Source organism: Virgibacillus salarius, from assembly GCF_039521925.1.
Taxonomy (GTDB): domain Bacteria; phylum Bacillota; class Bacilli; order Bacillales; family Amphibacillaceae; genus Virgibacillus; species Virgibacillus salarius.
Genome location: NZ_BAAACY010000008.1, coordinates 1 through 52,383, shown reverse-complemented (window position 1 = coordinate 52,383; position 52,383 = coordinate 1). Strand labels below are relative to the sequence as shown.

Below are 52,383 nucleotides of genomic sequence, written 5' to 3'. Positions count from 1 at the left end.
TACACCAAATAAACGCTTTGTTTAATAAAATAAACGAAAAGTTTAAATAAACTATTGACTTTAAACTTAATGTTGATATAATAAGAAATATGAAATTCAACTTTACGTTTAAAAAAGGTGGTGAAAAGATGCTATTACACGAAAAAATTAAAGCTATAAGAAATTTTAAGGGTATTAAACAAAAACCGATTGCCGATGCCTTGAATATGACGGTACAGTCCTATAGTTATAAAGAAAGAGGTAAACGCTCTATTACTACTAATGAATTGGAATTAATCGCTAAACAATTGGAAGTACCTATCTCAATTTTTTTTGAAGATAACTTCAACGTAAAGTTTAATGAGATAGTGCCAAAACAAGCAATCTAGGGAGTGAACTTAATGAATGCACAAAAATTCTATGATGAATGGAAAGAACTCGTTCAACTTAGTAAATTAATCAATCTGCGGAAAAAGGAATTGAAAAAGATATTAAAAAGTCTCGAAAACAACTACCGTCCTATGAGATCGCCTGAATCTCTTAAAAGAGAAATGGAAATGGCTGAGCGTTATAAAAACGGTGAAACACTACAAGAAATCGGTGATCATTACGGGCTAACCAGAGAAAGAGTTAGGCAATTGATTAACAAAGTCGGTGTTTCAGGAAAATCAACTGGACGTTATCCAACTAAGGAGGTAATAAAATGAATCAATTAACAAAAATATTTGATGATCAGCAATTAACCATTGTTAGTAATGGAGACAGTCACGAATTTCTACTTAAAGATTTATGTAACATATTAGAACTTGGTCAAGTTGCAGGTGTGAAAAGGCGTTTAGATAAGGACGTGATTACTAATCACCCCCTTAAAACAGCTGGGGGAACACAACAAGCAACATTTGTTAATGAAGATGGTCTATACGATGTCATCTTGGACAGTCGAAAACCAGAAGCGAAACGATTTAGAAAGTGGATTACATCGGAAGTGCTTCCTTCCATCAGAAAACACGGCGCATATGCAACACCTCAAACAATCGAAAATATCATAAGTGATCCGGAATTCGGTATTCAACTTCTTTCTAGTTTAAAGCAAGAAAGAGAAATGAGGTTCTACCTAGAGAAACAAAAGAAATTAGATGAACCATATACAACATTCGGTAAAGTAGTTTCTAACTCTGACGCATCTATTAATGTAGGAGCGTTCGCAAAAATGATGTACGACGAACACAGCATCAAAATTGGTAGAAACAAAATGTTCCGTTGGTTAAGGGATAAGGGTTATCTAATTAAAACAGGTAGAGAAAAGAACAACCCTAAACAACAATTTATAGAACAAGGATTGTTTGAAACTACTGTTTCACTTGTTAGTCGCACACATGGTGATGTTGAAACTCTAACAACTTTAATAACAGGTAAGGGTCAAGTGAAACTTGCTGAAAAATTAATTCAAGAGTTTGGAGTGGCTGTCTAATGAAAGAAATCAGTTTAACAGTCACTAAACTAGAAAACATGGCGAGCAACCTTCCGAATATGACGGAAGAAGAAAAAACGGAAGCTTTAAACTATATTTTCTATGTTCAAAACAACCAATTTAAAAGGCTAACGGAACAATTCAACAGAATTCTGAAAGTTTCTGAACAACAAAATGAGTACATTACCTATTTAGAGAATAAGCAGCAGGTGTTTGAAAGTTTCATCAATGACAATCAATTGCAAAAAAGATTTGAACTCTATACCAGATCTAAGGAGGCTATGTAAATGTCATTTGAAGACACAATACGTCAAATTGTCCGTGAAGAGAACGAGAAGCACTTAGCGAACATCAAAGAACTTCTCGATTCCTACACTCACGAAGATACACCTAAGACTCTATCAGTCAAAGAAGCTGCTAAAATATTAGGATTTGGCGTTACCAAGACTTACGAAATGATTAAACAGGCTGAACACACAGGGTTTCCATATCTTAAAGATGGTTGTAAGGTCAGAATTCCATATCAAGCACTAATTAACTGGATGAATCAACGTGCTAAACAAGTAATCTAGCAATCTACCGAGTGGGGGTCGGTAATTACATTATAAATCAAGCTAAATGAATATACTGGTCGCCCTTGGAACATGTTCCGCCATGGAACCGAGGGAGGTGAGAAACATGGAATTGGGTACAACTTTACGTCGAATGAGAAGAAATGCAGGATTCAGTCAAGAGAAGTTTGCAGAACGGATGCACATGTCTCGGAGCAATATCTCTAAGTTAGAAGGAAATAAGTTAGAGATTAGAGGCAAGGACCTCATTCGCTGGGTACAAGAGACGAGCTCACAGGACATTTTAATAGCCTTGCTCTGCAATATAGACATTGCAAGCGCAACACAGATAGTAACAGAATCATTAAAGTTAGTTGGCACTATCCTACTAGGAGGTCTTATATGAAGGAAGCAAAGGATTGCTATGTAGCTGTATACGGTTTAATCATATTGTTCTTTATCATTATTCATTACTTTTAGGAGGGATTCTATGAATCTAGAAAAACATTTCCTGCCAGATGATATTAAACGAGCAAGTGAAGAATACTGGTGCGTCATGGATTTGCTAAGCATGATTATGAAATTAACTAACGAAGGGAATATCGCAAAAGCAAAACATCTTTCTACTGATCTAACTAAGTCACTACATGAATTGGAACAAATGAGCAGCAAGAAATACAAAGAAGATAAACTCCATACACTGGTGCAGGAATTAGCACATCGAGGTGTTGACGTTGAAGTAGTAAGGGTGCGTCTACATGAGCGATAAACAAATAGATTGGTTTTATAACTGTCTAGGAATCGTGATGGTAATTGTTTGGTTTTTCTTACTTATCAACTATTAGGAGGTTAAAACATGCGAGCAATAATAGATTTCAAAGGTAAGCAATATCCAGTGTTAAATATCTGGTGGAATGAAGATGGAAGCATTGCGAATTTAAGCTTCGATGATGAAAATGGCGATCTTCAAACAATTTTTAACCATAATTACGATCTTAAAAACATGATCACATGGGAGGAAGTAGAGTGAATCACCCAGCTGTCGAAAGAACATTGCGTACAGGCTATCCAGCAATGAACTACCGCACAAACGAATATTGCGTGGACATGCTTGGTAAAACGGTATGTACTGGCGATGACATTCTAGTCTATGAAGATTCATTTTTCTTAGCCGGAGCACTGACCGAACGAGAAAAGGAGATCTTGGAATTACTAGGTGCAACTTATGAAGAAGCGCAATAAAAAGAACCCACTGCAATGGGCTCAATAAAAATGATCGGTGAAAATCATTAAATTATGACTTTATTATACTTCACCGATCCGATTAGGACAAGGGAGGAATAAATAATGACAGTAAAAGAATTGATCGAAGAATTACTTGAATATGATATGGACCATGAAGTGCAGGTGCAGGTTGAAACTGATGATGATACAAATTTTGCGGAATTCGGGCTTGGTGATAACCCTAATTTAAAAGAAGTATATTTGGCTGTTGATTTTGAAGGAGAAGTACTCATTGACAAAGCTAGATTAGAGGAATTAGAAGAACTGGAAGAAATGGAGGAATAAATTATGGTTACATCATTTGTCGATGAATACAAGTTATATCGCCAAAACGGTTGTGCTGACACCAAAGCATTTGGTCTTGTAGCTGCACGAATAGCGTTAAGTGGTACACATGCGGATTTAAAGGCAGTACATGATTTATATATAGATGATCTTATTAATGACAGTCAAAATTCTATTAATCAATTGGAGGGTATGAATTATGAGCGAATTACAAATGCAGTATCAGCAGTCTAACAATACAGGGGTTACAGCACAATCTTCTTCAAGTCGAGAAATGGAAGAGGTAAAGGGTCAAATATTTATGGCTCGCCAGTTTCCGAGGGATGTTTTTCAGTCAGAACAACGCATTTTGGATGCCTGTAAACGACCAGCCTTAGCAGAAGTGGCGGTTTATAGATATCCAAGAGGTGGGTCAAAAGTTGAAGGACCGTCTATAAGATTAGCGGAAGTATTAGCACAAAATTGGGGGAACCTAGCATTCGGTGTGAAGGAATTAGAACAACGTCCTGGTGAATCTGTGGCTATGGCTTATGCGTGGGATTTAGAAACGAACGTGCGACAGGAAAAAGTATTTACTGTTAAGCATTCACGAAAAGCTAATGGCTCTGTTCAAAAACTTACGGATCCTCGTGATATTTATGAAATGGTAGCAAATCAAGGGGCTCGACGAGTACGCTCGTGTGTCCTATCCATTATTCCTGGTGACATTACAGAAAAGGCTACAGAGGAATGTAATAGGACTTTACAAGGAAACAACAAGGAACCTTTAAAAGAGCGTTTAGCGAATGCTCTATCAACCTTTAAAGACAAGTATCGTGTCACAAAAGAACAGATAGAAGAACACATGGGCTACAACATATCAGCATTTACCGAACGTGATTACGTTGATCTTATCAAGATATTTACATCTTTAAGAGACGGAATGAGCAAGCCTGATGACTGGTTCAAAAAAGAGGTCAAAAATAAGCAAGAATCGAAGCTGTCAGAAGCTTTTAAAGCTGATGAAAGTAAAACTACGAATAAGCAAGAAAACGAGACAGACAAGCCTAAAACAGAGGAAGTGAAGGCTGATGACGACGAAGGAACACAGCAAGAAATTGACTTCGAATAATTACTATTCTCTTGAAATGGACAGGAAATATATGTCTGTATCGCAATTTAAACGTTTTATAGAATGCGAAGCTAAGACTATGGCTTATTTGAAAGGTGAATACAAGGAGCCGACTTCCAGCGCAATGCTGGTCGGTTCCTATACACATGCAGCATTTGAAAGCGAAGAAGCATTTAATCAGTTTATAGAAGAAAATAACGGATCTATCTTTAAAAAACGTGGTGGCAAATACCAAGACTATGAACAAGCTGATTTGATGATCGAATCTTTAAAGAATGATCCCTTTGCCATGTTTGCTATGACTGGTGAAAAAGAGCAAATATATACAGCAAACTTATTTGGAGTCGACTGGAAATGCAAGATTGACAACATTAACCATCAACATCATTTTCTTTCGGATTTAAAGACTACACAGGACATTCATAAACGCTATTGGAGCGAGAAATACGATGGTTGGGTGTCGTTTATCGAGCGGTGGGATTATGTGTTGCAGATGGCTATTTATCGCAAGATTATCGAACAAAATACAGGTTATCTGTATACACCTTACGTTGTTGCTGTAAGTAAAGAAAAACAACCAAATAAAGCTGTCGTGTATTTTGATGAAACTCGGTTTGATTTTGAGTATGAATATACAGAAGCAAAAATGCAACGAATTATGGAAGTTAAAAACGGTGAAGTGGATCCAGTTAGCTGTGGGAAATGTGATTATTGCAAGAGCAAGAAGAAGTTAAATGGAGTAATTGAAGTTGGAGAATTGATCTATGCATAATAAATCAAATGTGCGTCTTCCAGAACATCTCTGGGAGACTGCACAAGACCAAGAAGAATTAAAACAACTGATATTACAGTATATGGAGCGTTACGAGGGTTATACCGTTTTAAAGGTTAAAGGCAGATTTGCTATTTGTGAGATTAATAGGTAAGTGGGGAGAGATTCAGTAATGAGTGATGTGAAGTGGATAAAGCTAAGTACAAATATGTTTGAGGACGAAAAGATCAGGCTTATTGAACAGATGCCAGAAGCTGACACCATCCTCATTATTTGGGTCAAGCTTCTATCACAAGCAGGAAAAACAAATGCAAGTGGTTATATCTATTTAAACGAGAATATACCATACACAGATGAAATGCTTGCAACGATATTTAATAGGCCGATTGGAACTGTAAGACTTGCTCTAGAAACTTTTAAGAGTTTTGGGATGATTGATATAGATGATAACTCATTTATAAGTATTGCTAACTGGGAGAAACACCAAAACATTGAAGGCATGGAGCGAATTCGATTACAAAACAGAGAACGTAAAAGGCGTCAAAGAGAAAGGGAAAAGAAACGATTGGGACATGGTAGTGTGACGTCACGTGACAGTCACGCAACAGAAGAAGACAGAGAAGAAGAATTAGAAAGAGATATAGATAAAGAAAGAGAAAAAGAACAACAACAAGAAAAAGAAGTAGCTGCCATATCTCAGTTTTGGGATAACAACGGATTTGGTTTCAACAACATTCAAGGGAAAAAACAGTTGTTGTCGTGGTTAGATGATTCTTCTTTCAAAAAGCCTAGTGAAATGATACTGAAAGCTCTAGAAATAGCTTGCTCTGTTAATAAACGGAGATTGAATTACGTGGAAGGTATATTAAGAAACTGGCAGAACGAATCAAAATTATCGATAGAGGAACTAGAAGAGGAGGAAAGCAATAATGTCACAGGGATTCGCGGACGTAGGGGGAGCTATTCAAAAAATAATAGATCGGGCACAAGCTATGAGCAAGCAAAGCGAGAACTCGACGCAGCAGAAAGAGCCTTTGGAGGACATTAATTGTTTAGATTGCAGAGACACAGGCATGTTGATCGAAAAAGTGGAGGAAGAATTAAAACTAAAAGGACAAGAGCCTATGAAGATCCTCAAAGATGTAGGCAGGCCTTGCCACTGTGTTAAGCAGAAAAGCTTAAAAAATAGGTTTAAAAATGCACTAATTCCTGATGAATTTAAGGATGCCCGATTTGATAACTATGTCCTAGAAAGTGATGTACAAAAAACATTATTTAAAGCCATCAAAGACTATCTAGAGGACTTTCCAAACATTATTGAAAATAAGCCAGAACATAACAGCATAGGATTTATGGCTTCATTTGGAGAAAGTCGAATTCGTGCAATGAATGCCGAGGATCGTTATCAGGCTAAAGCTGAACATAATAACTTCGGACTCGGCAAAACACATTTACAAATGGCTGCGGCTAAGTGGATATTAAACCGCATTCGTGTAAGGGATGAAATTGCACCAGGTCAGAAATCGAAATTTGATCGTGGTTGCAGGGTGCTTTGTGTATCGGACGTTACTTTTATGGATGATCTTACTAGCGCAAAAATGGCAAGTGATGGTGGAGAAACCCTTAATAAATTAACAGAAAGCGCACTACAAGCTGATGTACTGGTTTGGGATGATCTAGGAAAATCAAAGCATTCGGAATCAAAAGAGGGTCTCTATTACAAAATTATCAATGAGCGGTACTTACACAAAAAGCCAATTATATTTAGTTCTAACGAAGATACAGGAACCTTAGCGGATAAGATCGGTTATGCTGCATCAAGTAGATTGCTAGGAATGTGCGGAGATTATTTATATAAAGTCGAAGGCAAAGACTATAGATTACGGAAAGGAGCTTGAACATGCAACACACAGAATGCGCCACTTGTGGCAGAAGGCTAAAGGATAAAAAGAGCATTGAGCGTGGCTATGGTCCTGTCTGTTATGAAAAGCATTTGCAAGCATTGAAAGACGAAGAATTCGAAAAGAATCAAATGACTATTTATGACGTGATAGAAGGTGAATCCCATGTGTAAAACCTGCAACAACACAGGGGGAATTGCATATCGGACAAGCTGGGGCATTGAATTTAAACCCTGCCCAGATAATCACTGTGACTTTTCTCGGGATGATAGCGATATTGAACGGTTGCAGGCATGGCTGGATAGCTTGGACAGGAGTAAGTCGGCGTGAATACCGCAAGCGATAAGAATATTCCTCTACTTCCTAAGAAAGGCAATTATAGATTTATCTTGGAAGATTTGGAACTTGCTTTCAGTGAAAAACAATTAAAAAACATCGTGAGCCAATGGGAATACGGTAGAAGCATTGAAGATATTGCAGAAATCAACTCCAGGAATCCACATGAAATATTTTTAGCTCTGTATGATCAAGCACGAAAAGAAAATATAAAACGTCCGTTTGCTTATCGGATTGGGAGGTCTAGGGATGAAAATAACAGTAAATGAACAGCCGCAACAGTTTTACTTGGCATTTAAAGAATGGACTCCAGCTGTAGGTCATGAAATACAAGTTGGGAAATACCGTTTTTGCGCAATAGTGATAGGAAATAAAATTAATGTTTCTGAGGTTACGACTGGTGCTAGAGTCTTAAATATCCCTTTTGATTTTGCGACTCTTTTGATCACCGGAACTAAAGAGGATACAATTAAATATTTTTATTCAATTGGTGAATCTATTAAACGAGCTATCGAAAAGAGCAATGATGTTGATGTGATGATATCGGAAATGCAGGAAATAGCTTATGAGCGTTTAGGAGAAATGCCAGAAATCAAGAACGTAGATGTGGAGGTTTAGGGATGGATAACAGAAAGATAGATCAATTAGTTGCTTTACGATTATTAGGATATACAGAGATAAAGAATGATGTGGGAACAACTACTTGGTTAGTTGACGAGCCAAACGAGCAATCGTTCTTCTTTCTTGGTAACGAAAGAGAATTTTCACCTTCTGAACGAATAGAAGATGCTTGGCAAGTGGTTAAGGAACTTAGAGAAAATTATTTCGAGATATCAATAACGATTGGAGAAGACATTATTAACGTAGAGGTGTCTACTACAATTGATGATCCGAAGAAAGTCTATTATGCGTATCAACAGGAAAGTTTACCACTAGCAATATGCAAAGCAGCACTAAAAACAGTAGGTGTGGAGGTATAAGGATGGATAAAATATGCGAAACACATGGACGGTTAAGGTGCAGCGAGTGTAATTATGTAGGAGAGTTAGAAGAACGTGTGAAAGAGTTAGAGAAAGATAATAAGCGATTGAGCGACTTGAATCATTACAATAATTTACCAGCCATGAAGTCAATGGTTGAAGAGATTGAACAATATAAACAGATTTTGGAGTTTTATGCGGATGAGGATAACTATTTTAGACGAGTGATTCCTCCAGTTATTGAATCAGAAGTTGTACAAGATAAGGGAGAAAAAGCACGTAAAGCATTGAAAGGAGTAGAGGGATGAACGGACAAACAGACCCAAGAATGTTTACTAGCATTCATACCAAAATAGGCAAAAATAAAAGAATCAGTACGATCTACAGGAAGTATGAAAATGAAAATTTCACGTCTTGGCGATGGGAAACAATTGTTTGGGATGGTGACAAAATTATAGACATGGCTGAAACGGGGGACATCAATCAAGTATTAGAAAAACATATAGAGTTCTTTGGAAAGTATTCATAAATAACCCTCCCTTAATGGGAGGTAAAGGAGGAAATGGAATGAGGAAGATTAAAGTAAGAGGTCTATCAATTGAACCATTAGCGAATGGCGATAAGTGGATTACGGATGATGATGAATACCATGATATTTATATAAATCACGCTGACAGGCTGGCGTATATACAAAATCATCCTGTGCATTATGAATCCATTAGTGAGTACACAGGATTAAAAGACGTTGAACAATTCGAAGAACCCAAAGAATTATATACAGGCGACATAGTTAGTATGCATCAGTTCTTGTTTGATGGAAATGAAGTGGAAAACGAAATAATTGGTGTTCTTGATTACGACGAGGAAGTCGCTGCTGTTTGTTTAACTGAAATAAATAATAATTATATTCAAAAATACATGGGGTACGAGAATGACGAAGTTGGATTTAAACGAGAAAAAATTCCAGTGTGTATGTTCTACGGATTACATGAATGTAGCTGGACTTATCTAGGCAATATACACGAACACCCACACCTACTAGAAGAAGGCGTAACGTCAGAGGAGGAAATGACGTGAAGGCATACCAAACCGAGGAACAAAGTAAAACAGCACATGTCATAGACCAATTAGCCAAGTTTGATTATTACGATGTAAAAGGCAAGTCTTACGAAGAATTAAGGCATAAATTGGCTACTTTAAAAGCAATGAATATTGAAGATAAATCACCTCATGCTGGGTGGTTCTGATCATGAAATCTATAGAATTATTCGCAGGTATAGGAGGAATTAGTCTTGCTGCTGAATGGGCTGGAATAGAAACCGTGGCATTTTGTGAACGAGAGCCATTCTGCCAAAAAGTATTAAACAAGCATTGGCCGGACGTACCGATATTTGATGATGTACGCATTTTAGATAAACAAGCCTTAAAGGAAAGGGGCATAGACGTTGGAACAATTGACATTATTTCAGGAGGATTCCCTTGCCAACCTTACAGTATTGCCGGGAAGCGAAAAGGCACGGAAGATGACCGCGACCTCTGGCCAGAAATGTTTAGGATCATCGAAGAAATCAAGCCAAGTTGGGTTGTTGGCGAAAATGTTGCTAACTTCGTCAACATGGAACTCGACAGAACGCTTTTTGACTTGGAAAGTATCGGCTACGAAACACAGTCATTTGTTATACCAGCTTGTGCCGTCAACGCCAAACACGAACGAAAACGAACATTCATTGTTGCCCACTCCAACAACAGCAGATGCGACAATGGGTTCAGTAATAGGAAAGAACGACAGATTCAGAATAACCAAAAACGGAATGCCGAGGAAAGTGAATCAAAACGGGAAAGACGGGTCAGTCGGATTAGGGAGATTGATAAAGTTCTTTTATGCAACTCCGACAGCAAGCCAAAATTACAAACCAATCAGACATTTAACCAAATCAGAGAGGGAAGGAACACACGGGAAAGCATTGCCGGGTTCAATTGGGGAAAATCATCCAGATCATATTGGGAAGAAAATAAACCCCCAGTTTGTGGAGTGGATGATGGGCTTTCCACAAAATTGGACGAGAGTAGATTAATAGCACTAGGCAACGCAGTAGTACCACAACAAATATATCCAATATTTAAAGCAATTGTAGAGATTGAAAAATTACAGGAGGTCAAACAATGAACTTAGATAAATTATTCCCCATTCAAAAGGAATTAGATACAAGGATAGAAAGAGAAAAAGGTCTGGAAGGACAGGACTTGCTAGATAAAAAGATACTAGCTTTACAAGTTGAATTAGGAGAGTTAGCTAATGAATGGTAAAGAGAGCTTATTTGCTCTCTAAACCTTTTCTCACTAATTCTCTAATAGTCTCACTGCGATTTTTAATTTTATTATCATGCCAATACTTTTCAATTTTTTCTACATCTTCATTTGAGAATGTTACAAGAATTTGCGTATTTTTTTCTTTATCAATAGCCATTAATATCACCTCTTGTTTAATATTATAAGTTATATAACTTATATAGACAAGGGAACGTATATTTGGTATAATTAGTTATATAAGATATATAACTTTAGAGGTGAAAATATGAATTATTGTAAATGTGGTTGCGGAAAAGAAATAGGTAAGAAAAGCATATGGGCTAAGGGTCATAATCCAAATAAAGCTAAAAATCGTTTTGATTGGTCTAGTTTAGAAGTTGATTATCAAGAACTCGGAACTCTTGAATTAGTTGCAAGAAAATACGGTTGCTCGCTTCAAGCTGTATATCATCAGTTAAAAAAGAGGGGAATAGATACATCATTATCTATAACGGATTGGTCAAATGTATTAAAGGATTATGAAGAATTGAAAAGTGTTAATAAAATTGCGAAAAAGTATAACTGTTCAACTAGAACTGTTATAGACAAACTTAGCGCATTAAAAGAATTTAAATTTTCTCATGATAATAAACCATTAGATTTAGAAGTTGGGATTGGTAGGTATGGAGAAAGGATAGCTCTTGGATTATTTGAAGGTTCAAAAGATATGAATGAGATAACCACACACTATCCCTATGACATAGATTGGAAGGGGTTAAAAATTGATGTAAAAACATCAAATAGAAGGTTTAGACCAAACGGAAAAATACAATATTCATTTACAGCCAAAAATCAAAATTGTTCACATTATCTTTTGATAGCACTTGATGATAATAATTTTCCGATTGAATTTTTATTAGTACCAAAAGAAGAAATAAAAGGTGTGACTGTTTCATTTACTTTTGGCAGTGAATCTAAATGGGATAAATACAAATTGGAGGTCGATGAAAGTGAACTTAGAAAAATTGTTCAACATGCAAAAAGAGTTAGATAATCACATATTAGAAAGATTCCCAAACTTAAAAAATGAGGATTTATTACCTAAAAAAATATTAGCTCTCCAAGTTGAACTTGGGGAGTTGGCACAAAATTGGAGAGGGTTTAAGTTTTGGAGTAGTGATCAACGACCAAGAGGAGAAGATGACTATTTAGAATATCGTCCTGTAGATCAAGGGGGAAATCACTGGGTAAGACAAAACCCACTACTAGAAGAATACGTAGATTGTCTCCACTTTATATTGTCGATTGGGTTGGAATTAGGAATAAAACCGGAAAACATAATTGTTGAAGATGATTTGACAGGGGCGACACCAATAGAAACATTCAATGAATTATTTTCTTACGTATCTGCAATACATTACTATTTAGATGTAAATTTACCTGCAACAATTACATTACAAGATATTGAAGAAGCATTTAACAACGTATTTGAGTGTTTTGTAGGTTTAGGTGAAGAACATTTAGGATTCACCTGGGAGCAAATAGAACAAGCCTATCTAGATAAAAACAAAGTGAACCATGAAAGGCAAGCAAATGGGTATTAATTATGACCTTCACAGAATGGTATAAAAAAGAACATGATGACGAATGGAATCCTATCTTCGCTGAAATGTACGGTTTAGCAGATGCGATGCAAGGTGATTATTACGAATACTGCAAAGAACACAATATAAAACCTATCTGGAATGGTTGAGGGGGTAATAAACATGAGTGAAGAAACATGGCTTACTGCTGGTGAAATGATGAATAGCTTAAAAGTTAGAGAGATCGCCATTAGTCAAGATTCAAATATAAAAATAACTAAAGCTTTAAATGGAAATTTAGAATATGTGGATTATCCGCAAGGCATAGTAGCAATGGAACCTAAAATTCTTAATGCATTGTGGAGGATTGAACCGAACTATGTAACATTTGATGAAGCCATGAATGCGAGAAGAAATGATGGCAAACAGGTATATTTTATTGATCCAGCAGATGGATCTCAACTTGAATTAAAAGGAACAGATCCTTTGTCATACTTTGGTCGGTTCAGCTGGGAAGAATTATTTAACGGAAATTGGTTGATTGAAAATGCTTGAATTTACGATACCTGGCACATTGCCAACACTGAACGAAATCATAAAAGCTAGTAAATCACATCCAATCGCTTATGCAAACATGAAAAAGGATTATACAGCATTAGTCATGTTGCATGCTAGAAAGCTTCCTAAGTTAGAGCGAACCGATGTTGATATTACCTGGTATTGCAAAGATATGCGAAAGGATAAAGACAATATAGCTGCTGGAACAAAATTTATACTAGATGGGCTTGTTAAAGCAAAAATCATTAAGAATGACGGTTGGAAACAGATCGGGAATATCAATCATCATTTTGAAGTTGATAAAGATAATCCAAGAATAAAGGTTGAATTACATCAAATTTAGAACGTACGTGTCGATTTTGGGCGTTTTTATAACAGGTTAATAGTTTTACTCATTTAATTAATAGAAACGCTCAGATTGGCTCTATTTTAAAAAGTGGGGGTTAGGTCATGAAAGAATCAAAAGCAACTGTGGATTTGAATGAGGATGCAGTCTATCGAGTTGTTCAAGGGAAACTAGAAAAAATGGATAAGCCTCCAACGGGGTTTGGTGAGGTTATTCAGAAGTGGCAAGATGGCAAGCTTGGTAGGTATGAGGTTAAGTATACTAAGTGAGGGGCTTAATAAAATGAAATTGCATGTAAGTTTTAAAGCTAGAATCAAACAATTGTTTTGTAGTCACAATGGGAAAGTCGTAAGAAGTTGTTGTAGCCAAGGAATAAATAGCAAAGAGGGTTATTGGTATATGGATTATCAGTGTCTTGATTGCGGATTTTCTTATGGCGAATGGATTAAAGCTGATAGAAATCAAATGGAATTATTGTTTAAAGCAGAAAGACATAAAATTAAATAACAAGCTACTGGAACAACCAGGGCACTGAATGACAGCATTAAGCTGCGTTTGGTGTCCTTTTTATATCGTTGCAACTATTTTACAAATTTAATCGATTTTTGCAACCGAGTGGGAGGAATCAATATGATATTAGCATTTCAAATTATTGGATTAATTATTATTGTTGTTAGCTTATTAGGAATAGTCGGAGAGAAAGAAGATAAAAAATTACAAGATAATATGGCTTTCGTATTCGCAATTACATTGGCTCTATTTTTCGCAAGTTTGGTGTGGCTGTAATGTATCAATGGAAAGTCAGTGAATACAGAAAAGATAAACGAGTGGGCGCACTATCTCCTGTAAAACGGAGCGATTATGTACAATCATTATTCAAAGTGGGGGCTGGGTTTAATGAACAAAAAACAAGTAGAAAATCTAATTTATCAATACCATTGGAGAAAGAAGGAAATGGACAGATTACATGATATTTTGTGGGGAGTAAAGGGAATAAGCATAAAATCGGTGGGAGTAGCTCAATATGGAATTGAAGCTGCTATGCCTAAACCAAATGTAAATATTAAAAGTCCTAAAGAAATTGATGAAATGGATGCTAGAGAAACTAGGTTGTATAACCGATGGAAGGAATATAAAGAAAAGGTTTTGACTATAGAAATAATGGTAGATTACCTAGAGGATGAACAACATCAAATTATTCTCGATTGCATGATGGAAGGTATGAGCTACCGTTCTATTGCAGATCATTTAGGAATAAACAGAAATAAGATCAGAGCAATGAAAGAAGATATGCTGTGCCAAATATGCCAAAAATGCCACTTCTTGCTCGATTTGTTGGATAAAAATTCAGCGTGATAAACTGGAAGGGAGGTCGGTGAGGCAACAATCTCCCGTTCTAACACTATATATAGTCCGTTCAGGTATCGGTCGTTTGTCATTGCACGACATGAAATAATAATCCTGTCGGATTATACGCTCATTGATTACCTGGGGTCAGTGAGTGATCGGTTACGATATATTGTACTAGGATATGTAAATGGTGCATCCAAGTTTAGCGAGGGCTTGGGTGCTGTTTTTTTACACGAAATGACAATTTATGCAGGATAATAGTCCTCTTTTGGCGAAACTTATCGTTGGAAGGGGGTGTTGTAATGAGTTTAGATTATGTAGAGGTAATGAATAATCTGCATCAAGTAGAATTCTCTGAAACTAATAAAAACTTGGTGGATGATTATTTTCATGACACTGTAAAATCATCATTTATAACAGATCATGAAGTATTTTATCCGAAAGGAATTTTTACAGAAAAAGGATTAGAATGTTTTTATTTTTTCACTAAAACAAAGATAGCGAAAGTATCATTTTCAAAAACTATTAATACACAAATATGGCAACATAGTAGAATTTTATCTTATGAATTGAGATTGACCGACCGTCATGCCTTACAGTTAGAAATATTTCTCGAAGATGGGCAAACTCTACTATTCGATAATCAAAAAGACACTAATCATTATAGGGAAGATACACTCAAAAAGAAAATAGAAGAAATCTATAAATTATTAGAACAAAAACAATAAGAGCATCCTAATGGGTGCTTTTTTATATTACAAAACAACTCGAATATATATGGGGGTGGGTGATGATGTAGTGGCAGAAACTCATAAACTAGCTGAAAAAGATTATATAAAAGGCATGAAATATAAAGACATTGCTGCTAAACATGGAGTATCAATTAATACAGTAAAGTCATGGAAACGCAGGCATGGTTGGGAACGAAATAAGGGTGCACCCAAAGAAAAAAGTGTGCACACAAAAAAAGGTGGTCAACCTGGTAATAAAAACGCATTAGGCAATAAAGGTGGCGCTCCGCAAAACAATAGCAATGCTGTCACTCACGGTTTATTTGCTAAATACCTACCAGAAGAAACGCTGGATATAGTGAATGATATTGATAGTATTTCTCCATTAGATATCCTTTGGATGAACATTAAGATGCAGTTCGCTCAAATTGTGAGAGCGCAACAGATTATGCATGTAGAGAACAAGGATGATTTGACAAAGGAACTAAAGAAATCAAAGTACGAGGTCATTCCTATGGGTGAGGAAGTAAAGCAGGTTCCAATTGAAGAAGAATACGAATTACAATTCGCTTGGGATAAACAAGCGAATTTTTTAAATTCTCAAAGTCGTGCTATGGGTGAATTGCGAAGCATGCTAAAACAGTTTTATGAAATGGCCCATGCCGATGATTATAGATTGTTAGAAATAGAGAAAATAAGGGCTACTATTGATAAAACGAAAGCAGAATCAGAACGAATAACAAAAGAACATACAGAAGAAGAGTTAGAAGAAATCGTCATTGTCGATGAGTGGAGCGATAATGATGAGTAAGAAAAGAATAGTATTTAATGTGCAGAAAAACATTAACCCACACTTTAAAGACGTATGGACGTCAAATAAACCTTATAACATTCTAAAAGGTGGGCGTAACTCTTTTAAATCATCGGTTATTGCTCTAAAACTTGTATTTATGATGCTTATGTACATCCTGAGGGGTGAAAAAGCTAATGTAGTTGTTATTCGTAAAGTTGGCAATACAATTCGTGACTCTGTTTTTAACAAGATTCAATGGGCAATAAAACTCTTTGGTATGAGTAATCGTTTTAAGCCTACTGTATCACCATTTAAAATAACGCATAAAAAAACTGGATCTACATTTTATTTTTATGGGCAAGATGATTTTCAAAAGTTAAAATCAAATGATATTGAGGATATTATTGCTGTTTGGTATGAAGAAGCAGCAGAGTTTGGCAGTCAAGAAGATTTCGATCAATCAAATGTTACATTTATGCGCCAAAAGCATGAATTAGCAAAGTTTGTTCAGTTCTTCTGGTCTTACAACCCACCTAGAAACCCATATCACTGGATTAATGAATGGGCAGATGGAATGGTTGGAGAAGATGAGTACCTGGTACATCAATCTAGTTATCTTGATGACGAACTAGGATTTGTTACAGAGCAGATGTTAGCAGACATTGAACGTATCAGGCAGAATGATTATGACTATTACCGTTACATTTACTTGGGTGAGCCTGTTGGACTTGGAACAAACGTATATAATATGAATCTGTTTAACGAATTAAAAGAGTTACCTTCAGATGATAGGATAATAGCTTTGTATTATTCTACAGATGGTGGACATTCTCAATCAGCTACCACTCACGGTTGTTACGGGTTGACGGCTAAAGGGAAAGTTATCCTGTTGAATACCTACTACTACAGCCCAGCAGGTAAAGCAAATAAAAAAGCGCCTAGCGATTTGTCTAAAGACTTAAATGAATTTATAACAAAAACATCTACACAAGAATATTGGCGTGGTGCTAGGATAATGAAGCGTACCATTGATAGTGCTGAGGGAGCTTTAAGGAACCAATATTATAAAGATTATCGACAACATTTAGAGCCTGTAGCAAAGAAAAAGAAAGTGGATATGATCGACTACCCTATCGACCTTTTAGCACAAGGTCGTTTTTATTATCTTAAAAATCCGTATCCTACAGGAATGAAGCATGCGGATAGTAATGACATTTTCATTGAAGAACATAAGAAATTCTCATGGAAAGAGGAAACTATAAACAGTGACAATCCAGAAGTTATAAAAGAGGATGACCATACTTGTGACCAATTCATTTATTTATGTCTATCGAATGCACGTGACTTTAGGTTAAAAGTCTAGGAGGTGAAGATGTGGACCTTATCCAGCGCATTAAAAACCTATTCAAGAGAGGAGGATATGCTTTGTCAGGACAAATGCTTAAGACAATCAATGACCATCCTAAAGTGAATATAGATCCAGCAGAGTTAGCTAGGATTGAGCGAAACATGAGACAGTACGCAGGGGATTATCCAAAAGTAGAATATATCAATTCAGATGGAGAATTAAGAGAGCGTGATTACATGCCACTCAACATGCGTAAATTAAGCGCTGATGTTCTAGCTGGCCTTGTATTTAACGAGCAATGTAGTGTCGTTGTATCGGATGCAGACGAGAAAGATAAAAACAATACATTTCATTCTGCTAATGATTATATCCAACATGTATTTCAGCATAATAGATTCATAAAGAACTTAGCAGACTACTTAGAACCTACCTTTGCTTTGGGTGGTTTAACAGTAAGACCATATGTGGATCAATCAACAGGAGAGATGGAATTCTCTTGGGCATTGGCGAATGCATTCTATCCTTTACGAAGCAACAGTAATGGCATATCGGAAGGAGTTATGAAGTCTGTTACAACAAAGATTGAGAATGATAAGACCATCTATTACACTTTGCTAGAGTTTCATGAGTGGGCTAAAGGTGAGAATAACGAGAATGTATACTTGATTACCAACGAACTTTATAAATCGAATAATAAAGCTGAAATAGGCAAGCGTGTACCATTGAGTGAGCTGCATGAAGGGTTACAGGAAAAAACACCAATTAGAAAGCTCACAAGAACGAATTTTAACTATCTCAAGCCATCTGGGTTTAATAACATCAATCCTCATAGTCCATTAGGGTTGGGGATTGCGGATAATTCTATTTCAACACTAACCAAAATTAATGATACACATGATCAATTCTGGTGGGAGATCAAGATGGGACAGCGTACTGTATTCGTAAGTGACCAGATGTTAAGCACGATACCGGATGAAGCTGGCAATCCTCCTAAACAAGTGTTTGATCCAGATGTCAATGTATATAAATCAGCCCATATGGGCGATGGGAAAGAACCGGTGAAAGATGTAACTAGCGACATTCGGACTGAACAATATATATCAGCAATAAATCAATCGCTAAGAACACTTGAAATGGAACTTAAGCTATCTGTTGGTACGTTCTCTTTTGATGGACAATCTGTTAAAACAGCAACCGAGGTGGTTAGTGAAAACAGCCTAACTTATCGTACAAGGAATGACCATGTGTATGAGGTAGAGCAGTTTATTAAAGGACTTGTTATTTCTACTCTAGAACTAGCCAAAGCTACCACATGGAATGGTGAGCCACTATTCAATGGTGAGATTCCGACAGCGGAACACATTGGTGTCGATTTTGATGATGGTGTGTTCCAAGATAGAACAGCATTGCTAGACTTTTATGGCAAGGCTAAGACATTTGGTGTTATTCCTACTGTTGAGATTATCCAACGTATATTTAAAGTGCCAAAAGATACAGCTGAGCAATGGGTAAAAGAGATTCGAGCAGAGGAAATGGGAATGGATGCTTCTGAAATGGATAATCAAGCTAATAACAACCTATTTGGTGCTGGGGAGTGATTAAATGAAGCGACTAATTTGGGAAATTAAATACTATCTTAGTAAGCTTAGATTTTATCGTTCCTTTAAAGGCGGAAAATGGTATTATGTGAAACCAAAATGTCAATATGGCATATACGGAAGGTATTGGATCAAACGTGCACCTTTGAGTAGTGAAGTTGTTATAAAAACAGAGGTGTACTAAATGATCACTCCAACACAACTAGATATTTGGTCCAGCAACATGGCCTATCTATATAACTCATTAGAGGGCGAGATAATACGCATTCTTGCTAGGCGATTGAATAAGGGGTCAAGCGATATAACGGAATGGCAAGCGCAAAAGTTAAATGAGTTGCGTTTATTCAACAATGAGGTTGTAAAGCTGTTATCCAAAGTCACTAACGTTGCAGAGCCAGAGATTAAGAGAATGTTTGAAGAGACTGGCTTAGGCATCGTGCAAGATATAGATAAGGCTATGCCATACAGCACAAAGCCTATGCCAAACAATCTGGACACTGTCATGCAGGCATATAATAACCAAGCGTGGAGTGAAATAGATAATTATGTTAATCAAACTCTTATCACGACACAATATGGTATAGGTGTAGCGCAATTAGCCTACCAAAGAGTGTTGAATAAAACATCAGCTATGTTTAACACAGGTGTTTATACGTTTGAGCAATCACTTGAGAGGGCTATAACAGACTTGGCACAAAAGGGGATTCGTACCACTTTAACAGATAAAGGCGGTCATACGTGGAGCCTAGAAGGCTACACACGAACTGTTTTAAAGTCTACCCTTGGCAATACCTATAATGAGCTAAGAACCGAGCGTATGGCTGAATATGACGTTCATACGGTTCTTGTTACAAGTCATGCAGGGGCTCGTAATCAGTGTTCAATTATACAAGGGTATGTTGTAGATTTAAGGCGTCCAAGCGAGATACCAGCTGACAGTAAATATAAATCTATATATGACCCTTATTGGGGAGCTGAATACGGAACAGCTGGTGGGCATCGAGGAGTTAATTGTCGTCATTTGCATATACCTTTTGTTCCGGGAGTGAATAAGAATAATCAACCTAATTATGACGATGAATTAAACAAAAAGGTAGCGAAAGCAAGAGATACACAGCGTCGCATTGAAAGAGAGATTGTTAAGTACAAGAAAAATCTTATGGTTGCTGAGGAATTAGGAAGTGATAAGGCTGGTCATTGGAAACAGATGGTGCGTAGACGTCAAAAGGCTATGCGTGACCACTTAGCAGAGAATGCTAAGTATTTAAGTCGTAATTATAAGCGAGAAAAGGTATATACACCTTTAGACACGTTGCTAGAGGGATTTTCTTATAAAGGAGCGTGATCCTGTATCTTGATGGCCATATATTGGCTTGACCTTAGCATGTCATTAAAAGGCTTATTTATTATGCATTAAATCGCAGCCATGCGTTAAATGGCTAATCCATCGCAGACTTTACTGCGTTAACAAATGTAGGAGGAATGAAAGATGAATAGAGAGGAATTAAAAGAATTAGGTTTGTCAGATGAACAGATTGATAAGGTAATGACCAGCCATGGCAAAGTAGTAAATTCAATCAAGGAAAAAGCTGACAAAGTAGACGGCCTCGAAAGTCAGATTGAAGATTACAAGCAACAAATCGCTGACCGAGATACACAGCTTGAAGAACTTGGTGAAAAAGCTAAAGACAATGAGGAATTAACAGCGAAGATTGATGAATTGAAGCAACAAAATGAGACAACTAAGACAGAGTATGAGGAGAAACTTGAGCAACAAGCATTTAATCATGCTATTGAAAAAGCGTTAGGAAGTGCTAATCCTAAAAAAGGTAAGGATGATGACGTTTCTCACTCATTGAAAGCTATCAAGTCTTTATTAGATATGGACACAATCAAGTTGGATGGTGACACACTTAAAGGCTTTGACGACCAATTAAAAACGATTAAAGAAACTAGTCCATTTTTGTTTGAATCAGATGAACCAGCACCAAATTCACCACAAATTGTCAATCCAGGCAATCCCAACGGTGGAAACAACGCAGGGAATGATGATCCGTTTGCTGCAAAACTAGCAAAATACAATTAAAAGAAAGAGGGAATGTAAAAATGGCAGGAGAAAACAATAATCAAGCAGTACGCAGTTATCAAAAGCAATTCAAAGAATTATTACAAGCTGTATATCAAAAACAAGCATATTTTTCAGAGTTTTTTGGTGGTGGTCTGGAGGCATTAGACGGTGTTACGCACAATAAAACAGCTTTCTCTATCAAAACAAGTGATATTCCAGTAGTTATTGGAACAGAGTACAACAAAGATGCAAATGTAGGTTTTGGTACAGGAACAGGTAAATCTAGTCGTTTTGGAGAACGTCAAGAAATCATCTATACAGACACAGATGTTCCTTATACTTGGGAATGGACTTATCATGAAGGAATTGACCGTCACACGGTTAATAATGACTTCCAAGCAACGATTGCAGACCGTTCAGAATTGCAAGCACAGGCTAAGGTTCAGAAGTTTGACAATAAAGGCGGTTTATTTATTTCTCAAAATGCAGACCAAGCAATGACGTTAGCTGATCTATCAAGTGATGCAGTATTGAAACTGTTCAATGACTTGAACGAAGCTTACACGAACATGGAAGCTATTGGCACTAAGATGGCGTGGGTTAAACCAGCTCTTTATAATGCGATTGTTGACCACCCAATTACAACTACTGCAAAACGTTCTGGTGCAAATGTTGATACTAACAACATTTTACAATTCAAGGATTTTGCTATTAAGAAAGTTCCAGAAACAAAATTCCAAGATGGAGAATATGCTTATACCTCTATTGTTGGTGTTGGTAAACAGTTCACTGGTATTAACACAGCACGCACAATCGAATCAGAGGACTTTGACGGTGTAGCATTCCAAGGTGCTGGTAAAGCAGGGGAGTTTATCCTTCCTGCTAACAAAAAGGCAGTTATCAAAGTAACTGATGGTGCGGCGGGGGAGTAACCAACCCCGATATTAACAATGTCACGCCAACGACTGACGGGGCAGTCATTGAACTTACATGAAAATAGAGGAGTGATATAATGCCAGATACATTTAGAATTTATAAAGGCGAAAATGTGGTTTTGGAGGGTGTAAGCCCTCTTGAAATCACAGGGGTGGGTCCAGACACAAGTGTAGCAGCAGGAGAATACCAAGTAACTAGAGTAGTTGAGGATCAAGAAAGTGCAAAGGTGGATATTCCTGCATTCCAAACACTACCAATAGCAGTTACGGGTGTAAGCGTTGATCCTGCAACAGCAGAAGTGGAAGAAGGAGCAACTCAACAGTTGACCGAAACTATTTCACCATCCAACGCAACAGACAAAGGGGTTACATGGTCATCTAGTGATGAAGCTGTTGCGACGGTTGATAGTAATGGGTTAGTTACTGCTGTAGCTGAAGGTAGTGCAACGATTACTGTGACCACGAACGATGGTAGTTTCACAGCTAGTTGTGATGTTACTGTAACTGTGCCAGTAGGGTAAGGTGATGTGAATGGCTAAATACAAGGTTTTGAAATCATTTAAGGACAAGTATAGTCATACAATCTATCGACCTGGGCAAGAGGTTACTATGACAGTTAAACGAGGAAACGAAGCAATTACCAATCTTCAAAAATGGGATGGTAAGTTTTTAGAAAGAATTGATAAAAGGAATAACAAGGGGGAGGACAAGTAGTCTTCCTCTTTTTTGTTAGGAGGGGGAGATTATGGCCTATCTCACATTTCAAGAATTTGAAGAGTTAACCGAAAAGGCTATTGACATTAATAATGTTGAGTTCACCAAGTTATTGCCAAAAGCATCAGCAATACTAGATAACTTAACAAGTCATTTCTACAAACGATATGACATTGAAAAGGATAATAAATGGCGTGTACGTCAATTTAAGCTTGGCCTATGCAGTCAGATTGAGTACTTTCATGAATTAGGTGCAACAACCTTCGAATCTATCAATAACGCACCACAGACGTTCTCTGCTGGACGAACAAGCGTATCTAATGCTAGTCGTTATAAACCGAACGGTTCTAATGAGAGTAAACCGTTAATAGCCGAGGATATCTTTATTTATCTAGAAGGAACTGGATTGCTTTATGCTGGTGTAGGGGTGAAGACATGGTAATGCCCAAACCTCCACTAGATTTTTGTATTGACTCTTTTTTGTATAAAGAGTATTTAGGAGAAAACGATTGGTCTGAACCAGAGTATGCAGATCCAGTAAAAATAAATCATTGTAGGATAGATAGAGGTGCGGAGTACAGCTCTAGCGCATCCGGAAAGCAACTGCTATATAATGCGGTTGTTTTTTGCTATGAGGGCATTACAACACCACTACCAGCATTTAAAGCTGAATCTGTGCTTCGTTTTGATGGAATTGACCACAAGTTAACCAAGGTTATTCCGATTTATGAAGCCTACTCTAAAACCATCTATTCGTATGAGTTAGAGGTGGTCTGATGGTTCGGGTTGACATTAATTTAAGTGGAGCCAGAAAAAAGATCAGTCAAAATAACGTGAAGCATGGTAGATACGCTTTTGCTAACCAAGCACTGGCAGATATGAATCCGTTTGTACCAATGGATGAAGGGATTTTAAGGCAAAGTGCAACAGTTGATATTGACGGAAAAGGAATCAATTACAACATGCCATATGCTGCAAGGTTATTTTATTTACCCATGTACAACTACACTACACCAGGTACGGGTCCAAGATGGGATATGAAAGCAAAACGTCTCTTTATGTCATCATGGATTGATGCATTTAAAAAAGGAGCTGATTGGTAATGGATTTTATGCAACGGCTTAATGAACGTATTAACTCAATTGATCAGTTGCCGATTGAGAGTAAAATGGGATATCTAGGTGCTGATGAATCGCTGGTGTTATATCCATTACCAGGCTCACAAATTGTCACGCAGTACATGGATGGCACCACAGACCAACAACTTAATTATGAAATAGCCATGAAATCTAAGGTGCAAAGTAAGATACACCAATCACTTTGGGCTATACAGACTGAACTAGAGAATCTCACAGAACTAGAAAGCCAAGATAATAGCTTTGAATTTGAAGAATTAATCATTACTAACAAACCGTTCATCAATAATGCTGATGAACAAGGATGGTTTGTTTTTTTATTGAATGTGCAAGCAAATATAACTGTATTCAAAGAGGAGGAATAGAAAATGGAGAAACAAAAGGAACCAAATTTTTTGCCACTTAATATTCAATTTTTCGCAAGAAAGAAAAACGCATTACGCGGACACTTTGTTCAAGAGTACGTACCAGGAACAGAAGAACCGGGAACAGAATGGCTAGAATTAGCTAAATACATTTCAACCATTGGAGATGACACACAGGAAGGAACAGAAGAGACCGCATTCTATGATGGAGATGGTACGCCGGAAACAGATGTTATTTCTGTAGCAGGAGCTTACACACCCGAAGGGTTTTATGATCCAGAAGATCCAGCACAAGCATTAATTGCAAGCTTAAAGTACAAAACTGGTGATGGTCGGAAAATATGGCATAAAGTCGTGTCTGCTGATGGTAATACGGAATGGGTTGGAAGGGCAACTGTATCTGCAATTGTAGCAGGTGCAGGCGATGCAAGTGCGTATGAAACATTTAGCTGTAATATTCGATTTGACTCACTACCAAAAAAAACAGACTTAACGACACCGGGGGAGTAACTACCCCATCTGTTAACAATGTCGAACCAACTACAGATGGGGCTATTGTTGAACTAACATAAATATCAGTAGAGGCGTCTAATATAGGCGTCTCTATTTATGTATAAGGAGGACATCGTAATGACTCAAGAAGTGAAAATAGATATTAACAGGACTGGATTCCCTGTAAAAATCGGCGAAGTCGGATTATGGTTTGACAGTTCATTAGAAAATTTAAGACGATTCTTCAATGTTGAAGAACTAGCTCAAGAAAAGCTAAAGGAAGCACAGGAAAAGGCAAAACATATCCATTTCCCGGATGACGTTGAGGTAGAGAATATAGATATCAAAACAGTAGATGCAGCCTTGGATGTAAACAAAGAATTTATCGCAGCTCAATACGACATTATCTTTGGAGATGGCCAATTCAAGAAAATCTACAAAAAATATCCTGACATCATAGCACTAGAAAAAGCCTTGAATGTTGTCGGGCTTGCTATTGCTAAAAAGATAGACGAGCAAGAAGCAGAACGTTCAGAGCAAATCGAAGAAAAGAAAAACGAAGCCTTAAACAAAAAAGCTAAAAAGAAGTAGGTGATTAAATGCGGTTGAACGACCCTTTAGTCACTTCTTTTGTATATGAAGGAAATGAGTATGCTATAGATTTATCTTTTGACAACGTTCTGGATGTGTTTGATCAACTTGATGATAAAGCCCTTAGAGAACACGAAAAGGCTGAAATATGTCTTGCCTTGCTCTTAAACGAAACAACATTCAAAGGTGAAAAAGCTATAAATTTATGGAATTACATCTATGAGGAATTTATCAAGATTGAAAGCAAAAAACCGATTGAATATGACAGATTAGGTAATCCATTACCTATGAAAGAGGAAGAAGAGAAAAACTTTATTAACTTAGATAAAGATGCCAAATATATCTTTGCTTCGTTTAAACAAGCCTACAATATGAACTTATTTGAGCAACAAGGTAAATTACACTGGCACGAATTTCAAGCATTATTGAGTGGATTACCTTCTGACACATTTATGCAACGCATTATCCAGATCAGAATGTGGGAGCCGAGCCAAGATGAGTCGACCGAATACAAAAAAGCCATGCGTGAACTACAAAAGGTTTATGCGCTAGAAGATAACGAAGAGTGGGAGGAGGTGGATTAGGTGGGTGCAGATGGAAGCATTAAAATTGCAATAGAAGTAGATGGAAAACAGGTTGATGTTGCATCAAAAAGTCTAGACAACTTAGAAACTGCTGGTAATGACGCAGGAAAAGGAGTCGGAACAGCGGAAGATAGCTTGAAAGATGTTGGGAAAGAATCAACTAAAGCAAGTGGAAACATTAAAAAGTTTGCCACAGCACTTGGGCTTGTAGCAATTGGTGCTGCAGCATTTCAAACTTTAAAAGCATCGATGGATGATGCAATAAGTCGTTTTGATACGCTTAACCAGTTCCCTAAAGTTTTACAAGCACTAGGTGTCTCTGCTGAAGATTCTGAACGTGCCATGGAGAAACTGTCAGATGGAATAGATGGGTTGCCAACTAAACTGGACGAAATATCTTCTACAGCGCAACGAATGTATACGTCTTTTGATGATATGGATAAGGCAACAGATACTGCATTAGCTCTCAACAACGCATTATTAGGTTCGGGTTCTAGTGCGGCCGATGCCCAACGAGGTACAGAACAATATCTTAAGGTTCTACAAACAGGAAAAGTAGAAATGGATACGTGGCAAACATTATCCGAAACCATGGACGTTGGATTAGTAAAAATAGCTGAATCCTTTGGATTCGCTGGAAAAAGTGCTAAGAATGATTTGTATAAGGCGTTACAAGATGGATCGATTACTATTGATGAATTTAATGACAAATTAATTGAAATTGGTACCGGTACTGGAGACATGGCAAAACTAGCTAAGGAAAACACCTTAGGCATAGCTACATCACTTGGAAACTTAAAGAATGCAGCTGCTAGAGGTATAGCGAATATTATTGATTCTTTTAACAAACTATCAAGAGAAGTTACGGGCAAGGACATAGCGGAAAACATTGATAGTTTAAAGGGTATAGTTAACGCATCATTCAAGGTGATTCAAGGAGCGATAGAAGCAACTGTTCCGTTTTTTAAAGCTTTTGGAAATGTGGTAAGTGCAACAATACCAGTTATAAAGAAATTGTCTCCAGTGTTGATGGGAATGGCCACGGCATTTGCGATACATGTAGTAATAAATAAGACAACTGATGCGTTAAAAGCATCGAAAGCTGTCACGATAGCAGTAACTGCCGTAAAAAAACTTTATACAATGGCGATAAAGAAAAACACAGCATCACATCTTACAAACACGGTTGCTGAAAAAGCTTCAACAGTGGCTGGGAAAGCAAGGACTGTGATGTTAGTAACAGCAACGCAAGCGGAATTATTACTTACAAAACAAATTAAGTTGAGTACCCTTGCCAAAACAGCAGGAGCAGCAGCTTCAAGAACTCTTGGAAAAGCACTAAAGTTTATGATGGGTCCAGTCGGTTGGGTAACAGCTGGTATAGGTGCTTTGGCTGGTGCTGTTGTAGGTATAGTTAAATGGTTTAATAAAGCAACCGAAGAAGGAGAAAGACTTACTGAGGAAACCGAAAAAATGACCGATTCTGTGGATTCATTAAATAACGAGGTGGAGCAATCCGCAGAAGCTTACAAGAAGAATCAGAGTGAAACGAAAGCGGCGGCTAAAGCTAATGAAGAATTGGCAAGTAAAGTTGAGGACTTGGCAGCAAAAGAAAACAAGTCAGCAGCAGAGAAGGAAATGCTCAATTCCTACATCGAACAACTTAATGGGTCTGTAGAAGGGTTAAATCTAGCTTATGATGCTGAAGCGAACGCTTTGAATATGTCTTCCGAAAAGATGCAGGCTAGAATCGATTTAATGAAAGAGCAAGAAAAAGCTCAAGAAGCTCAAGAAAGGTTAACTGAAATCCTAGCAGAACAAGCAGAGGTTGAAGGAAAGTTAGCTGAAACAAACGACCTCCGAGAAGAATGGAATCAGAAGCTTGAAGATGGATCCGTGAAAGCCAGTGAACATAAAGATGAAGTAGAGAAGCTGGACGAGAAGGAAAAAGAGCTAAAAGAAACTATAGCTAATTTAGGTAATCAACAAGCAGAAACCGAAGAACAGTTTACCGCATCTATGGAGGCTATAACAGAGGCTACACAAAATGGAGTTACAAATCAGATCATCAAATTCGAAGAGCTATCAGAATCACAACAGGAAACAATAGAATCCATGAAATCAGCATGGGAAGGTTACAAAGAGAAAGCAACAGATATGTTTAATACTCTTAGTGAAAAATCGGAAATATCTGTGCAAGAAATGACTACTAACCTTCAGGAAAACCAACGCATTATAAGCGAATGGTCTGAAAACATTGCTACCTTAGCTGAACGTGGTGTGGATGAGGGCTTATTAAACACTTTAAGGGAAGCTGGTCCCGAATCAGCTGGACATGTAAATGCTCTAGTTAATGCGTCAGATGAAGAATTAGCGAATTTAAGTGAGGCATTCTCAAAAGGTGGAGAAACAGCAACAAATGCTTTAAGTAAGTCATTAGGCATAGAAGAATCTGGTGTTATGGAAGCGGTTGGTCATTTGGTGACAGGCATGGAAGAATCACTGTCACAAAAAATAAAATCAGCTAACTTTGAATCAATCGGAAGATCTGCACCCGAGGGTATGGCAGGTGGAATCGAAAAAGGTTCTAAACAAGCAGAAAATGCTTCTGAAAAAATGGCGGATGATACAGCCAATTCTGCAAAGAAAGCATTGGATAGTCATAGTCCATCAAGGGTGTTTAAAAAAATCGGGATTGACGTCACAGAAGGTCTAGTCTTAGGCATCAATAACGGTACTTCAAAGGTTATTCAAGCTGTTCGAAAGATGTTCGATTCTGTTTTACGCAGTTCTAATAAAAGCTTTAAAAGTATTACAAAAGGCTATGACAGATCGGTTAAGATTATCGAAAATTCACTTAAGAAACTGCCAGAAATCACTCAAAAATCTATGAAAAACATGTTTAATAGATTGAAGTCTGGCGCAAATGCACAAACCAGAGTAATGAAAATATTAGCGACAAGATTAGTAACGTCGTTTAACCGTACAAAAGGACAACTTAGGTCAGTTGGAAGCAATGCCATGGCTGGATTAAATCAAGGCTTACGAGCTGGAAGTGGTCGAGTTATGTCAACAGCAAGAAGCATAGCAAACCGAGTGGCAGGCACCATGAGAAACGCTTTAAGGATTCATTCTCCATCAAGATTAATGAGGGACGATGTTGGTAAATGGATCCCTGAAGGAATAGCTGTAGGGATTAAAGACAATGCAAAATCTGTATATAAAGAGCTTGATAAATTATCAAGTGGTATGATGTTGGCCTCTACTCCAGAAAAGGCATTAGGTACATCAAAAATGGCATACACAAGTTCTAGAAATCAAGTTACTAATGCTTTAAAAGGTGTTCAAATGCCAGTCGCTAACATAAACAGAGAGCAAAAAATTGTAATTGAACCATCAGAGGTATTAATAGATGGTCATTATGCAGGAGAAGTCTTGTGGAGACCTGTAAAAGAAAACATTGATAGAGATGAAGGCGTTAAAAATAGATTTAGGGGGGCAACATAATCTATGAATTTTAATGGTATAGACTTACAATCATATTTTAGGATTATTTCTATAACTGGCAGAGGTGTGGCGGAATATGAACTAACTACTGTAGACGTTCCAAAGATGCCTGGTGTATATTATGCAGGGAAAAAACGCCCCTCTAGGATAATAAGTGTTGAAATACAGGTTAGAGGTGAAAATCGTGAGGAAATCAGGAAGAAAATAGATGAATTAAACGGAATTTTAGATGTTAATGAAGCAGTTCCAATCATTTTTCCTGATGAACCAGATATGACTTATTTTGGTATACCTGAATTTGCTGATGAAGGCAATGAATACACTTTTAAACATAACTGTAGTTTAACAATATTTTGCCCAGACCCTTATAAATACGGCGAGGAACAATCACATGGATTTACATCTGATATATTTACTGTACAAAATGAAGGAACTGCCGAGGCGAAGCCAATTATCGAGTTAGAGGTATTAGAACCTGTTACGTTTGCATTGATTTCAAATGGTGAGGAATATAACTTAGTCGGTAGACCAGTTGACGTAGATGAGAACGAGCCAGTAGATGAACTTACAAGCATACTTAACAAGCGTCTGGATGATTTTGTAGGATTTAGTGACGTTGCTGCAGGACATACCTTTAATGATCCGTTAGGCGGAATTGTAGCCGGTAAGTTTCAACTTGGTAATGGGCAATGGATGGTTACAGATTACGGAACTAATCCTAATGGATGGCATGGTCCAAGCAAGAAGACATCATTTAGTGAATCCCTACAAGACTTTCAAATTGACCATTATATTACGCAATTAAACTTTGCTGGGCAGTTAGGCAAAAACGTATTGTTTTTGGAAGATGAAAACAACAATATAGTAGCATCGTTAGGAGCTGTTGATAAAACTATTGCATCTGGCTACTACAATAAAATTCAATTTTACTTAGGTGGCCAGAAACTAATGTTTGATTTTGAAGGATTTAATAATACACGTATGTGGTTGCGATTAAGAAGACAAGGTGCATTGTTTACCGCAACGGCTTATCAACTACGTGAAGATGGTACAGCCTACAACAAAGTCACTCGGACTTTCGAAGATCGACTAAGTGAGTATCAAGCGCCAATTAGGCAAGCATCTGTGTATATGGCTACATTTAAGGATTACGCTGCCACTCGTATGTACGCTAATCGATTACAAGCAAATAGAGTCAATGACTTAGGAGCAAATCAGATACCATATATAGCTGAATTTGGCGATAAAATTGTATTTGATTTTGTGAATGAAGTTATTTTAATAAATGGTGAACCACGTATGGATATAAAAGGCTTCGGAGGAAGCTTTTTTAAGTTGGCTAAAGGTAGTAATCAATTAACAGTAACCCCTAATAGCTTTAATACAAAAATTAAATATAGGCCACCGTTTTTATAGGGAGGTGTGAATAAATGAAGAGAACTATACAAAAGGCCGCCGTTGGAACGACGACCATAACTTTAAACGGAAAAAGCATTGCCGGAATTCTTATGAATTCCGTTAAAAATGGAATTAATCGTTCTCATCCAACTTATCAACCACCGACTGAAGAAGATCAATCATAAATTTATAATCTTGTGAACGTATTACTCCATTTAGTTCTGCAACCATCTTCACTATTTCGCCGCCGAGGTTATCGATTGGAATCACTTTGCCATTAATTTTTTCATTAACAAGTTTTTCGATTTCCTCGGATCCGATGGGTTTGTGAAGCTCTATCAATCTATTGGCGATTTCTGTAACATCGATTTTAGACACAACATCCACCTCCCTTCAATCAACAGTATTCGACAGGGAGGTGTATTTTTCCTTTAATTTTGGAGGTGATACCTGTGATACACATTGTGGATGGGCAAAATGTAAATTTACTTGATTATATCACGAAAGAAAATATCATATCGGACAACCATCATCAATCGTTGAAAGATAAGCTAGAAACCTATACATTTACCACATTCGCTGATAAGAGATTCTCAGAACATTTGACTAAAAGAAATCGAATTATCATACCTGATGAAGATGGAAATTATAGAGAGTTTATCATCTTTGAAGCATTTAAATCGATGAATAGACAAGTTAAAGTTTATGCTCAGGCAAGTTATTTAGAAGATTTAGGTAAAGCTAGGGTAATCGATGAAGGGTCAACAGGAAGTAAGACGAACATCCAACATGCAAAAGATACACTACAGAATACCATCTGGGAACCAGGAGACATAAAATATGTTGGGATCCGAACATTAGATATTGAAAATCGTACCAATCCTTTTGCTTTTCTAAAACGATTAGCAACAGAGTTTAATCTTGAATTACGTTTTCGGGTTGAAATAGAATATGACAGAATAACTGGTAGATACGTAGATATGGTTGAAAGGATCGGAGACTGGCAAGGCAGAGAAGTTGTGTTTGGTACTGATTTAATTAATATCAAACGTAGAGAAAAGACAGACAATATTGTTACTGCGTTACGTGGTTATGGACCTGAACGTGAAGATGGAACGCAACTTAAGGTGTTTGTAGAAAATATAGAAGCATTAGATCGATGGGGCATAAGAGATCCACGTACTGGTATATTGAGACACTTAATTGCTGATTACGAACCACAGTCTACAGATCAAGACATGACAGAAGAAAGACTTATAACGTTAACGGAAAACGAGCTGGACAAGCGAGTTAATGCGACAGTGGAGTATGAAGCTGATATAGCTGATCTGGAACATGTACCAGGACTAGAAAATAAAAAAATCCGTTATGGCGATACGATCAAAATAAAGGACACCAAGTTTAATCCACCGCTTTATTTAGAGGCTAGAGTGCATACAATGGACCGTTCTATTGTAGATAAATCTAACAAAAAGGTAACTCTTGGCGACTTTATTGAATACACCGAGGAAGAAGTCCATGACATATGGAACGAATTAAAAAAGGAAATTCAAAACAAAATAGACGCTAATGATTTAGATGAGTATACCTATAGGAAACAGATTATTGACAGCAAAGACACCGAAGCTAAAGAAGGTGCGAAAGCAGACGTCGAAGCAGGTAAAGTAGGATTACCTGGTGGAAGCATTAAAGATACCATTTCCGGAAAACACTTAGATATCGATCTAGGTGTCTTTGGCGCATCTCCGCAATTTAGATCGAGTGAATTATGGCTTGATGGAGTGTGGCTTTCTTTCAATATTGGAGGATCTGGAAATCCTACAGATAAATTTAATTTTGATTATTACGTTTTCCGACCATCTAAAAAATATTTGACAGTCGATGGAGCTGCCGCATTAGGTGTTGTAGACGGAAATATTGTTTATGGTTTTATGCATGTGATTTTGGAGACGAATTCGGAAGTGATAGCATCTAAAGAAATATCTATGAGCCATAATAATAAAATTAAGGATTTTACTTTGACAGGAGATATAACGGGGCATACCCATACTTATCTGAGATTCCAATTCGAAAAAACAAGTGGGGACGCAACTGGTTTTCCTGCTTTGCGTACAAGAACATTATATATGCATGATTAGGAGTGAAATGATGTTTTTACAATTTAATGTAGATGATGATGGAAAGATAACAGATATACATTCAGCTTTAAGTGATTATATACCTAATGACTTATTGCCTTATTGTATTGAGGTAACAAAAGAAGAAGGGGAATTAGTCTTTCATAATTCTGATAGCTTTTTATTAGTAGATGATGTGTTAACGAATAACGATATATCTTTTCCTTTATTTGCTAAACCAATACGTAAAAAAATAACTGTCGCTATAATAGACGAACGAGGCTATTTTCTCGATACGGAATTGATTTATCCAGAAGAAATAAAAGAAAACAATGTATTAGAGATACCGGGTTTTGTACCAGGTAAGGTAGCGAAATGGAATTTTGAAACAGAACAGTGGGAGTATGAAGATAGACCAAAATCTAGAGAAGAAATTGTAAGAGAAACAACCGATTTAGCTACGATGGATTTAGCAGAAATTATTTTGGGAGGTCAGTCGTCTTGAGTGAGTATTTAATCAAATTGTATGTGGAATACATTATCAAAGGACCAGAATATAAAACGTATAATGAAGTACCAGATCTATTGAAGCCAAAAGTAAAAGAGGCACTCATTGAAAAAGGTAGAGAGGATTTAATAAACGCTTAGTAGGCGTTATTTTTTATGTTTGGGGGCGAGGGCTTGAAAAGGGGAAGCCCTCTGGCCACCTAAAGTGAAAAAGTGGTTAAGAATATAATACGAGTATAATTCTTACGGTTAGGGGGTCGAGAATGGCAGACCAAGCAAAGGAAGTGGAGGACATGGAAAAATTCATGACGGTGCTTATGGATGTAAAAGTGTCACTTGCAGAACAGAGTGGGAAGTTGGACAGCTTGCTAGATATGAAAGATAAGATTAATGAAACTTATGACATCGCTAAAGGAGCCTATAATCGCTCCAAGGAAAACGAAAAAGATATTGATGATTTAAAGAAAGAAATATCATCCACTGCAAGCAAGGAAGATGTTGAACGCATAGTAAAACAAAGAGAAAATATGTTTAAGAATTTACCGTCATGGTTGGCATTAGCCATATCCATAGCGGTTTTTTTATTGACTTATTTAGCAAATTAAAGGGAGGAAATAACATGAAACAAGCAATTGTAAGACTTGTCGTATTAGCAATTTTACTAGCAAATCAGGCATTAATGCTATATGGGTGGAACCCACTGCCATTTAGCGAAGAACAAATATATGAAGGAGTGTCAACTGTAGCTACAATTGGCGTAGCGGTATGGGCATGGTTTAAAGACAATCCTGTTACTAAAAAAGGAAAACATAATGATAAATTCTTACGTGATAAGGGGATGAAGTAAGATGAAAATCATACAAAATTATATCCCAAGTAACCAGGTCAAACAAAGACCTGGTTTTTTCATGACTCCGCAATTTATCACTGTCCATAACACAGCTAATTCAAGCAAGGGAGCAAATGCAGAACTACACAGTCGTTACTTGCACAATGGCGCAGGTGGTCGGACTGTAGGCTGGCATTTTACTGTAGATGACAAAGAAGTATACCAACATATTCCCACAAACGAAAGTGCTTATCATGCTGGTGATGGTTCTGGATCTGGAAATCGTAAATCAATTGGCATCGAGATATGCGAAAATAGTGACGGAGACTTTCAAAAAGCGGTCAAAAATGCACAGCAATTAATTAAACAACTAATGAAAGAACATAATATACCTATTGAACGTGTTGTACCACATAAGCATTGGTCGGGGAAAAACTGTCCTCATTTACTGCTGAATATGTGGAGTACATTTATAGATGGTATTGAGGATGCTAGAGGAACAGTTGAAGCACCTAACCAACAAGTGGGCTCTGAAACAGTTACTAATGGCTCTATTGTGGATTACCTTAAAAGCATTGGTAAAAACTCTAGCTTTGGCGCACGTAAGAAATATGCTGCTGAATATGGCATTAAGGGTTATAAAGGTACAGAAGATCAAAACCTTGAATTGCTTCAAAAAATGCGTGAGGGCAAGCCATCCAAGCCCAAAGCAAGCTATATTGGTAAACGAGTTGAATCCAAACATAATGGACAGTTACGATTTTACAACAAGCCCAGCTGGTCAGATAAGCACGTAGTTGGTTACCTCAAAAAAGGATATGGATTCCCTAAGATTGTAGACAAGGTTAAGGTTGGAAAAGGATATCAATACAAGGTTAAAAATAGTAAAGGACACATTTATTACGTAACAGCTAATAGTAAGTATGTAATGATTAAATAGGTGTACAGAAGGGAATCAGAGATGTAGCTGGTTCCCTTTTACAAATTTATTATTATTTTATCTTAATTTAGATAGAGCGATTTTTTTGCACATATGTAGAAAATATTTGCATTCAGTGATATATTTAGTATAATATCTTAAATCATAACAAGGTTGATGATTTTGAATAACGCCTATTCATTTATAGATTATAAACAAATAGTTGATATTTTATACGAGGAACATAAAAAACACACTGGTAAATGGTTGGCAAATGTAGGTAAAACACATTACAACTTAAAGAAAGTGCAAGTCAGACATATCTGTTCCTCAGACCCAAATAATATTGATGGGTTTATTGAAAAGGATTTTCTAAATTATGTAGATGACTATAAGTTGTGTCTTTTGAGTCTATACAAGGATATCGTAAAGAGAGTAGAAGTAGAAGTCGGGAAAAAGATAGGTGGAAGAATAAAGGGCGATGATTCCATTTTATTAAAGCTACATAGAAAACGATTTGATGATAACGGTAGTTTTCCGTTAAATAAATACTTAAATGATTTATTAGGCTTTAGGATTATTGATAAAAATTATTGTAATAACATGAAAGAATTGCCACAATATATCGATAAATTAAAGGAACAAAAACAGAGATTTATGCATAAACATAGAGAAAATGGCAATTATAAAGGATATCATATTTATTTTATGGGGTCAGACGCTAAATACTTTCCGATGGAACTTCAAGTATGGAGCGCTGATAATGAAAGAAAAAATTTTGAATCACATGAAATATATAAAAAAGATTACACATATTGGCCAGAAATCTATAATAAAGGATAGAAGGAGGAAAAAATATGTATCATCACTTTATATTGTTGCATAGTGACTACAGTCAAGGAAGGCGAATCGCTTTTCATAGATGCGATACATCTATAGACGGCATTGAAGAATTTTCGCAAATAACAAGTGATTTAAAACAAAATTTTCCTTATCTTTCTTTCGGATTTCATCACCTACAGACTGATTCAAAAGACTGGCGATCAGTGTTTGAGTACGACATGTTTTTCAAAAATGTTTTTCCGGTAAGTGACTTAGACTCATTTAAAAAGTTTATTTCTGAAGATGATCAAATTTCTGCGTTAGATGTAGCAAATTTAATTACTACGAAGATAAGTTGTACGCATTTAAAATTGCAGAAACTCCTTTTTTTCTTTTACGAGGAATATATTGCATCATATAAAACCAAGCCGTTTCCTGAAAAATTTCTAGCATGGGATTACGGACCTGTTATCAGAGAAGTTTATGATGTATATAAATCATATGGAAGAAATAAAATTGAACACTCCGAAGACAACAGTACGCCTATTATTAAAGAAGAACCGTTTAAGCTATCGGTATATTCTAGATTTAAGAAGACGCCTGTCTATGGTAAAGTCTTAGAAGCACTAGATGGAACGTTGAACAAGTATGGAGACAAAAAAGCAACTGAGCTTGTAGAATTGACTCATCAAAAGAATGAAGCATGGGATCAAGTGTTTCAAGACGGACTAGGGAGAAATCAAGTAATTGAAGTTCTTAAATAACCCTCAACATAGGGTTATTTTTTACCTTGAATGATTTGGAGTAAATGAAAATAGCCCTCACTGTTGGGGGCTTATTTTTCTTATGATTTTCTTATAATCAGCATATATAAATTTTATAATTTCACTATATTTATCATATAATAGTTGCTTATCCCCGAAATCTGCACCGGCCACTTCAATTTTTTCTGCTATACCATCTATTTCAAAGACATTCTCAATAATCTTTTCATCAAACAAGTTGGGATTTTCGTATAGTACATTTCTAGCATTATTCTTATATATTTTCCATTCAAGATCCTTTTCAAGGTCATGGTGAAGTGGGTGAACAAGAGGAGTATTTGCTTCGAGTCGTAAAATTTCATTATAAGCTTTTAGTTTCTCCACCCTTTCCTTTTTAACTTCATTTCTTACTTGTAATTTTGTTTGTGTTCTATATGTAATTAAACCACCAATTATCACCCCGAAAAGGGGCAACGTTGCTTTAACTAAATCAAAAAATGAATTTAATAATTCTTGTAATGCCATTTATACCCTCCTATTAAAGCTTCCTTAATATAATTATCGATTTAATACACGTAGTAGTCCCTTTTAATGATTCATTATACTTTATTTTGTTTTATTTTACCATTGAAACAGAACAATAGTTCGTATATAATAAGAACAAACGTTCTGAAGGTGGTCTTATTATGAAAGGATTACTTAATCGTTCTGTGGAGAATAAGCAAAAAATCATTATCTTTTATATAGATAGCAATAACAATGTTACGGAACGTTATATACGCGTGCTTGAAGTAAATGAAAAGAGTATTCTGGCTTATTGTTACTACCGTAAAAAAGTGAGAACATTTAAGGTAGAAAATATCCTTTCAGCTGGATCAGTTAGAAAGCGAGTGGGTGCGTAATGAGTGTAAATGATCGAGGTAATATTAAATGGTCATCGATAATGATGCCGGAACATATTGAAATGCTTAATAATATATGGGATGAACAAGATCGTAAACAGAAGCCTATAATAGATGAACAACAACAAGAAGATATTAACTTAAAGCTGCACATGGCTGTAAAGAATGATTTAACTGTCGAATTAAAATATTTCATGAATCACGACTATTATAATGCTAAAGGGAAGATAGATAGTGTAGATAGGCAAAACAAATATATAAAAGTAGCAGGTCAATATTTACCCATAGAAAGTATTATTGATGTATGGATAGATTAAAAAGAATAGCCCTCGCTAAAATGAACTGACCCCTGTCAAGTAGACAAGAATAAAAAGCACATTTATGCAACCTGAGTCCTGAAATGATAGGGGCTCAGGTTATTTAATTTCTTCTGGAATCGTTGATGATTGTAGAATCTAATATATTTATTTACAGCATTCCGTACTTCTTCACCTGTTCTGAATGAATATAAGTTGAAACACTCACTTTTGAAGTGGCTAAAGAAATTCTCCATACAGGCATTGTCCCAACAATTTCCCTTCCTGGACATACTTGCTTTCATCTGATATTTTTTAAGTAAGTTGTTATATTGACGGGATGTATACTGGAATCCTTGATCACTGTGCAGAAGGACTCCTTTTACATTCCTTTTTTTCTTCGCCTTTTTCAAGGTATCCATCACCAGTTTCAGATCATTCCTTCGGCTTACATGGTAGGCAACAATTTCACTGTTATATAAGTCTTTGATAGCAGACAGGTATAGTTTTTGTCCGTTAAAAATCAAGTAAGTGATATCTGTTACCCACTTTTCATTTGGCTTGGAGGCCACAAAATCCCTGTTTAAATGGTTGTCTGAGATGACATAAGCTTCTTTCTTTCCATAGTACGGCTTTTTCTTTCGGATAACTGCCTGTATAGTCATTTCCCTCATAAGTCGCTGCACACGCTTGTGGTTGATAAGAAGACCGTAAATCTTCCTTAGCCATATCTGGATTCGTCGATATCCGTAAATTCCCTTATATTTCTTATGGCATTCCATAATTTTCTTCTTGATTTCTTCGTCCTCCAGTTGCTTTTCACTAGGTGTTTCCTGCCGCTTTATCCATTTGTAGTAGCCACTTTTCGATACCTTAGCTAGTTCGCACAACAACTGTATCGAATAGGTTCCCTTAGACATTTCTCTGATCACTTCATACTTTTTTGATGTTGGTACTTCATCCATTCCTCCTTTCACATCTTTAAAAACTTTTTTAGCATTTCATTCTCTGCTTCTAAGCGTTTGATCTTTTCATCGGGATTTTCAGGACGAGTTCTTGGTCTGCCTTGACCAACTCCTCCTGCTCTACCTCGTTTTTCCTCAAGTCCTTTTGTTCCCTCATTATTAAAATGGTTTACCCATCTTCTTACTTGATTTTTATCAATGTTCATTTCTCTAGCTATTGTGTTATAACCCATCCCATCTTTGAGATGAAGGTTAACAACTTTCTTCTTAAAGTCAATATTATAAGTTTTTCGTTTCTTCCCCACAAAAAATCCCCCTATAGTAGACAGATTAACGTGCTTTCTTTTTACTGTCTACTATAGGGGGATCATATCAAAAAAGTGAGGGCTGTTTTAATGGTGGTCACACTTTTGGTAACGTGGAAAGCGAAACAAACTAAAATACTTTATTAAAAGTAAACCTTTAAAACTCTGTCAACCATTATTATAAAGGCATTCTGGAATTAACTAACGCCAAATAAAATGTACTTAGTAGGTTTCCTAAACCGTGTGTCGCAGGTTCGAATCCTGCCGGGGGCGTAGCTTTATGGGCTTTCATTTTTGAAATTGCTCATACCACTTATTAAATTAGAACTACTGTTCTCGCCACTTTATGAGGGGTATTTTTTACCTTGAAACAGAACAATAATAATTGTAGCAAAAAATAAGCCCCGTCCTTAGTTGGATGGGGTACTTATTTTTCCATAATTTCAACCTTAACAGCATGTCCACTAGGGGGGGAACTTTCCAATATTCTATCAAATCATACTCGTATTGGTTGGCCTACTTCTATCTCATCTAAATTAATATCTACATCTGATAAATTAACAGATATTGCATTTGGATAGCTTATTCCCAATTTACTCTCTTCATATTTTTCCAACAATTCCTCTTCCCAAGTAGGTGCAAATAAAAAAGTAGTTTCGTATTTTTGTATTACATAACCTTCTTTTCCTCCATTCCTAGGTGGATCTTTTTGGCGAGACATCTTGATTTAGGTCTTTTTGTTGATTTCCATTGTTAGTACAACCTACAATAAAAATGAATAATATGATCAAATAACTAAGAGACATGCTTTTTCTTAACAAACTTCATAACCTCCAAAATATTGTTTTATACATAAAGATTTATGATGTGTAATGAAGAACCTATTTGATATGAGGTTCTTTTCTTTATCTATAGAGTTGATACTAAGGTGCTATTGTGAGTACAAAAGTTATCAACTCATCGTCAGCTTTAGGTCCACCATTTGTATCAATTTTATAATAAACCATATTTTGATCCCAATTGTAAACTGAACCACACATTACCCATTGAGAAATCTGATTATCCTCACTCATTAAATCTCCTGAATATCCATAGATACTTAGAGTTTCAGAATCTAGATTACGTTGGTCTGTCATGCTAAGTGTCCCAGTGACCTCGCCTACATGAAAATCACCTATAGGTTGTACTTTTATTACTGCATAATCATATTCTATATCGTAATTTTCTGACCAACCTCTTGCGGTGTATATTCAATTAATCCAGATTCTCCACGACTGAGCCACTTAAAGATGCTACTACCTTACAAAACCGTAAGACTATATATGGCTTCTTTGTGGTAAAGTGGTTTAGGAACTTTAAAAAAAGGGTGATTTATATGAAGCCAAATAATATTTTGTCCTCGCTCAGCTATTTTAGTATCTTTTTTGCCCCATTTCTTTTTCCTATTATTGTTTATTTTGTTGCCGATAAAAGTGTAAAGCACCATGCAATAAAAGCATTGTGGGCACATCTTGTTCCATTTATAACGATTGTTTGCATTATTGTAATTGCTGTAACACTAGGGATCAGTCAATTAAGTCAAACCGTTAATGGCGGTATTTTAATAGGTGTAGCTATTCTCGCTGTTATTGTAAATGTGTATTTTTTCATTTGGAATCTTGTGAGAGGGATCAAAGTGCTAAATGAAAATTAATATAAATGAAAAGCTCTTATCATTTAATAGCTATTTTGGTTTTCTAGATTACAAACTGGAATTTTAAAGAAATGAGGAAGAGACAAAATAAATTGAGATAAAAAAACTCCGAGCCATAATCCGAGTATACAAAGTGATACCCGGACAGTGGTTTAGAGTTTTATTTTTATCTTTCAATTTTTTGAAATAGTGATGATAACTATTAAAAGAGGGGGAGTTAATCCCCTATGGAAACAGATCGAGTCCGAAGATCCACGCAGTTAAGCAAATTTTGGTTAGCCGCATTAACTGAGACCGTGCTAGTGTAAAGCGTCTATCTCAGAATGAGAAGAAAGAATAAAATGTTATTCGGCTTTAGCTATACCTAGTTTAGTTATGCCTCAACCAATTGCGCTTATAATTATGTTGATGAGTAAAATAATTTCCACTGCATATCAACGATTATTTTTTCTTGCTTGACTGACGATGAGGTCAACTACTTCTTGATATTGTTGCTCTTTTTTAGGTAGAGAAGATGCAATCGTGTGTAATTGACGAACTGCTCCCTCACAAACACTCCACCTGATTGGTGTGTGTTGTTCGCATTCTTCTAAAATAAAATCAATTAATTCCTTTTCTTCCCTCGTGTTTATGTCATGATTAATCTGATCGAGGAGATTCCTGATTTTCCAGGCAATCGATTCTTCCGTCTCATTCCAATTCCCAAAGTTAAAAGGAAAAAGAATTTGTTTAGCTTGTTTTGTAATCTCTATATTCTTCTCTAATCGAAGAATATTATAGTCAAGAATAGACGAATTATTGGTGTTTAGGTTCATTTGGTTAGAATATCGCATCTGATAACCTAATCCACCAGTAAAATGAGTAGCTATGTCCATAGCATTTGCCTCAATTTCCATCCCATAGACATCAATTAAACGTTTGGCTAACCAGTTTAATTCATTATAATGATTCTCCTGCATATATTGACTCAACTTTTCATCATTTTCAGCTAACGCAATATTATAGAGATCTAGAATATTTTCAGAGCTGTAAAGGGCGTGTTTTACACGAAGCTGTGAATAAAGCGTTTGTTTACTATGTATATTGCCTTCTATTAATAATTGCTTTTGTTGCTCTTCCACCTTTGCATCGACTTCTTGAATAATTGAAAGAATTAATTGGGATTTAGAGGAAAAATGATTATAGAAGGTCCCTTTGGAAACTCCTGAATGCTTGAGAATATCTTGAACAGAGGTATAGTGGAAACCTTTGGTCTGAAATAACAACTTTGCAGCATCAACAATCTGTTTTTCTTTTGCCATGTATTTTCTTCTCCTAAAAAATATATTGACATTTTTATTATAGCACCTATACTATATAAATGGAATTATACTTAAGTATAAAAAAATAAACTAAAGTAAAAAGGTGTGAATAATAATGAAAGAATCTAATTCTCCGCCAGTAGACATTAATGGGAAACCGTTTAATAGAGCTGGCTTTGTTGTTGTTTTATTAATGGGAGCATTTCTAACTATTTTAAATCAAACGTTATTAGTTACAGCAATCCCTAAAATAATAGAGGATTTACATGTTTCTGCTTATGATGCACAATGGTTAATCACTTCATTTATGCTCATAAATGGAATTTTAATCCCTGCTTCTGCTTATTTATTACATCAAATAGAAAGTAGAAAACTATATTTGATTGCAATGGGAAGCTTCATATTGGGGACAATAATTTGTGCGCTAAGCACCACGTTTTCCCATTTGTTGCTTGGACGGATCATCCAAGCGATTGGATCAGGTGTAATGATTCCATTAGTGCAAACATTGATGTTTTTAGTTTTCCCAGCCAATCGTCGAGGAGAGGCAATGGGGCTCGTTGGTATTGTTATCGCCTTCTCACCGGCAATTGGTCCAACTTTAGCTGGGTGGATTGTTGACGTTTATCATTGGCGGTATCTATTTTATTTTGTTTTACCATTGGCTGTTATCAATCTATTTTTAGCATTTTATTTACTTAAAAATGTAATTCCCCTAACAAAACCGAAGTTGGATATTCTATCATTCGTATTAAGCTGTATTGGTTTAGGATCATTGTTATATGGTATTAGCCTTGCTGGAGATACAGGGTGGAGTAATTCAATTGTATGGATTACTTGCGTGATAGGGATAGTAATCTTATTAATGTTCTCTTTAAGACAACTTAGATTAAAAGAGCCCTTGTTGGAACTACGTGTATTTAAAAGCAGAACCTTTGCTGTAACAACGGTTATTGTCTCTATTATTTTTATGACAATGATCGGATCTGAAATTCTACTTCCAATTTTTACACAAAAAATACTTGGCTATTCTGCACTTCAATCAGGTTTAATCCTGCTTCCTGGTGCTATTGTTTTAGGGATCATTTCTCCCATATCGGGAAAGATATTTGATAGGTATGGTATTCGTACGTTAACTATTGTTGGAATGACTATTCTCCTCATTGGTACATTCCCATTCATGTTTCTAACGAATGAGACAACCATATGGTGGCTAATCTTTTTTTATATGTTAAGAATGGTGGGAATGGGACTAACGATGATGCCACTTGCAACTGCTGGAATTAATGCGCTACCTCAGAAATTAGTTAGCCATGGTACAGCAGCAAATAATACTGTACGCCAAGTATTTGCTTCACTTGGTGCAGCTATTATGGTAGGCGTGATGACGATATCGGTTCGTAATTTCTCTACGAGTCAACATGTCTTGACGGAAGCCGGTTCATATTCTAAAGCTATGGTAAAAGGGATAAATAATGGATTTATGGCTGCTTTTGTACTTGTTATTTTTGCATTCATAATCTGCTTTCTAATTAAGGATAACCGAAAAGGTAGATAGGAAAATATTTAGAGGATTTTTTTTGGAAAGTATTTTAAGCAGTTGTTTTGATAAAGTAAATGAATCGGAGCATACTATAATTGAATTTAATAGTGGGGGGTTAGATTATGAACGCAAAAGAGCTAAGAGAAAAAATAAATGATTACTGCGAAGCATATGATAGTTTGTATGGCAATCTAGTTAAGCCTATAAACGAAATGCTTATGAATATTGATGCCGATATATCAGAAAAAACAGCTAATCAAATTTTGGAAAACCTTAAATTATTTCACGAGGGAGATAAATATATAGCAGATTGCCATTTAGATGAGAGCAATAATTTTATCGAAGATGGTATCGAAGCATTAAAAAAAGGGAACTTGGCTGATGGAGCTTTACAAATTTTTGGGGCAGGATTAAATTTTGCGAGCTTTTCATCGAAAGCCGTTACACATAAAAATATAAACCCTCATGGCATGATCAATGAACGATTTAAATTAATAAAAAACTCACTAGATTAATATACTTCATTTATGTAATTTTTTTAGCTACAGCACTGATAAAGGCGTAAACGTTTTAAACAGTGAAAAAGAATTACACGAAGGCTACATCGTGTTTCTATAATAAAAACAGCACTGAAGGGTATTCGTAAGTTTTTGTTAATTCAAAGGAAAGTGAGCTTTCCTAACAGACTGCTCACTTTCCTACATCACTCGCATATTCCAGTGTTATTTTGGTAATGTAAATGTAGCTTTCTTTCCTTTTGATATATCATTTGCCTCTTGGTCTTTCATTGGTCCGATTTCAACCTCGAATGATTTATCTTTCCAGATTTTCTCGTATTGTTCTTGGTCTAACGTATAGATTTGGAGTAATTCACCAGCGCTACCTGATTCAATCATATCATCGTATTTATAGTTAAGTAACATGCCTTCATTTAGCATATATTGAGAGCCGTCATTTACCGTTAACTTCGACATAATGGAGCTATGTGCAACCTCAGAATCGCTTTTATTGTCAATGTTAAATTTCACGGTTAATAAGACGATTCCATTAGAAAATGCCTCAAAGCGTGGTGCTTCTTCTTTATTTGGTTTAAATTCTGTAAACTGATAACCATCTAGTGTAACCGTAATATCACCTAATTTTTCACTTTCCCCAATTCCGTCTTTTTGACTTAGCATTTTTTTATCGCCCATATTCCCGGCAGTTGCTTTGTCTTGGTAAAATGCTTTATTATCTTCTACTTTTTCTGCTCCTTCTTTATTTAGACTAAAGGTAAACGTACCTTTTTTGCCAAAGGTAGAAGAGAAATCATCTTTTTTAGCTTGTGGTGCAGGGACTTCTGCTGTAGCAGTAGATTCTGCAAGCACTTGCTTCCATTGGTCTTCACCAAAAGGATAAGTATAATAACCAGTTATCGTTTCCCCTGATTTAATGACATAGTCATTAGATGGAGCCAACTTTGTAGGAAGCTGTTCTTCTTCAGGTAATAAATCTCGGTAATTATTGAAAGATTTCTGTGCTCCTGTATAAGATAAATAGAAGGATGGCATATAATATGCATCGTTGTCGGTATCATTTTTCACTGTGTATTTTGCAACAATGACTCCGCCATTTGTTTGATCATTGAATGGAATGGCGTAATCTGTATGGAAATCTTTAAGCTCCACAAGTGAGTAACCATCTAATGAAACAGTTACACCTTCCATTTCATGTGTTTGTGGTTCATTATTTTCATAAACCACTTCCGTAGTTCCTTCTGTTTGTTCTTCCATGTAGCTAATTAACTTGGAGAAATCATTTGAACCATCACTTTCTTGTTGTACTGTTTCTTTTGTTTCCTCCTCTGCTTTTGCTTCATTTTTTGAGTCTTCTTTTGTAGTGGCTGATTCTTTAGCATCATTTGCTTCACTATCTTTTGCTTCATTTTTATCACTGCCACATCCACTTACAATGAGGGCAGTAATAACGATTGTGATGAGTAGCATAATTATCTTTTTCGACATGAATCTGGTACCTCCATAAAATTGTAAAGTTAGTGAAATAATACTACAACTATTGTAAGTTTTATATCGGTAAAAAGTTCTATTGTTGTTTAAAATGAAATAATTAAATAATCTTAGCCCTTTATAAATTCATATATGAAATAATCGGTTGTTATTATTGATTTATCATAAGTTAAACCAATGATTTGATCAATTTAGAACAACAAAAATTGTTTGAGAAATAATAAATCATATCAGACTTATACACTATATTTTCATACAATTGAATTTACTTCGCTGTCAAATTTCCGGATATTTTAATGTCTCTTTGTGGTATAAAGTGACATTAGATGAAGTAACAGGCTAGTAGGGGTAGCCGTTATATCTTAAAGCAAACTGTTAACGTTGAAGGTTAAATAGGTATCTCACTACCTTCGTAGTCAATTTCAAACCCAAGATCCTTTAGCATTTGGTGGTCCTTTGTTCCTTCCTGCCCGGCTGTGGTAAGATAATCACCAATAAAGATGGAGTTAGCTGGATATAATCCAAGTGGTTGAAGGCTTCTTAAATTAACTTCACGACCTCCGGAAACTCGAATTTCTTTTGTAGGATTAATAAAACGAAATAGACATAATACTTTTAGACAATAAAGAGGAGTTAACTCATCTGTCCCCTCTAATAATGTCCTCTCCATGGCGTGCAGAAAATTAACAGGAATAGAGTCAGCATTTAATTCTTTTAAAGCAATGGCCATTTGGATAACATCCTCTTTTGTCTCCTTCATTCCTACAATGACCCCAGAGCAAGGCGAAATCCCAATATCTTTTACTTTATTGACAGTTGCAACGCGATCCTGATAGCTGTGACTAGTTGTTATATTGTCATGATGATTTTTTGATGTATTGATATTATGGTTGTATCGATCAACACCAGCTTCCTTTAATTGTTCGGCTTGTCCTGGTTTTAGAATACCTAAACATGCGCATATTTTTAAATTATATTTTTCTTTTATTTCTTTGACTGCACTGGTTACTTGGTTTAGTTCACGGGTGGTTGGTCCTCGACCACTAGCGACAATACAATAAGTGCCAGAATGAAGTTGGTGTGCTTTTTCCGCACCTTGAACGATGGTATCCTTATGCATCATACGATATTTTTGGATTGGATTTGTCGAGTCTCTTGATTGAGCACAATAACCACAATTTTCTGGGCAAGCACCAGACTTGGTATTAATAATCGTATTTAATTTTACTTTATTGCCATAATACGTTTTTCTAATGAGATAGGCACTATGTAGCAAGTCTAGAATTTTATCATTCGGACATTCTAAAATCTGCATGGCCTCTCCCTCTGTAATTTCATATCCTTCCAATACGGCATTTGCTAGTGAATTGAAATTTAACATAGTACGCCTCCTTTAATATTTCTTATCTGTTTCTAACTAGTTTTATTCCTAATTGCTAGATTAGTTAGTTACTCGTGTTTTGATTCCTATGGGATTTGTTCGCTGAAACGTATCATATATTCTTGGTGCTACCATGGCTGCAGCGCCAATTGTCAGTAAATCTACTGGTAAGTATGCGAGCATGATTAGCCATGCCTTACTATAAGTTATACTCTCAGTAGCATCCATAAAGAATGCTAGAGAAAAATACATATAATTCGTTCCAATTAGGTAATTGAATACAAGTCCCACCAGAGAAGCAATAACAAAGATAAGGGAAGTGGGTTTTCTTGTAAATTCAATCACTTTCCCTACCATATAGGCTGTAACAATAAACGATATAATAAAGCCAAAGGTTGGACTAAAAATAGTACCTAGTCCACCTTTCAAGCCAGCGAATACGGGAATACCGATAACCCCTACAAGGACGTATACGATCATGGAAATCGCCCCCCGACGGCTACCAAGTAGAGCACCAGATAAGAAACAAAAAAATGTTTGTAAGGTTATCGGTACACCGCCAATTTGCAAAAATGGCACCCATGTGGTTATATTTGCTCCAATCCCCATTAATGCTACAAACAAAGCTATTAAGGTCAAATCTAAGGTATGAACACGTATGTGCGTCTTCAATTAAAAGCCTCCTGTCTAAAAACCTGTAACGTAACAACACACCTGTCATTAAGGGTTTATTCCATCTAAGGCTAATAAATTAGCCACAAATTATAATTCTCTATAAGAATGTTTGAAGTGGTATGGACACTTTGGTTTGCTCAATCACGTGTTTCGGGCTATTCGAATCGAGCCAAGGTAGAATGCCAAGGACAGGAATCCCAGTTAGCTCCTCAATAATGCCAGGATTGGTTTGTTCAGCTGCCCCATGTTTGGCTTCATCTAATCCATTTAAAACAATTCCAGCTATTTCAAGCCCCATATGCTTGGCGAATTGAACAGTTAACGATGTATGATTGACGGTGCCAAGATGTATACTTGCTACAATTAACAATGGAAAGCCAATTGCTTTAGCTACATCGGCAGCAAGATAATTTTCACCGAATGGAACGGCAATTCCACCGGCACCTTCTACAATGAAGAATTCATGGGTATCTCTAATACTGTTCCAAGCGTTGACAATGGATGCTAGGGAAATCAACCGATCTTCTCTTTTGGCAGCAACATATGGTGCTAATGGCTCTTTAAATTGATAAGGTGTAATTTGCTCCAATGTATTCCTATCTCCTGAGAATCTCTTCAGAATAGCGGGATCGCTGAGGGGGTGTTCCCGTTTCTCTCCACTTAACATGGGCTTAAAAACGCCAACATCTATTCCTTGTTTGTGTAATGCACCGGCAATGCCAGCACCGATACATGTTTTACCAATACCCGTATCTGTTCCTGTAATAAATAATCCCTTTGATTTCATACTTTTGTCTCCGTTTCTTGGTTGATCTATATAGGTAGAGTAGTAGAAGTCGTTTATGTGAGATTTTATTTTTTTATGGTCTCCAATTGTGCATATTTTTCTTCTGTAATCTGTTGAATAGAGGCTTCCATAATTTTTATCATTTCCCGCAATTCCTGTCGTTTGCTAGATAGTGGCGGCATAAAAACAATCGTATCTCCCACTGGACGGGTTAGCATACCGAGCTGACGCATCTTTAAGGAAACGTCATAACCTACTCTTTTTTCGAAAGGAAAGGGTTCTTTTGTTTGCTTATTTTTCACTAGTTCTATTCCTACCATAAAACCAAGCTGTCTAATATCTCCAACATGTTCTAATTTATTGAAGCATTCTAATTCCCTGTACAGGTATTTCGAGTTTTCTTGCACACGAGTAATTACTTGTTCTTTCTTAAATAAGTCCAGATTGGCAAGAGCAACTGCGCAACCTAACTGATTTCCAGTGTACGAATGTCCATGAAACAATGTTTTCATATTTGTATAATCATCATAGAAAGCCTCATATATTTGCTCTGTTGAGAGAGTAGCAGCAATTGGTAAATAGCCTCCTGTGATACCTTTTCCGATAATCATAATGTCTGGAGTTACATCTTCATGCTCACAGGCAAACATTTTCCCTGTTCGACCAAATCCGGTAGCTACTTCATCGAGAATAAGTAGAACGTTGTATTTCTTACACAATGCTTCAACACCAGCCAAGTAGCCATGAGGCATTAATCGCATTCCTCCTGCTCCTTGCATCATCGATTCGACTGTTACGGCAGCTAGCTCATCCTGATGCTGATCTAATGTACGTTCTAGTTCTAGTAAGCACTCATTTTTACATGTTTCAGGGTCTCCACTTGGATGTCTATATACATATGGAAAAGGAACAGGGATGCTATCAAATGTAAGTGGCTGGTAGACGTGATGGAAAATATCTACCGCACCAACACTTACTGCGCCAATTGTATCGCCATGATAACCGTCCTTCATCGTTACAAATTTATTTTTACCTGTAACCCCTTGGTTTCTCCAATACTGAAAGGCCATTTTAAGTGCGATTTCAACAGCTTCTGCACCACTATCGGAGTAAAAAATACGATTTAGACCATCAGGGGTAATATGTACTAATTGTTCTGCTAATTCAGTAGCTGGCTGGTTTGTCATTCCAAGTAGTGTAGAATGTGCAATTTTATCTAATTGACTACAAATAGCTTCATTTAATTCTTTTTTTTGATGACCATGTACGTTTAACCATACAGATGAAAAACCATCATAATAGGATTTTCCTTCCGTATCTTTTAGGATAACGCCTTGCCCACTTTCAATAATTAACGGATTACGATCATAATCCTTCATTTGCGTAAATGGGAGCCATAGATGTCGTTTACTTTTTTCTATTAATTCACTGTTGCTCATTGATAGACCTCCATATTACATTTTATTGTTAACCATATTTTTTAAAGGTTAACAATAATGAAATCATAAAAAAACGTCGAGGTCAATCCTTATTGATAGAATTTGTTCGATGAATAGCTTGTCTATTATTGGCGATAAAAGGGCTGTTTGCATACCTTTTTTAAAATTAAGTTGTCGTACGAATCCTATTCTTAATTTCCAATGTAATATAACCATATATATAGAAAATTTGTATATTTTAGACAAATATAGACAGGGTCTATTCATTTTGCATAAAAAATGGTAGAATGGTAAAGCAACTCAAAAAATTACAAGCTTCAATCCTTGTAAACACTGCATTTACACTACCATTCCAAATAGCCTCTATTCACCAAATCGTCTCAGACAATCGAATATACAACTAGAAAGGACGAATGCTATGAATCTAACGAAAAAAATTCTGATTGCCCTCGTACTAGGAATCATCGTAGGTATAGGTTTAACTTTTTCATCTAGCGATGTATTTTCTGCTGTTGATACGTATGTATTAAATCCTGTTGGACAAATATTTTTAAATTTAATCATGATGATTGTTGTGCCGATCGTATTTGTTTCCATTGTCCTGGGAACAGCTGGGTTAGGTGATCCTTCGAAACTAGGTAAAATCGGCATTCAAACGGTTAGCTTTTATTTAGTTACCACTGCTGTAGCTCTTGTAATTGGACTTGGTGTCGGATTTTTACTAGAGCCTGGTAAAGCTGGAACATTTAATGTAGAAAATGTTACCTATGAGGAACAAGCAGCACCACCTATTATGGATACATTAGTTCAGATAATTCCCGAAAATCCAATCGAAGCAATGTCTACTGGAAATATGCTGCAAATCATTGCTTTTGCCATATTTATAGGGGTTTCACTAGCAGTATTGGGGGAAAAAACAAGTGGGATTCGTAGTTTATTTGAACAAGCAAATGAAATCCTTATCTTCCTTGTTAACGCAGTAATGAAAACGGCTCCGTATGGTGCGTTCGCATTGATTGCCTCAGCTATTGGAGATGCTGGATTAGATGCATTAGGGTCTATGTTCATGTATATGCTAGCAGTAATTGTAGCACTTATTTTGCATGGCGCAATTACGTATAGTTTGGCAATCAAAGGCTTAGGAAAAGCGAGTCCGTTAAAATTCTATAAATCATTCTTCCCTGCAATGTCTGTAGCGTTTAGTACATCTAGCTCAAGTGCAACGTTGCCTGTCTCTATGAAGTTGGCTCAGGAGCAGTTAGGAGTAAAGAAGTCGATTAGTAGTTTTGTTCAGCCTTTGGGAGCTACGATAAACATGGATGGTACTGCAATTATGCAGGCTGTAGCTACCGTGTTTATTGCTCAAGTATATGCAGAACCACTTGGATTAAGTCAATTATTGATGGTTGTCTTAACGGCAACGTTAGCAAGTATTGGAACAGCTGGGGTACCTGGCGTAGGCTTAATTATGCTATCAATGGTTCTTAAACAAGTTGGTTTACCTGTGGATGGCATCGCGCTAATCATTGGTGTTGATCGGTTATTAGATATGCTACGTACATCACTTAATATTACTGGAGATGCAGCTTGTGCCTATATTATCTCGGAAAGTGATAAGAAAAATAGTAAACAAAAAGCACAGCAATCTGCATTATAGTAGAACTGTTTTAAGATCCATCTAGCACGAAAAATATGCTAAACTTCTGTATAGTCAAATAGTGTACAGTAATCAGGAGAAACGGCTACCTGTGGAAAGGTAGTATATACCAGTAGCATGGATGGGGAGTTGACTGATGAAGTCAGCTCCTTTTTAGCAGCCTAGGAAATGATAAAATTTGCCCATGTAGATAAAAAGGCGCGTGTTGAGCCGTCCAGCTCCAGCGCCCAGAAACGAGGCGACTTCATGAATCGCCCTATGATACGTCATCATCGGCGCGCTAGCTTACCGTAATTCCTTTTTCTCCGTTGATTCGCTCCAGTCGCTACGTTTTTAATCGTGCGCTTGCCGCTTTTGTTCAAAGATAAGAAAGTATAAAATCAGTGCAATGACTGCGTTAAGCCAAGTAGTTATTTTGA

General features: G+C 36.4%; 80 protein-coding genes and 1 pseudogene. 68 read left to right on the top strand and 13 right to left on the bottom strand.

Annotated features, from left to right (window positions below; translation table 11 throughout):
• Window positions 1–128 precede the first annotated feature (128 nt).
• The 26 genes and pseudogenes from ABDZ84_RS01440 to ABDZ84_RS01315 form a co-directional block, all read left to right on the top strand.
• Window positions 129–368: a helix-turn-helix domain-containing protein gene (locus tag ABDZ84_RS01440; RefSeq protein WP_343779616.1), complete on the top strand. Its 240-nt coding sequence runs from the start codon at window positions 129–131 to the stop codon at window positions 366–368.
• 12 nt (window positions 369–380) lie between these two features.
• Window positions 381–686, top strand: a complete 306-nt coding sequence (locus ABDZ84_RS01435; RefSeq protein ID WP_343779612.1) for a sigma factor-like helix-turn-helix DNA-binding protein — start codon at window positions 381–383, stop codon at window positions 684–686.
• Complete coding sequence (locus ABDZ84_RS01430; RefSeq protein ID WP_343779610.1) at window positions 683–1,450, top strand: phage antirepressor KilAC domain-containing protein; 768 nt, start codon at window positions 683–685, stop codon at window positions 1,448–1,450. Before ABDZ84_RS01435 ends, ABDZ84_RS01430 begins: the two co-directional genes overlap by 4 nt.
• A complete protein-coding gene (locus ABDZ84_RS01425) occupies window positions 1,450–1,737 on the top strand; it encodes a hypothetical protein (RefSeq protein ID WP_343779608.1) in 288 nt (95 codons plus the stop codon). Before ABDZ84_RS01430 ends, ABDZ84_RS01425 begins: the two co-directional genes overlap by 1 nt.
• Window positions 1,738–2,022, top strand: coding sequence for a helix-turn-helix domain-containing protein (locus tag ABDZ84_RS01420; protein ID WP_281949768.1), 285 nt, complete (start codon window positions 1,738–1,740; stop codon window positions 2,020–2,022).
• 106 nt (window positions 2,023–2,128) lie between these two features.
• Complete coding sequence (locus ABDZ84_RS01415) at window positions 2,129–2,407, top strand: helix-turn-helix domain-containing protein (protein WP_343779605.1); 279 nt, start codon at window positions 2,129–2,131, stop codon at window positions 2,405–2,407.
• Between the two features lie 84 nt (window positions 2,408–2,491).
• Entirely contained in the window at window positions 2,492–2,770 is a 279-nt protein-coding gene (locus ABDZ84_RS01410) for a hypothetical protein (RefSeq protein WP_343779602.1), read from the top strand.
• Window positions 2,771–2,857: 87 nt separating this feature from the next.
• A complete protein-coding gene (locus tag ABDZ84_RS01405; protein ID WP_343779600.1) occupies window positions 2,858–3,031 on the top strand; it encodes a hypothetical protein in 174 nt (57 codons plus the stop codon).
• Window positions 3,028–3,243, top strand: coding sequence for a hypothetical protein (locus tag ABDZ84_RS01400; RefSeq protein WP_343779597.1), 216 nt, complete (start codon window positions 3,028–3,030; stop codon window positions 3,241–3,243). Before ABDZ84_RS01405 ends, ABDZ84_RS01400 begins: the two co-directional genes overlap by 4 nt.
• A gap of 105 nt (window positions 3,244–3,348) precedes the next feature.
• The gene (locus ABDZ84_RS01395) at window positions 3,349–3,570 is read left to right on the top strand and encodes a hypothetical protein (protein ID WP_343779594.1); all 222 of its coding nucleotides are present in this window, start codon (window positions 3,349–3,351) and stop codon (window positions 3,568–3,570) included.
• Between the two features lie 3 nt (window positions 3,571–3,573).
• Window positions 3,574–3,804, top strand: a complete 231-nt coding sequence (locus tag ABDZ84_RS01390) for a hypothetical protein (protein ID WP_343779592.1) — start codon at window positions 3,574–3,576, stop codon at window positions 3,802–3,804.
• Window positions 3,770–4,681 (top strand): hypothetical protein, encoded by a 912-nt coding sequence (locus tag ABDZ84_RS01385; protein WP_343779589.1) that lies wholly within the window; start codon window positions 3,770–3,772, stop codon window positions 4,679–4,681. Before ABDZ84_RS01390 ends, ABDZ84_RS01385 begins: the two co-directional genes overlap by 35 nt.
• Window positions 4,641–5,453: a PD-(D/E)XK nuclease-like domain-containing protein gene (locus tag ABDZ84_RS01380; protein ID WP_240455753.1), complete on the top strand. Its 813-nt coding sequence runs from the start codon at window positions 4,641–4,643 to the stop codon at window positions 5,451–5,453. The genes ABDZ84_RS01385 and ABDZ84_RS01380 overlap by 41 nt, the downstream gene beginning before the upstream one ends.
• Window positions 5,446–5,607 (top strand): hypothetical protein, encoded by a 162-nt coding sequence (locus ABDZ84_RS01375; protein WP_343779586.1) that lies wholly within the window; start codon window positions 5,446–5,448, stop codon window positions 5,605–5,607. Before ABDZ84_RS01380 ends, ABDZ84_RS01375 begins: the two co-directional genes overlap by 8 nt.
• Window positions 5,608–5,625: 18 nt before the next feature.
• On the top strand, window positions 5,626–6,501 hold the full coding sequence (locus ABDZ84_RS01370; RefSeq protein ID WP_343779583.1) for a phage replisome organizer N-terminal domain-containing protein: 876 nt from the start codon (window positions 5,626–5,628) through the stop codon (window positions 6,499–6,501).
• Window positions 6,383–7,351 carry a DnaA ATPase domain-containing protein gene (locus tag ABDZ84_RS01365; RefSeq protein ID WP_343779580.1) on the top strand — a complete coding sequence of 323 codons (969 nt, stop codon included), beginning with the start codon at window positions 6,383–6,385 and terminating at the stop codon, window positions 7,349–7,351. Before ABDZ84_RS01370 ends, ABDZ84_RS01365 begins: the two co-directional genes overlap by 119 nt.
• A gap of 2 nt (window positions 7,352–7,353) precedes the next feature.
• Entirely contained in the window at window positions 7,354–7,527 is a 174-nt protein-coding gene (locus ABDZ84_RS01360) for a DUF6011 domain-containing protein (RefSeq protein WP_162986467.1), read from the top strand.
• Between the two features lie 153 nt (window positions 7,528–7,680).
• Window positions 7,681–7,959 carry a hypothetical protein gene (locus ABDZ84_RS01355; RefSeq protein ID WP_343779576.1) on the top strand — a complete coding sequence of 93 codons (279 nt, stop codon included), beginning with the start codon at window positions 7,681–7,683 and terminating at the stop codon, window positions 7,957–7,959.
• Window positions 7,940–8,308, top strand: a complete 369-nt coding sequence (locus tag ABDZ84_RS01350) for a hypothetical protein (protein ID WP_281949756.1) — start codon at window positions 7,940–7,942, stop codon at window positions 8,306–8,308. The genes ABDZ84_RS01355 and ABDZ84_RS01350 overlap by 20 nt, the downstream gene beginning before the upstream one ends.
• Window positions 8,309–8,310: 2 nt before the next feature.
• Complete coding sequence (locus ABDZ84_RS01345) at window positions 8,311–8,670, top strand: BC1872 family protein (RefSeq protein WP_343779573.1); 360 nt, start codon at window positions 8,311–8,313, stop codon at window positions 8,668–8,670.
• Between the two features lie 2 nt (window positions 8,671–8,672).
• Entirely contained in the window at window positions 8,673–8,978 is a 306-nt protein-coding gene (locus ABDZ84_RS01340; protein ID WP_343779570.1) for a hypothetical protein, read from the top strand.
• On the top strand, window positions 8,975–9,199 hold the full coding sequence (locus tag ABDZ84_RS01335) for a hypothetical protein (RefSeq protein WP_343779567.1): 225 nt from the start codon (window positions 8,975–8,977) through the stop codon (window positions 9,197–9,199). Before ABDZ84_RS01340 ends, ABDZ84_RS01335 begins: the two co-directional genes overlap by 4 nt.
• 38 nt (window positions 9,200–9,237) lie before the next feature.
• Complete coding sequence (locus ABDZ84_RS01330; protein ID WP_343779564.1) at window positions 9,238–9,747, top strand: YopX family protein; 510 nt, start codon at window positions 9,238–9,240, stop codon at window positions 9,745–9,747.
• Window positions 9,744–9,917 (top strand): hypothetical protein, encoded by a 174-nt coding sequence (locus ABDZ84_RS01325; RefSeq protein ID WP_162986447.1) that lies wholly within the window; start codon window positions 9,744–9,746, stop codon window positions 9,915–9,917. Before ABDZ84_RS01330 ends, ABDZ84_RS01325 begins: the two co-directional genes overlap by 4 nt.
• A gap of 2 nt (window positions 9,918–9,919) precedes the next feature.
• Window positions 9,920–10,837, top strand: a complete 918-nt coding sequence (locus ABDZ84_RS01320; RefSeq protein ID WP_343779561.1) for a DNA cytosine methyltransferase — start codon at window positions 9,920–9,922, stop codon at window positions 10,835–10,837.
• A pseudogene (locus tag ABDZ84_RS01315) lies at window positions 10,834–10,974 on the top strand (dUTP diphosphatase); the annotation flags it as partial. The gene ABDZ84_RS01320 and the pseudogene ABDZ84_RS01315, both read left to right, overlap by 4 nt.
• 10 nt (window positions 10,975–10,984) lie before the next feature.
• Here the strand turns inward: ABDZ84_RS01315 and ABDZ84_RS01310 are convergent.
• Complete coding sequence (locus tag ABDZ84_RS01310) at window positions 10,985–11,137, bottom strand: ribbon-helix-helix domain-containing protein (protein ID WP_343779559.1); 153 nt, start codon at window positions 11,135–11,137, stop codon at window positions 10,985–10,987.
• A gap of 108 nt (window positions 11,138–11,245) precedes the next feature.
• On the opposite strand from ABDZ84_RS01310, the gene ABDZ84_RS01305 reads away from it, so the two are divergent.
• The 28 genes from ABDZ84_RS01305 (at window position 11,246) to ABDZ84_RS01170 (ending at window position 31,074) form a co-directional block, all read left to right on the top strand.
• Window positions 11,246–12,013, top strand: a complete 768-nt coding sequence (locus tag ABDZ84_RS01305; protein WP_343779556.1) for a hypothetical protein — start codon at window positions 11,246–11,248, stop codon at window positions 12,011–12,013.
• Window positions 11,970–12,563: a dUTP diphosphatase gene (locus ABDZ84_RS01300; RefSeq protein WP_343779553.1), complete on the top strand. Its 594-nt coding sequence runs from the start codon at window positions 11,970–11,972 to the stop codon at window positions 12,561–12,563. The genes ABDZ84_RS01305 and ABDZ84_RS01300 overlap by 44 nt, the downstream gene beginning before the upstream one ends.
• A gap of 2 nt (window positions 12,564–12,565) precedes the next feature.
• Window positions 12,566–12,712, top strand: coding sequence for a hypothetical protein (locus tag ABDZ84_RS01295; protein WP_281949750.1), 147 nt, complete (start codon window positions 12,566–12,568; stop codon window positions 12,710–12,712).
• 13 nt (window positions 12,713–12,725) lie between these two features.
• Window positions 12,726–13,097, top strand: a complete 372-nt coding sequence (locus tag ABDZ84_RS01290; protein ID WP_343779549.1) for a hypothetical protein — start codon at window positions 12,726–12,728, stop codon at window positions 13,095–13,097.
• Window positions 13,090–13,443 (top strand): RusA family crossover junction endodeoxyribonuclease, encoded by a 354-nt coding sequence (locus ABDZ84_RS01285; RefSeq protein ID WP_343779547.1) that lies wholly within the window; start codon window positions 13,090–13,092, stop codon window positions 13,441–13,443. The genes ABDZ84_RS01290 and ABDZ84_RS01285 overlap by 8 nt, the downstream gene beginning before the upstream one ends.
• A gap of 107 nt (window positions 13,444–13,550) precedes the next feature.
• The gene (locus tag ABDZ84_RS01280) at window positions 13,551–13,715 is read left to right on the top strand and encodes a DUF3954 domain-containing protein (RefSeq protein WP_205388669.1); all 165 of its coding nucleotides are present in this window, start codon (window positions 13,551–13,553) and stop codon (window positions 13,713–13,715) included.
• A gap of 13 nt (window positions 13,716–13,728) precedes the next feature.
• Window positions 13,729–13,953, top strand: coding sequence for a hypothetical protein (locus tag ABDZ84_RS01275; RefSeq protein WP_121605402.1), 225 nt, complete (start codon window positions 13,729–13,731; stop codon window positions 13,951–13,953).
• Window positions 13,954–14,076: 123 nt separating this feature from the next.
• Window positions 14,077–14,232: a hypothetical protein gene (locus tag ABDZ84_RS01270; RefSeq protein WP_343779540.1), complete on the top strand. Its 156-nt coding sequence runs from the start codon at window positions 14,077–14,079 to the stop codon at window positions 14,230–14,232.
• A 111-nt stretch (window positions 14,233–14,343) separates the two neighbouring features.
• Complete coding sequence (locus ABDZ84_RS01265) at window positions 14,344–14,802, top strand: RNA polymerase sigma factor (protein ID WP_121605401.1); 459 nt, start codon at window positions 14,344–14,346, stop codon at window positions 14,800–14,802.
• Window positions 14,803–15,098: 296 nt separating this feature from the next.
• Window positions 15,099–15,524, top strand: a complete 426-nt coding sequence (locus tag ABDZ84_RS01260) for a hypothetical protein (protein ID WP_343779537.1) — start codon at window positions 15,099–15,101, stop codon at window positions 15,522–15,524.
• A gap of 70 nt (window positions 15,525–15,594) precedes the next feature.
• A complete protein-coding gene (gene terS / locus ABDZ84_RS01255; RefSeq protein ID WP_425542066.1) occupies window positions 15,595–16,338 on the top strand; it encodes a phage terminase small subunit in 744 nt (247 codons plus the stop codon).
• Entirely contained in the window at window positions 16,331–17,683 is a 1,353-nt protein-coding gene (locus ABDZ84_RS01250) for a PBSX family phage terminase large subunit (protein WP_343779534.1), read from the top strand. Before terS ends, ABDZ84_RS01250 begins: the two co-directional genes overlap by 8 nt.
• A 62-nt stretch (window positions 17,684–17,745) precedes the next feature.
• The gene (locus ABDZ84_RS01245) at window positions 17,746–19,266 is read left to right on the top strand and encodes a phage portal protein (RefSeq protein ID WP_343779532.1); all 1,521 of its coding nucleotides are present in this window, start codon (window positions 17,746–17,748) and stop codon (window positions 19,264–19,266) included.
• 4 nt (window positions 19,267–19,270) lie between these two features.
• Window positions 19,271–19,450 carry a hypothetical protein gene (locus tag ABDZ84_RS01240; RefSeq protein ID WP_343779529.1) on the top strand — a complete coding sequence of 60 codons (180 nt, stop codon included), beginning with the start codon at window positions 19,271–19,273 and terminating at the stop codon, window positions 19,448–19,450.
• On the top strand, window positions 19,451–20,611 hold the full coding sequence (locus ABDZ84_RS01235; RefSeq protein ID WP_343779527.1) for a phage minor capsid protein: 1,161 nt from the start codon (window positions 19,451–19,453) through the stop codon (window positions 20,609–20,611).
• A gap of 144 nt (window positions 20,612–20,755) precedes the next feature.
• Window positions 20,756–21,352, top strand: coding sequence for a phage scaffolding protein (locus tag ABDZ84_RS01230; RefSeq protein WP_343779525.1), 597 nt, complete (start codon window positions 20,756–20,758; stop codon window positions 21,350–21,352).
• Window positions 21,353–21,372: 20 nt separating this feature from the next.
• A complete protein-coding gene (locus ABDZ84_RS01225; RefSeq protein ID WP_343779522.1) occupies window positions 21,373–22,266 on the top strand; it encodes a phage capsid protein in 894 nt (297 codons plus the stop codon).
• 80 nt (window positions 22,267–22,346) lie between these two features.
• A complete protein-coding gene (locus ABDZ84_RS01220) occupies window positions 22,347–22,790 on the top strand; it encodes an Ig-like domain-containing protein (RefSeq protein WP_343779519.1) in 444 nt (147 codons plus the stop codon).
• A 10-nt stretch (window positions 22,791–22,800) separates the two neighbouring features.
• Window positions 22,801–22,983 carry a hypothetical protein gene (locus tag ABDZ84_RS01215; RefSeq protein ID WP_281949737.1) on the top strand — a complete coding sequence of 61 codons (183 nt, stop codon included), beginning with the start codon at window positions 22,801–22,803 and terminating at the stop codon, window positions 22,981–22,983.
• Window positions 22,984–23,014: 31 nt separating this feature from the next.
• Window positions 23,015–23,425, top strand: coding sequence for a head-tail connector protein (locus tag ABDZ84_RS01210; RefSeq protein ID WP_343779515.1), 411 nt, complete (start codon window positions 23,015–23,017; stop codon window positions 23,423–23,425).
• Window positions 23,419–23,760: a putative minor capsid protein gene (locus ABDZ84_RS01205; RefSeq protein ID WP_343779513.1), complete on the top strand. Its 342-nt coding sequence runs from the start codon at window positions 23,419–23,421 to the stop codon at window positions 23,758–23,760. Before ABDZ84_RS01210 ends, ABDZ84_RS01205 begins: the two co-directional genes overlap by 7 nt.
• Window positions 23,760–24,086 carry a minor capsid protein gene (locus ABDZ84_RS01200; protein ID WP_343779510.1) on the top strand — a complete coding sequence of 109 codons (327 nt, stop codon included), beginning with the start codon at window positions 23,760–23,762 and terminating at the stop codon, window positions 24,084–24,086. Before ABDZ84_RS01205 ends, ABDZ84_RS01200 begins: the two co-directional genes overlap by 1 nt.
• Entirely contained in the window at window positions 24,086–24,484 is a 399-nt protein-coding gene (locus ABDZ84_RS01195) for a minor capsid protein (RefSeq protein ID WP_343779507.1), read from the top strand. The genes ABDZ84_RS01200 and ABDZ84_RS01195 overlap by 1 nt, the downstream gene beginning before the upstream one ends.
• Window positions 24,485–24,487: 3 nt before the next feature.
• Window positions 24,488–24,994: a phage tail tube protein gene (locus ABDZ84_RS01190; protein WP_343779504.1), complete on the top strand. Its 507-nt coding sequence runs from the start codon at window positions 24,488–24,490 to the stop codon at window positions 24,992–24,994.
• Between the two features lie 120 nt (window positions 24,995–25,114).
• A complete protein-coding gene (locus ABDZ84_RS01185; protein ID WP_343779501.1) occupies window positions 25,115–25,567 on the top strand; it encodes a hypothetical protein in 453 nt (150 codons plus the stop codon).
• A 14-nt stretch (window positions 25,568–25,581) separates the two neighbouring features.
• Entirely contained in the window at window positions 25,582–26,151 is a 570-nt protein-coding gene (locus tag ABDZ84_RS01180; RefSeq protein WP_281949730.1) for a Gp15 family bacteriophage protein, read from the top strand.
• Window positions 26,152–29,658, top strand: coding sequence for a tape measure protein (locus ABDZ84_RS01175; protein WP_343779496.1), 3,507 nt, complete (start codon window positions 26,152–26,154; stop codon window positions 29,656–29,658).
• A 3-nt stretch (window positions 29,659–29,661) separates the two neighbouring features.
• Complete coding sequence (locus tag ABDZ84_RS01170) at window positions 29,662–31,074, top strand: distal tail protein Dit (RefSeq protein WP_343779493.1); 1,413 nt, start codon at window positions 29,662–29,664, stop codon at window positions 31,072–31,074.
• Between the two features lie 114 nt (window positions 31,075–31,188).
• On the opposite strand, the gene ABDZ84_RS01165 is transcribed toward ABDZ84_RS01170, so the two are convergent.
• Complete coding sequence (locus ABDZ84_RS01165; RefSeq protein WP_343779490.1) at window positions 31,189–31,434, bottom strand: hypothetical protein; 246 nt, start codon at window positions 31,432–31,434, stop codon at window positions 31,189–31,191.
• 74 nt (window positions 31,435–31,508) lie between these two features.
• Between ABDZ84_RS01165 and ABDZ84_RS01160 the strand changes: the two genes are divergently transcribed.
• From ABDZ84_RS01160 to ABDZ84_RS01125, 8 genes are all read left to right on the top strand, one after another.
• Window positions 31,509–33,194 carry a phage tail spike protein gene (locus tag ABDZ84_RS01160; RefSeq protein ID WP_343779487.1) on the top strand — a complete coding sequence of 562 codons (1,686 nt, stop codon included), beginning with the start codon at window positions 31,509–31,511 and terminating at the stop codon, window positions 33,192–33,194.
• Between the two features lie 10 nt (window positions 33,195–33,204).
• A complete protein-coding gene (locus ABDZ84_RS01155) occupies window positions 33,205–33,678 on the top strand; it encodes a hypothetical protein (RefSeq protein ID WP_343779484.1) in 474 nt (157 codons plus the stop codon).
• Window positions 33,675–33,821 carry a hypothetical protein gene (locus ABDZ84_RS01150; protein WP_343779481.1) on the top strand — a complete coding sequence of 49 codons (147 nt, stop codon included), beginning with the start codon at window positions 33,675–33,677 and terminating at the stop codon, window positions 33,819–33,821. Before ABDZ84_RS01155 ends, ABDZ84_RS01150 begins: the two co-directional genes overlap by 4 nt.
• Before the next feature lie 122 nt (window positions 33,822–33,943).
• On the top strand, window positions 33,944–34,285 hold the full coding sequence (locus ABDZ84_RS01145) for a hypothetical protein (protein WP_343779478.1): 342 nt from the start codon (window positions 33,944–33,946) through the stop codon (window positions 34,283–34,285).
• A 14-nt stretch (window positions 34,286–34,299) separates the two neighbouring features.
• Complete coding sequence (locus ABDZ84_RS01140; protein WP_343779475.1) at window positions 34,300–34,527, top strand: phage holin; 228 nt, start codon at window positions 34,300–34,302, stop codon at window positions 34,525–34,527.
• A gap of 1 nt (window position 34,528) precedes the next feature.
• Entirely contained in the window at window positions 34,529–35,449 is a 921-nt protein-coding gene (locus ABDZ84_RS01135; RefSeq protein ID WP_343779472.1) for an N-acetylmuramoyl-L-alanine amidase, read from the top strand.
• A gap of 162 nt (window positions 35,450–35,611) precedes the next feature.
• Window positions 35,612–36,271: a hypothetical protein gene (locus ABDZ84_RS01130; protein WP_343779469.1), complete on the top strand. Its 660-nt coding sequence runs from the start codon at window positions 35,612–35,614 to the stop codon at window positions 36,269–36,271.
• A 14-nt stretch (window positions 36,272–36,285) separates the two neighbouring features.
• The gene (locus ABDZ84_RS01125; protein WP_343779466.1) at window positions 36,286–37,014 is read left to right on the top strand and encodes a Panacea domain-containing protein; all 729 of its coding nucleotides are present in this window, start codon (window positions 36,286–36,288) and stop codon (window positions 37,012–37,014) included.
• A 57-nt stretch (window positions 37,015–37,071) separates the two neighbouring features.
• Here ABDZ84_RS01125 and ABDZ84_RS01120 read toward each other — a convergent pair whose 3' ends face one another.
• Window positions 37,072–37,539, bottom strand: coding sequence for a hypothetical protein (locus tag ABDZ84_RS01120; RefSeq protein WP_343779463.1), 468 nt, complete (start codon window positions 37,537–37,539; stop codon window positions 37,072–37,074).
• 161 nt (window positions 37,540–37,700) lie between these two features.
• On the opposite strand from ABDZ84_RS01120, the gene ABDZ84_RS01115 reads away from it, so the two are divergent.
• Window positions 37,701–37,916 carry a hypothetical protein gene (locus tag ABDZ84_RS01115; protein ID WP_343779460.1) on the top strand — a complete coding sequence of 72 codons (216 nt, stop codon included), beginning with the start codon at window positions 37,701–37,703 and terminating at the stop codon, window positions 37,914–37,916.
• Window positions 37,916–38,233: a YolD-like family protein gene (locus tag ABDZ84_RS01110; protein WP_321133052.1), complete on the top strand. Its 318-nt coding sequence runs from the start codon at window positions 37,916–37,918 to the stop codon at window positions 38,231–38,233. The genes ABDZ84_RS01115 and ABDZ84_RS01110 overlap by 1 nt, the downstream gene beginning before the upstream one ends.
• Window positions 38,234–38,295: 62 nt before the next feature.
• Here the strand turns inward: ABDZ84_RS01110 and ABDZ84_RS01105 are convergent, their stop codons facing one another.
• The 4 genes from ABDZ84_RS01105 to ABDZ84_RS01090 all read right to left on the bottom strand — a co-directional run bounded on the left by ABDZ84_RS01105 (window position 38,296) and on the right by ABDZ84_RS01090 (window position 40,618).
• Entirely contained in the window at window positions 38,296–39,177 is an 882-nt protein-coding gene (locus ABDZ84_RS01105) for an IS3 family transposase (RefSeq protein WP_077600811.1), read from the bottom strand.
• 8 nt (window positions 39,178–39,185) lie between these two features.
• Complete coding sequence (locus ABDZ84_RS01100; protein ID WP_077600812.1) at window positions 39,186–39,482, bottom strand: helix-turn-helix domain-containing protein; 297 nt, start codon at window positions 39,480–39,482, stop codon at window positions 39,186–39,188.
• Between the two features lie 496 nt (window positions 39,483–39,978).
• A complete protein-coding gene (locus ABDZ84_RS01095) occupies window positions 39,979–40,203 on the bottom strand; it encodes a DUF3221 domain-containing protein (protein ID WP_026679912.1) in 225 nt (74 codons plus the stop codon).
• 202 nt (window positions 40,204–40,405) lie between these two features.
• Complete coding sequence (locus ABDZ84_RS01090; protein WP_152525393.1) at window positions 40,406–40,618, bottom strand: hypothetical protein; 213 nt, start codon at window positions 40,616–40,618, stop codon at window positions 40,406–40,408.
• 239 nt (window positions 40,619–40,857) lie between these two features.
• On the opposite strand from ABDZ84_RS01090, the gene ABDZ84_RS01085 reads away from it, so the two are divergent.
• On the top strand, window positions 40,858–41,175 hold the full coding sequence (locus tag ABDZ84_RS01085; RefSeq protein ID WP_026679911.1) for a magnetosome magnetite crystal formation protein family: 318 nt from the start codon (window positions 40,858–40,860) through the stop codon (window positions 41,173–41,175).
• A gap of 434 nt (window positions 41,176–41,609) precedes the next feature.
• On the opposite strand, the gene ABDZ84_RS01080 is transcribed toward ABDZ84_RS01085, so the two are convergent.
• The gene (locus ABDZ84_RS01080; protein WP_026679910.1) at window positions 41,610–42,476 is read right to left on the bottom strand and encodes a TetR/AcrR family transcriptional regulator; all 867 of its coding nucleotides are present in this window, start codon (window positions 42,474–42,476) and stop codon (window positions 41,610–41,612) included.
• A gap of 115 nt (window positions 42,477–42,591) precedes the next feature.
• Between ABDZ84_RS01080 and ABDZ84_RS01075 the strand changes: the two genes are divergently transcribed.
• Both ABDZ84_RS01075 and ABDZ84_RS01070 read left to right on the top strand, forming a co-directional pair.
• Window positions 42,592–44,034 carry an MDR family MFS transporter gene (locus ABDZ84_RS01075; RefSeq protein WP_026679909.1) on the top strand — a complete coding sequence of 481 codons (1,443 nt, stop codon included), beginning with the start codon at window positions 42,592–42,594 and terminating at the stop codon, window positions 44,032–44,034.
• 107 nt (window positions 44,035–44,141) lie between these two features.
• Window positions 44,142–44,534 carry a hypothetical protein gene (locus tag ABDZ84_RS01070; protein ID WP_026679908.1) on the top strand — a complete coding sequence of 131 codons (393 nt, stop codon included), beginning with the start codon at window positions 44,142–44,144 and terminating at the stop codon, window positions 44,532–44,534.
• A gap of 207 nt (window positions 44,535–44,741) precedes the next feature.
• Here the strand turns inward: ABDZ84_RS01070 and ABDZ84_RS01065 are convergent, their stop codons facing one another.
• The 5 genes from ABDZ84_RS01065 to bioA form a co-directional block, all read right to left on the bottom strand.
• Window positions 44,742–46,022 carry a DUF5068 domain-containing protein gene (locus tag ABDZ84_RS01065; protein WP_026679907.1) on the bottom strand — a complete coding sequence of 427 codons (1,281 nt, stop codon included), beginning with the start codon at window positions 46,020–46,022 and terminating at the stop codon, window positions 44,742–44,744.
• 391 nt (window positions 46,023–46,413) lie between these two features.
• Window positions 46,414–47,406, bottom strand: a complete 993-nt coding sequence (gene bioB / locus ABDZ84_RS01060; protein WP_343779437.1) for a biotin synthase BioB — start codon at window positions 47,404–47,406, stop codon at window positions 46,414–46,416.
• Window positions 47,407–47,466: 60 nt separating this feature from the next.
• Window positions 47,467–48,078 carry a biotin transporter BioY gene (locus tag ABDZ84_RS01055; RefSeq protein ID WP_425542064.1) on the bottom strand — a complete coding sequence of 204 codons (612 nt, stop codon included), beginning with the start codon at window positions 48,076–48,078 and terminating at the stop codon, window positions 47,467–47,469.
• A gap of 100 nt (window positions 48,079–48,178) precedes the next feature.
• Window positions 48,179–48,868, bottom strand: coding sequence for a dethiobiotin synthase (gene bioD, locus ABDZ84_RS01050; protein WP_026679905.1), 690 nt, complete (start codon window positions 48,866–48,868; stop codon window positions 48,179–48,181).
• 65 nt (window positions 48,869–48,933) lie between these two features.
• Window positions 48,934–50,307: an adenosylmethionine--8-amino-7-oxononanoate transaminase gene (gene bioA / locus ABDZ84_RS01045; RefSeq protein ID WP_121604261.1), complete on the bottom strand. Its 1,374-nt coding sequence runs from the start codon at window positions 50,305–50,307 to the stop codon at window positions 48,934–48,936.
• Window positions 50,308–50,725: 418 nt separating this feature from the next.
• Between bioA and ABDZ84_RS01040 the strand changes: the two genes are divergently transcribed.
• Window positions 50,726–51,964 (top strand): dicarboxylate/amino acid:cation symporter, encoded by a 1,239-nt coding sequence (locus ABDZ84_RS01040; protein ID WP_026679904.1) that lies wholly within the window; start codon window positions 50,726–50,728, stop codon window positions 51,962–51,964.
• The last annotated feature ends 419 nt before the right edge of the window (window positions 51,965–52,383 follow it).

What these genes read in the sequence shown, in the direction of transcription:
- ABDZ84_RS01440 (WP_343779616.1), top strand. Translation starts at nt 129, where the DNA reads ATGCTATTACACGAAAAAATTAAAGCTATAAGAAATTTTAAGGGTATT.
- ABDZ84_RS01435 (WP_343779612.1), top strand. Translation starts at nt 381, where the DNA reads ATGAATGCACAAAAATTCTATGATGAATGGAAAGAACTCGTTCAACTT.
- ABDZ84_RS01430 (WP_343779610.1), top strand. Translation starts at nt 683, where the DNA reads ATGAATCAATTAACAAAAATATTTGATGATCAGCAATTAACCATTGTT.
- ABDZ84_RS01425 (WP_343779608.1), top strand. Translation starts at nt 1,450, where the DNA reads ATGAAAGAAATCAGTTTAACAGTCACTAAACTAGAAAACATGGCGAGC.
- ABDZ84_RS01420 (WP_281949768.1), top strand. Translation starts at nt 1,738, where the DNA reads ATGTCATTTGAAGACACAATACGTCAAATTGTCCGTGAAGAGAACGAG.
- ABDZ84_RS01415 (WP_343779605.1), top strand. Translation starts at nt 2,129, where the DNA reads ATGGAATTGGGTACAACTTTACGTCGAATGAGAAGAAATGCAGGATTC.
- ABDZ84_RS01410 (WP_343779602.1), top strand. Translation starts at nt 2,492, where the DNA reads ATGAATCTAGAAAAACATTTCCTGCCAGATGATATTAAACGAGCAAGT.
- ABDZ84_RS01405 (WP_343779600.1), top strand. Translation starts at nt 2,858, where the DNA reads ATGCGAGCAATAATAGATTTCAAAGGTAAGCAATATCCAGTGTTAAAT.
- ABDZ84_RS01395 (WP_343779594.1), top strand. Translation starts at nt 3,349, where the DNA reads ATGACAGTAAAAGAATTGATCGAAGAATTACTTGAATATGATATGGAC.
- ABDZ84_RS01390 (WP_343779592.1), top strand. Translation starts at nt 3,574, where the DNA reads ATGGTTACATCATTTGTCGATGAATACAAGTTATATCGCCAAAACGGT.
- ABDZ84_RS01385 (WP_343779589.1), top strand. Translation starts at nt 3,770, where the DNA reads ATGAGCGAATTACAAATGCAGTATCAGCAGTCTAACAATACAGGGGTT.
- ABDZ84_RS01380 (WP_240455753.1), top strand. Translation starts at nt 4,641, where the DNA reads ATGACGACGAAGGAACACAGCAAGAAATTGACTTCGAATAATTACTAT.
- ABDZ84_RS01375 (WP_343779586.1), top strand. Translation starts at nt 5,446, where the DNA reads ATGCATAATAAATCAAATGTGCGTCTTCCAGAACATCTCTGGGAGACT.
- ABDZ84_RS01370 (WP_343779583.1), top strand. Translation starts at nt 5,626, where the DNA reads ATGAGTGATGTGAAGTGGATAAAGCTAAGTACAAATATGTTTGAGGAC.
- ABDZ84_RS01365 (WP_343779580.1), top strand. Translation starts at nt 6,383, where the DNA reads ATGTCACAGGGATTCGCGGACGTAGGGGGAGCTATTCAAAAAATAATA.
- ABDZ84_RS01360 (WP_162986467.1), top strand. Translation starts at nt 7,354, where the DNA reads ATGCAACACACAGAATGCGCCACTTGTGGCAGAAGGCTAAAGGATAAA.
- ABDZ84_RS01350 (WP_281949756.1), top strand. Translation starts at nt 7,940, where the DNA reads ATGAAAATAACAGTAAATGAACAGCCGCAACAGTTTTACTTGGCATTT.
- ABDZ84_RS01345 (WP_343779573.1), top strand. Translation starts at nt 8,311, where the DNA reads ATGGATAACAGAAAGATAGATCAATTAGTTGCTTTACGATTATTAGGA.
- ABDZ84_RS01340 (WP_343779570.1), top strand. Translation starts at nt 8,673, where the DNA reads ATGGATAAAATATGCGAAACACATGGACGGTTAAGGTGCAGCGAGTGT.
- ABDZ84_RS01335 (WP_343779567.1), top strand. Translation starts at nt 8,975, where the DNA reads ATGAACGGACAAACAGACCCAAGAATGTTTACTAGCATTCATACCAAA.
- ABDZ84_RS01330 (WP_343779564.1), top strand. Translation starts at nt 9,238, where the DNA reads ATGAGGAAGATTAAAGTAAGAGGTCTATCAATTGAACCATTAGCGAAT.
- ABDZ84_RS01320 (WP_343779561.1), top strand. Translation starts at nt 9,920, where the DNA reads ATGAAATCTATAGAATTATTCGCAGGTATAGGAGGAATTAGTCTTGCT.
- ABDZ84_RS01310 (WP_343779559.1), bottom strand. Translation starts at nt 11,137, where the DNA reads ATGGCTATTGATAAAGAAAAAAATACGCAAATTCTTGTAACATTCTCA.
- ABDZ84_RS01305 (WP_343779556.1), top strand. Translation starts at nt 11,246, where the DNA reads ATGAATTATTGTAAATGTGGTTGCGGAAAAGAAATAGGTAAGAAAAGC.
- ABDZ84_RS01295 (WP_281949750.1), top strand. Translation starts at nt 12,566, where the DNA reads ATGACCTTCACAGAATGGTATAAAAAAGAACATGATGACGAATGGAAT.
- ABDZ84_RS01290 (WP_343779549.1), top strand. Translation starts at nt 12,726, where the DNA reads ATGAGTGAAGAAACATGGCTTACTGCTGGTGAAATGATGAATAGCTTA.
- ABDZ84_RS01285 (WP_343779547.1), top strand. Translation starts at nt 13,090, where the DNA reads ATGCTTGAATTTACGATACCTGGCACATTGCCAACACTGAACGAAATC.
- ABDZ84_RS01280 (WP_205388669.1), top strand. Translation starts at nt 13,551, where the DNA reads ATGAAAGAATCAAAAGCAACTGTGGATTTGAATGAGGATGCAGTCTAT.
- ABDZ84_RS01275 (WP_121605402.1), top strand. Translation starts at nt 13,729, where the DNA reads ATGAAATTGCATGTAAGTTTTAAAGCTAGAATCAAACAATTGTTTTGT.
- ABDZ84_RS01270 (WP_343779540.1), top strand. Translation starts at nt 14,077, where the DNA reads ATGATATTAGCATTTCAAATTATTGGATTAATTATTATTGTTGTTAGC.
- ABDZ84_RS01265 (WP_121605401.1), top strand. Translation starts at nt 14,344, where the DNA reads ATGAACAAAAAACAAGTAGAAAATCTAATTTATCAATACCATTGGAGA.
- ABDZ84_RS01260 (WP_343779537.1), top strand. Translation starts at nt 15,099, where the DNA reads ATGAGTTTAGATTATGTAGAGGTAATGAATAATCTGCATCAAGTAGAA.
- ABDZ84_RS01250 (WP_343779534.1), top strand. Translation starts at nt 16,331, where the DNA reads ATGAGTAAGAAAAGAATAGTATTTAATGTGCAGAAAAACATTAACCCA.
- ABDZ84_RS01240 (WP_343779529.1), top strand. Translation starts at nt 19,271, where the DNA reads ATGAAGCGACTAATTTGGGAAATTAAATACTATCTTAGTAAGCTTAGA.
- ABDZ84_RS01235 (WP_343779527.1), top strand. Translation starts at nt 19,451, where the DNA reads ATGATCACTCCAACACAACTAGATATTTGGTCCAGCAACATGGCCTAT.
- ABDZ84_RS01230 (WP_343779525.1), top strand. Translation starts at nt 20,756, where the DNA reads ATGAATAGAGAGGAATTAAAAGAATTAGGTTTGTCAGATGAACAGATT.
- ABDZ84_RS01225 (WP_343779522.1), top strand. Translation starts at nt 21,373, where the DNA reads ATGGCAGGAGAAAACAATAATCAAGCAGTACGCAGTTATCAAAAGCAA.
- ABDZ84_RS01220 (WP_343779519.1), top strand. Translation starts at nt 22,347, where the DNA reads ATGCCAGATACATTTAGAATTTATAAAGGCGAAAATGTGGTTTTGGAG.
- ABDZ84_RS01215 (WP_281949737.1), top strand. Translation starts at nt 22,801, where the DNA reads ATGGCTAAATACAAGGTTTTGAAATCATTTAAGGACAAGTATAGTCAT.
- ABDZ84_RS01210 (WP_343779515.1), top strand. Translation starts at nt 23,015, where the DNA reads ATGGCCTATCTCACATTTCAAGAATTTGAAGAGTTAACCGAAAAGGCT.
- ABDZ84_RS01205 (WP_343779513.1), top strand. Translation starts at nt 23,419, where the DNA reads ATGGTAATGCCCAAACCTCCACTAGATTTTTGTATTGACTCTTTTTTG.
- ABDZ84_RS01200 (WP_343779510.1), top strand. Translation starts at nt 23,760, where the DNA reads ATGGTTCGGGTTGACATTAATTTAAGTGGAGCCAGAAAAAAGATCAGT.
- ABDZ84_RS01195 (WP_343779507.1), top strand. Translation starts at nt 24,086, where the DNA reads ATGGATTTTATGCAACGGCTTAATGAACGTATTAACTCAATTGATCAG.
- ABDZ84_RS01190 (WP_343779504.1), top strand. Translation starts at nt 24,488, where the DNA reads ATGGAGAAACAAAAGGAACCAAATTTTTTGCCACTTAATATTCAATTT.
- ABDZ84_RS01185 (WP_343779501.1), top strand. Translation starts at nt 25,115, where the DNA reads ATGACTCAAGAAGTGAAAATAGATATTAACAGGACTGGATTCCCTGTA.
- ABDZ84_RS01170 (WP_343779493.1), top strand. Translation starts at nt 29,662, where the DNA reads ATGAATTTTAATGGTATAGACTTACAATCATATTTTAGGATTATTTCT.
- ABDZ84_RS01155 (WP_343779484.1), top strand. Translation starts at nt 33,205, where the DNA reads ATGTTTTTACAATTTAATGTAGATGATGATGGAAAGATAACAGATATA.
- ABDZ84_RS01145 (WP_343779478.1), top strand. Translation starts at nt 33,944, where the DNA reads ATGGCAGACCAAGCAAAGGAAGTGGAGGACATGGAAAAATTCATGACG.
- ABDZ84_RS01140 (WP_343779475.1), top strand. Translation starts at nt 34,300, where the DNA reads ATGAAACAAGCAATTGTAAGACTTGTCGTATTAGCAATTTTACTAGCA.
- ABDZ84_RS01135 (WP_343779472.1), top strand. Translation starts at nt 34,529, where the DNA reads ATGAAAATCATACAAAATTATATCCCAAGTAACCAGGTCAAACAAAGA.
- ABDZ84_RS01125 (WP_343779466.1), top strand. Translation starts at nt 36,286, where the DNA reads ATGTATCATCACTTTATATTGTTGCATAGTGACTACAGTCAAGGAAGG.
- ABDZ84_RS01120 (WP_343779463.1), bottom strand. Translation starts at nt 37,539, where the DNA reads ATGGCATTACAAGAATTATTAAATTCATTTTTTGATTTAGTTAAAGCA.
- ABDZ84_RS01115 (WP_343779460.1), top strand. Translation starts at nt 37,701, where the DNA reads ATGAAAGGATTACTTAATCGTTCTGTGGAGAATAAGCAAAAAATCATT.
- ABDZ84_RS01110 (WP_321133052.1), top strand. Translation starts at nt 37,916, where the DNA reads ATGAGTGTAAATGATCGAGGTAATATTAAATGGTCATCGATAATGATG.
- ABDZ84_RS01105 (WP_077600811.1), bottom strand. Translation starts at nt 39,177, where the DNA reads ATGGATGAAGTACCAACATCAAAAAAGTATGAAGTGATCAGAGAAATG.
- ABDZ84_RS01095 (WP_026679912.1), bottom strand. Translation starts at nt 40,203, where the DNA reads ATGTCTCGCCAAAAAGATCCACCTAGGAATGGAGGAAAAGAAGGTTAT.
- ABDZ84_RS01090 (WP_152525393.1), bottom strand. Translation starts at nt 40,618, where the DNA reads ATGACAGACCAACGTAATCTAGATTCTGAAACTCTAAGTATCTATGGA.
- ABDZ84_RS01085 (WP_026679911.1), top strand. Translation starts at nt 40,858, where the DNA reads ATGAAGCCAAATAATATTTTGTCCTCGCTCAGCTATTTTAGTATCTTT.
- ABDZ84_RS01080 (WP_026679910.1), bottom strand. Translation starts at nt 42,476, where the DNA reads ATGGCAAAAGAAAAACAGATTGTTGATGCTGCAAAGTTGTTATTTCAG.
- ABDZ84_RS01075 (WP_026679909.1), top strand. Translation starts at nt 42,592, where the DNA reads ATGAAAGAATCTAATTCTCCGCCAGTAGACATTAATGGGAAACCGTTT.
- ABDZ84_RS01070 (WP_026679908.1), top strand. Translation starts at nt 44,142, where the DNA reads ATGAACGCAAAAGAGCTAAGAGAAAAAATAAATGATTACTGCGAAGCA.
- ABDZ84_RS01065 (WP_026679907.1), bottom strand. Translation starts at nt 46,022, where the DNA reads ATGTCGAAAAAGATAATTATGCTACTCATCACAATCGTTATTACTGCC.
- bioB (WP_343779437.1), bottom strand. Translation starts at nt 47,406, where the DNA reads ATGTTAAATTTCAATTCACTAGCAAATGCCGTATTGGAAGGATATGAA.
- bioD (WP_026679905.1), bottom strand. Translation starts at nt 48,868, where the DNA reads ATGAAATCAAAGGGATTATTTATTACAGGAACAGATACGGGTATTGGT.
- bioA (WP_121604261.1), bottom strand. Translation starts at nt 50,307, where the DNA reads ATGAGCAACAGTGAATTAATAGAAAAAAGTAAACGACATCTATGGCTC.
- ABDZ84_RS01040 (WP_026679904.1), top strand. Translation starts at nt 50,726, where the DNA reads ATGAATCTAACGAAAAAAATTCTGATTGCCCTCGTACTAGGAATCATC.